At 68.0% G+C, this 57302-nt stretch carries 48 protein-coding genes, 1 tRNA gene and 1 pseudogene (2 of these 50 cut by a window edge); 28 read left to right on the top strand and 22 right to left on the bottom strand.

The features are described 5' to 3' along the window. Positions 1-86 carry the final stretch of an ABC transporter permease gene (locus ABIC51_RS19530; RefSeq protein WP_124671664.1) on the top strand. The gene continues 742 nt to the left of window position 1, outside the view, so 86 of the gene's 828 nt are visible here — the last part of the coding sequence; the start codon falls outside the window, past its left edge; it ends in the stop codon at positions 84-86. Positions 87-90: 4 nt separating this feature from the next. After that, the gene (locus ABIC51_RS19525; RefSeq protein ID WP_027789661.1) at positions 91-894 is read left to right on the top strand and encodes an ABC transporter permease; all 804 of its coding nucleotides are present in this window, start codon (positions 91-93) and stop codon (positions 892-894) included. 153 nt (positions 895-1047) lie between these two features. Here the strand turns inward: ABIC51_RS19525 and ABIC51_RS19520 are convergent, their stop codons facing one another. Then, positions 1048-2349: an aspartate aminotransferase family protein gene (locus ABIC51_RS19520; protein WP_175897661.1), complete on the bottom strand. Its 1302-nt coding sequence runs from the start codon at positions 2347-2349 to the stop codon at positions 1048-1050. Between the two features lie 78 nt (positions 2350-2427). Here ABIC51_RS19520 and ABIC51_RS19515 point away from each other — a divergent pair, with 78 nt between their 5' ends. After that, positions 2428-3312: a LysR family transcriptional regulator gene (locus ABIC51_RS19515; protein ID WP_175854268.1), complete on the top strand. Its 885-nt coding sequence runs from the start codon at positions 2428-2430 to the stop codon at positions 3310-3312. 25 nt (positions 3313-3337) lie between these two features. Here the strand turns inward: ABIC51_RS19515 and ABIC51_RS19510 are convergent, their stop codons facing one another. Genes ABIC51_RS19510 through ABIC51_RS19495 form a run of 4 tightly spaced genes read right to left on the bottom strand, consistent with a single transcriptional unit; the run spans position 3338 to position 7510 of the window. After that, positions 3338-4789 carry an isochorismate synthase gene (locus ABIC51_RS19510; RefSeq protein WP_175854270.1) on the bottom strand — a complete coding sequence of 484 codons (1452 nt, stop codon included), beginning with the start codon at positions 4787-4789 and terminating at the stop codon, positions 3338-3340. Further along, complete coding sequence (locus tag ABIC51_RS19505) at positions 4786-5091, bottom strand: isochorismate lyase (RefSeq protein WP_021163799.1); 306 nt, start codon at positions 5089-5091, stop codon at positions 4786-4788. The genes ABIC51_RS19510 and ABIC51_RS19505 overlap by 4 nt, the downstream gene beginning before the upstream one ends. After that, the gene (locus ABIC51_RS19500; protein WP_027789657.1) at positions 5088-5861 is read right to left on the bottom strand and encodes a thioesterase II family protein; all 774 of its coding nucleotides are present in this window, start codon (positions 5859-5861) and stop codon (positions 5088-5090) included. Before ABIC51_RS19500 ends, ABIC51_RS19505 begins: the two co-directional genes overlap by 4 nt. Then, positions 5858-7510, bottom strand: coding sequence for a (2,3-dihydroxybenzoyl)adenylate synthase (locus ABIC51_RS19495; protein ID WP_175854272.1), 1653 nt, complete (start codon positions 7508-7510; stop codon positions 5858-5860). The genes ABIC51_RS19500 and ABIC51_RS19495 overlap by 4 nt, the downstream gene beginning before the upstream one ends. Positions 7511-7727: 217 nt before the next feature. Here ABIC51_RS19495 and ABIC51_RS19490 point away from each other — a divergent pair, with 217 nt between their 5' ends. The 11 genes and pseudogenes from ABIC51_RS19490 to ABIC51_RS19440 form a co-directional block, all read left to right on the top strand. Continuing rightward, complete coding sequence (locus ABIC51_RS19490; protein ID WP_021163802.1) at positions 7728-8669, top strand: helix-turn-helix transcriptional regulator; 942 nt, start codon at positions 7728-7730, stop codon at positions 8667-8669. A 123-nt stretch (positions 8670-8792) separates the two neighbouring features. Beyond that, on the top strand, positions 8793-13202 hold the full coding sequence (locus ABIC51_RS19485) for a non-ribosomal peptide synthetase (RefSeq protein ID WP_354006594.1): 4410 nt from the start codon (positions 8793-8795) through the stop codon (positions 13200-13202). Beyond that, the gene (locus tag ABIC51_RS19480) at positions 13199-18673 is read left to right on the top strand and encodes a non-ribosomal peptide synthetase (RefSeq protein ID WP_354006593.1); all 5475 of its coding nucleotides are present in this window, start codon (positions 13199-13201) and stop codon (positions 18671-18673) included. Before ABIC51_RS19485 ends, ABIC51_RS19480 begins: the two co-directional genes overlap by 4 nt. Further along, positions 18670-19722, top strand: a complete 1053-nt coding sequence (locus ABIC51_RS19475; protein ID WP_175854277.1) for a Gfo/Idh/MocA family oxidoreductase — start codon at positions 18670-18672, stop codon at positions 19720-19722. The genes ABIC51_RS19480 and ABIC51_RS19475 overlap by 4 nt, the downstream gene beginning before the upstream one ends. Continuing rightward, complete coding sequence (locus tag ABIC51_RS19470; protein WP_354006592.1) at positions 19719-21440, top strand: ABC transporter ATP-binding protein; 1722 nt, start codon at positions 19719-19721, stop codon at positions 21438-21440. Before ABIC51_RS19475 ends, ABIC51_RS19470 begins: the two co-directional genes overlap by 4 nt. Further along, complete coding sequence (locus tag ABIC51_RS19465; RefSeq protein ID WP_481193122.1) at positions 21437-23203, top strand: ABC transporter ATP-binding protein; 1767 nt, start codon at positions 21437-21439, stop codon at positions 23201-23203. Before ABIC51_RS19470 ends, ABIC51_RS19465 begins: the two co-directional genes overlap by 4 nt. Positions 23204-23349: 146 nt before the next feature. Continuing rightward, positions 23350-25539, top strand: coding sequence for a TonB-dependent siderophore receptor (locus ABIC51_RS19460; protein ID WP_481193123.1), 2190 nt, complete (start codon positions 23350-23352; stop codon positions 25537-25539). Continuing rightward, complete coding sequence (locus ABIC51_RS19455; protein ID WP_059698337.1) at positions 25539-25802, top strand: hypothetical protein; 264 nt, start codon at positions 25539-25541, stop codon at positions 25800-25802. The genes ABIC51_RS19460 and ABIC51_RS19455 overlap by 1 nt, the downstream gene beginning before the upstream one ends. A 1-nt stretch (position 25803) precedes the next feature. Continuing rightward, the gene (locus ABIC51_RS19450) at positions 25804-27315 is read left to right on the top strand and encodes a PepSY-associated TM helix domain-containing protein (RefSeq protein WP_354006590.1); all 1512 of its coding nucleotides are present in this window, start codon (positions 25804-25806) and stop codon (positions 27313-27315) included. 22 nt (positions 27316-27337) lie between these two features. Then, on the top strand, positions 27338-28582 hold the full coding sequence (locus ABIC51_RS19445) for an MFS transporter (protein ID WP_175897658.1): 1245 nt from the start codon (positions 27338-27340) through the stop codon (positions 28580-28582). Between the two features lies 1 nt (position 28583). Beyond that, positions 28584-28661: pseudogene (locus ABIC51_RS19440) on the top strand (biopolymer transporter ExbD); the annotation flags it as partial. A gap of 57 nt (positions 28662-28718) precedes the next feature. Here ABIC51_RS19440 and ABIC51_RS19435 read toward each other — a convergent pair. Continuing rightward, positions 28719-29486, bottom strand: a complete 768-nt coding sequence (locus tag ABIC51_RS19435) for a hypothetical protein (RefSeq protein WP_175897657.1) — start codon at positions 29484-29486, stop codon at positions 28719-28721. 233 nt (positions 29487-29719) lie between these two features. On the opposite strand from ABIC51_RS19435, the gene ABIC51_RS19430 reads away from it, so the two are divergent. Next, positions 29720-30502: an Lnb N-terminal periplasmic domain-containing protein gene (locus tag ABIC51_RS19430; protein ID WP_175897656.1), complete on the top strand. Its 783-nt coding sequence runs from the start codon at positions 29720-29722 to the stop codon at positions 30500-30502. A gap of 67 nt (positions 30503-30569) precedes the next feature. Beyond that, a complete protein-coding gene (locus ABIC51_RS19425) occupies positions 30570-31943 on the top strand; it encodes an HdeD family acid-resistance protein (protein ID WP_175897655.1) in 1374 nt (457 codons plus the stop codon). A gap of 117 nt (positions 31944-32060) precedes the next feature. Here ABIC51_RS19425 and ABIC51_RS19420 read toward each other — a convergent pair whose 3' ends face one another. Further along, the gene (locus ABIC51_RS19420) at positions 32061-33401 is read right to left on the bottom strand and encodes a helix-turn-helix transcriptional regulator (RefSeq protein WP_226128043.1); all 1341 of its coding nucleotides are present in this window, start codon (positions 33399-33401) and stop codon (positions 32061-32063) included. A 491-nt stretch (positions 33402-33892) separates the two neighbouring features. On the opposite strand from ABIC51_RS19420, the gene ABIC51_RS19415 reads away from it, so the two are divergent. From ABIC51_RS19415 to ABIC51_RS19400, 4 genes are all read left to right on the top strand, one after another. After that, positions 33893-35014: a glycosyltransferase family 4 protein gene (locus ABIC51_RS19415; RefSeq protein WP_175854290.1), complete on the top strand. Its 1122-nt coding sequence runs from the start codon at positions 33893-33895 to the stop codon at positions 35012-35014. Beyond that, positions 35011-35772, top strand: a complete 762-nt coding sequence (locus ABIC51_RS19410; protein ID WP_027789642.1) for a polysaccharide deacetylase family protein — start codon at positions 35011-35013, stop codon at positions 35770-35772. Before ABIC51_RS19415 ends, ABIC51_RS19410 begins: the two co-directional genes overlap by 4 nt. Beyond that, entirely contained in the window at positions 35772-37592 is a 1821-nt protein-coding gene (locus ABIC51_RS19405; RefSeq protein ID WP_226128041.1) for an ArnT family glycosyltransferase, read from the top strand. The genes ABIC51_RS19410 and ABIC51_RS19405 overlap by 1 nt, the downstream gene beginning before the upstream one ends. Before the next feature lie 167 nt (positions 37593-37759). Beyond that, on the top strand, positions 37760-39631 hold the full coding sequence (locus ABIC51_RS19400) for a clostripain-related cysteine peptidase (protein ID WP_060173653.1): 1872 nt from the start codon (positions 37760-37762) through the stop codon (positions 39629-39631). A gap of 391 nt (positions 39632-40022) precedes the next feature. On the opposite strand, the gene ABIC51_RS19395 is transcribed toward ABIC51_RS19400, so the two are convergent. Further along, positions 40023-41264 (bottom strand): MFS transporter, encoded by a 1242-nt coding sequence (locus ABIC51_RS19395; RefSeq protein WP_124533114.1) that lies wholly within the window; start codon positions 41262-41264, stop codon positions 40023-40025. A 138-nt stretch (positions 41265-41402) separates the two neighbouring features. On the opposite strand from ABIC51_RS19395, the gene ABIC51_RS19390 reads away from it, so the two are divergent. The 3 genes from ABIC51_RS19390 to ABIC51_RS19380 all read left to right on the top strand — a co-directional run bounded on the left by ABIC51_RS19390 (position 41403) and on the right by ABIC51_RS19380 (position 43291). Further along, on the top strand, positions 41403-42293 hold the full coding sequence (locus ABIC51_RS19390; protein WP_027789638.1) for a LysR family transcriptional regulator: 891 nt from the start codon (positions 41403-41405) through the stop codon (positions 42291-42293). A gap of 67 nt (positions 42294-42360) precedes the next feature. Continuing rightward, entirely contained in the window at positions 42361-42549 is a 189-nt protein-coding gene (locus ABIC51_RS19385) for a hypothetical protein (protein WP_138143365.1), read from the top strand. Positions 42550-42805: 256 nt separating this feature from the next. Continuing rightward, positions 42806-43291, top strand: coding sequence for a hypothetical protein (locus tag ABIC51_RS19380; protein ID WP_060357677.1), 486 nt, complete (start codon positions 42806-42808; stop codon positions 43289-43291). Positions 43292-43687: 396 nt separating this feature from the next. On the opposite strand, the gene ABIC51_RS19375 is transcribed toward ABIC51_RS19380, so the two are convergent. Then, positions 43688-43772, bottom strand: a tRNA-Leu gene (locus tag ABIC51_RS19375). A 151-nt stretch (positions 43773-43923) separates the two neighbouring features. On the opposite strand from ABIC51_RS19375, the gene ABIC51_RS19370 reads away from it, so the two are divergent. After that, positions 43924-45249, top strand: a complete 1326-nt coding sequence (locus tag ABIC51_RS19370) for a leucine-rich repeat-containing protein kinase family protein (protein ID WP_146254715.1) — start codon at positions 43924-43926, stop codon at positions 45247-45249. A 40-nt stretch (positions 45250-45289) separates the two neighbouring features. Here ABIC51_RS19370 and ABIC51_RS19365 read toward each other — a convergent pair whose 3' ends face one another. The 8 genes from ABIC51_RS19365 to ABIC51_RS19330 all read right to left on the bottom strand — a co-directional run bounded on the left by ABIC51_RS19365 (position 45290) and on the right by ABIC51_RS19330 (position 50731). Further along, the gene (locus tag ABIC51_RS19365) at positions 45290-45919 is read right to left on the bottom strand and encodes a LysE family translocator (protein ID WP_226160716.1); all 630 of its coding nucleotides are present in this window, start codon (positions 45917-45919) and stop codon (positions 45290-45292) included. Positions 45920-46017: 98 nt separating this feature from the next. Continuing rightward, positions 46018-46191, bottom strand: coding sequence for a hypothetical protein (locus ABIC51_RS19360; RefSeq protein WP_021163271.1), 174 nt, complete (start codon positions 46189-46191; stop codon positions 46018-46020). Between the two features lie 31 nt (positions 46192-46222). Beyond that, positions 46223-46669, bottom strand: coding sequence for a copper chaperone PCu(A)C (locus ABIC51_RS19355; protein ID WP_226160715.1), 447 nt, complete (start codon positions 46667-46669; stop codon positions 46223-46225). An 81-nt stretch (positions 46670-46750) separates the two neighbouring features. Continuing rightward, on the bottom strand, positions 46751-47116 hold the full coding sequence (gene copC / locus ABIC51_RS19350; protein WP_175862161.1) for a copper homeostasis periplasmic binding protein CopC: 366 nt from the start codon (positions 47114-47116) through the stop codon (positions 46751-46753). Positions 47117-47418: 302 nt separating this feature from the next. Next, complete coding sequence (locus tag ABIC51_RS19345) at positions 47419-47796, bottom strand: DUF2946 domain-containing protein (protein ID WP_060312688.1); 378 nt, start codon at positions 47794-47796, stop codon at positions 47419-47421. A 92-nt stretch (positions 47797-47888) separates the two neighbouring features. Further along, complete coding sequence (locus ABIC51_RS19340; protein ID WP_059698308.1) at positions 47889-48383, bottom strand: SRPBCC family protein; 495 nt, start codon at positions 48381-48383, stop codon at positions 47889-47891. Positions 48384-48441: 58 nt separating this feature from the next. Continuing rightward, positions 48442-48744 (bottom strand): 2Fe-2S iron-sulfur cluster-binding protein, encoded by a 303-nt coding sequence (locus ABIC51_RS19335; RefSeq protein ID WP_027789629.1) that lies wholly within the window; start codon positions 48742-48744, stop codon positions 48442-48444. Between the two features lie 82 nt (positions 48745-48826). Next, positions 48827-50731, bottom strand: a complete 1905-nt coding sequence (locus tag ABIC51_RS19330) for a sigma-54-dependent Fis family transcriptional regulator (RefSeq protein ID WP_354006589.1) — start codon at positions 50729-50731, stop codon at positions 48827-48829. Positions 50732-51187: 456 nt separating this feature from the next. Between ABIC51_RS19330 and ABIC51_RS19325 the strand changes: the two genes are divergently transcribed. The 3 genes from ABIC51_RS19325 (at position 51188) to ABIC51_RS19315 (ending at position 52389) form a co-directional block, all read left to right on the top strand. Next, positions 51188-51379: a DUF2964 family protein gene (locus tag ABIC51_RS19325; protein WP_011354307.1), complete on the top strand. Its 192-nt coding sequence runs from the start codon at positions 51188-51190 to the stop codon at positions 51377-51379. Between the two features lie 239 nt (positions 51380-51618). Then, positions 51619-51906, top strand: a complete 288-nt coding sequence (locus ABIC51_RS19320) for a DUF1488 family protein (protein WP_011354308.1) — start codon at positions 51619-51621, stop codon at positions 51904-51906. A gap of 147 nt (positions 51907-52053) precedes the next feature. Continuing rightward, a complete protein-coding gene (locus ABIC51_RS19315) occupies positions 52054-52389 on the top strand; it encodes a tetratricopeptide repeat protein (RefSeq protein ID WP_354006588.1) in 336 nt (111 codons plus the stop codon). A gap of 90 nt (positions 52390-52479) precedes the next feature. On the opposite strand, the gene ABIC51_RS19310 is transcribed toward ABIC51_RS19315, so the two are convergent. Further along, positions 52480-53781: an NCS2 family permease gene (locus tag ABIC51_RS19310; RefSeq protein ID WP_021163282.1), complete on the bottom strand. Its 1302-nt coding sequence runs from the start codon at positions 53779-53781 to the stop codon at positions 52480-52482. A gap of 819 nt (positions 53782-54600) precedes the next feature. Here ABIC51_RS19310 and ABIC51_RS19305 point away from each other — a divergent pair. After that, positions 54601-54879 (top strand): hypothetical protein, encoded by a 279-nt coding sequence (locus tag ABIC51_RS19305; RefSeq protein ID WP_006480752.1) that lies wholly within the window; start codon positions 54601-54603, stop codon positions 54877-54879. 148 nt (positions 54880-55027) lie between these two features. Here the strand turns inward: ABIC51_RS19305 and ABIC51_RS19300 are convergent, their stop codons facing one another. From ABIC51_RS19300 to ABIC51_RS19285, 4 genes are all read right to left on the bottom strand, one after another. Continuing rightward, a complete protein-coding gene (locus ABIC51_RS19300; protein ID WP_027789627.1) occupies positions 55028-55402 on the bottom strand; it encodes a DUF2917 domain-containing protein in 375 nt (124 codons plus the stop codon). Between the two features lie 314 nt (positions 55403-55716). Continuing rightward, complete coding sequence (locus ABIC51_RS19295; protein WP_027789626.1) at positions 55717-56094, bottom strand: DUF2917 domain-containing protein; 378 nt, start codon at positions 56092-56094, stop codon at positions 55717-55719. Positions 56095-56345: 251 nt separating this feature from the next. After that, complete coding sequence (locus ABIC51_RS19290; RefSeq protein WP_027789625.1) at positions 56346-56633, bottom strand: hypothetical protein; 288 nt, start codon at positions 56631-56633, stop codon at positions 56346-56348. 79 nt (positions 56634-56712) lie between these two features. Then, on the bottom strand, positions 56713-57302 hold the 3' portion of the coding sequence (locus tag ABIC51_RS19285; protein WP_027789624.1) for a metal-dependent hydrolase. It continues 316 nt past the right edge of the window; 590 of the gene's 906 nt are visible here — the last part of the coding sequence; the start codon falls outside the window, past its right edge; it ends in the stop codon at positions 56713-56715.

Here is a 57302-nt window from a genome sequence, read left to right as displayed (position 1 = left end):
AGGCGTTCTGGATCGCCGCCTTCGTCGCGCTGGGGCGTATCGCGATGGGCCGCGTGATGGCGCGGCTTCACCTGCAGGGAGGCTGAGCCGATGAATACCGCTCGCCTGCTGTTCCGCTATTTCGTGACATCGATTCGTGCGCAACTTCAGTATCCGGCATCGAGCCTGATGCTCTGCGCGGGCACGTTCCTGACGACCATCATCGAACTGGCCGGCATCTGGGCGCTGTTCGACCGGTTCGGCGACGTGCAGGGCTGGCGCTTCGGCGACATCTGCATGTTCTTCGGGATGGTCAGCGTCAGCTTCGCGATTGCCGATTTCATCAGCCGCGGGTTCGATGTATTCGGCAGCGACTTCATCCGGACGGGCGACTTCGACCGCCTGCTGCTGCGCCCACGCACGGCCACGTTGCAACTGATCGGCCATGACTTCCGGTTGCGCGTGATCGGGAGGTTGCTGCAGGGCATCGTCGTGCTGGTCGTCGCGACGCGCGCGCTCGACTTCGACTGGAATGCCGTGGCGATCGCGTTGGCCGTGTGGACGATCGCCGGCGGCGTCGCGTTGTTCTTCGGGCTGATGGTGTTGCAGGCGACGCTCGCGTTCTGGACCGTCGAAAGCCTGGAAGTCGTCAATGTCGTCACGTACGGCGGCGTTCAGGCCGCGCAGTTTCCGATCAGCCTCTACGCGGGCTGGCTCCGCCATTTCCTGACCTTCGTCGTGCCGATCGCGTGCATCGCATATTTCCCGGTGCTGGCGATCCTCGGCAAGCCCGACCCGCTCGGCGCACCGCGCTGGTTCCTGCCGCTCGCGCCGGCTGTTGCGTTCGTATTCCTGGGCGCGTGCTTCGTCGCGTGGCGGTTCGGGGTGCGCAAGTACACGTCGACGGGTACCTGAGCGACGCGTCACGGCTTGTTCGTCACGCGTGACCGGCGTGGACGCCGCGGCGTGTTGATCGATCCGGAATCCGGATCATGTTTCCGTCGCGCCAGGCCGTCGAACCGGCGCGACGGAACGTGCATCAGCGAAGCAGGGCACCGTCCCCCACCGTCACAACGCCCGTTCGATCGCCTGCCCCAGCAGCGCCAGGCCGAGATCGATCTCTTCCTCGCTGACAGTCAGCGGCGGCGCGATCCGGAACACGCCGCCCATGCCGGGCAACTGCACGATGTTCATGCTGAGCCCGAGGTTCATGCATTCGCGCGTGATCTTCGCGCCGAGCCCGTCCGCCGGTTCCTTCGTCCGGCGATCCTTGACGATCTCGACACCGAGCAGCAGCCCGCGTCCGCGCACGTCGCCGATGCAGTCGAAACGCTCCATCAGGTCGAGCAGACCGCGCCTGAGCCGGTCGCCCATCACGTTCGCTCGAGCGACGAGCCCGTCGCGCTGCACCACGTCCAGCACGCGCAGGCCGACGGCCGCCGGCAGCGGGTCCGACACGTGCGTCGTGTAGAACAGGTAGCCGAGTTCGTGCGCGCGTTCCTCGATCGCCGCGGACGTCACCATGGCCGCGAGCGGCAGCCCGGCGCCGAGCGTCTTCGACAGCGTCAGGATGTCGGGCGTCACGCCGTCGCGCTGGCACGCGAACATCGTGCCGGTGCGCCCGACGCCCGTCTGCGCCTCGTCGAGGATCAGCAGCATCCCGCGTTCCTCGCACTTGCGCTGGAGCGCCGCCATATAGCCTTCCGGCAGCTCGATGATCCCGCCCGAACTGAGGATCGGCTCCGCGATGAACGCGGCGAGGTTGCCGCTCGACTGGCGGTCGATCAGGTCGAACGCGTAGTCGAGTTCGGCGAGATAGTCGTACGTGCCGTTGCGCTCGAAGCGCGGCCGGTAGGTGAACGGTGCGGGAATCGCGAACGAGCCGACCGACGCCGGGCCGACGCCCTTGCGGCCGGCGCTGTACGTGGCCGATGCGGCGGCGCCCGTCATCCCGTGCCACGACTGCGCGAAGCCGACGATCTCGTACTTGCCGGTGACGAGCTTCGCCATCCGGATCGCCGCTTCGTTCGATTCCGCGCCGGTGCTGAGCAGCAGCGCGCGATCGAGCCCGTCGGGCGTGATGTCGGCGAGGCGCGTCGCGAGGTCGACGACCGGCCGCGACAGCATCCCGCTGAACAGATGGTCGAGCTTGCCCGCGTATTCGCCGATCACGGAGACGATCTCCGGATGGCTGTGGCCGAGCACCGCGCTCATCTGGCCCGACGTGAAATCGAGGATCGCGCGGCCGTCGGCGTCGTAGACGAAGCTGCCTTTCGCGCGCTCGATGATCATCGGCTCGAACGTGCCGCCGTAGCGGACCAGGTGCTGTCTGGCGTTGTGCCAGAAGGTCGGGTCGTCGTTCAGGGACATCGGGCATCTCCGGGCAAAAGGGCAGGGATCGCTTGCAGTCTAGGCGTGTGTCTGGTTTGATGGAAACGAATAGTTCTTATGCAAGGTAGAAAAGGAGCTAATACCTTGGGGCTTTCGCTTGAAATCGACCTGCTGCGCTCGTTCGTCGTGATCGCGGAGGTGCGTGCGCTCAGCCGCGCGGCCGCGCGTGTCGGCCGCACCCAGTCCGCGCTCAGCCAGCAGATGAAGCGGCTCGAGGAGGCCGTCGACCAGCCGCTGTTCCAGCGCACCGGGCGCGGCGTGGTGCTGACCCATCCGGGCGAGCGGCTGCTCGTGCATGCGCAGCGCATCCTGCGGCTGCACGACGAGGCGATGGCCGACCTGTGCGGCACGGGGTTGTCGGGGACGATCCGCTTCGGGTGCCCGGACGATTACGCGGAGGTGTGGCTGCCGTCGCTGCTGCGGCAGTTTTCGAGCCAGCATCCGCAGGCGATCGTCGAGGTCGTGTGCGGGCCGACGCCGCGGCTCGTCGAACAGCTGGAGAAACGTGCGGTCGACCTGGCGATGATTTCATTGCCGGACGACGGCTCGAACGACGACATCATTCGCCGCGAGCAACTGGTCTGGATCGGCTATCCGGGGCTGGAACCCGGGCATTTCGATCCGCTGCCGCTTGCTTTGTCCGATCGCGACACGCTCGACCACATCGCGGCCTGCGAGGCGCTGGAGCGCGCCGGCCGTCACTACCGCGTCGCCTACGCGAGCAGCAGTCTCGCGGGGCTGATCGCGCTGGTGCGTTCGGGGCAGGCGTTCGCGGTGATGACGCAGACGGCGGTACCGGCCGACCTGGCGATCGTCACCGGCGATCCGCGCCTGCCGCCGTTGCCTGCCGTGGGCATTACGCTGAGGTTCGATCGCAAGCGGCCGTCGCATCTGACGGCGGCGTTCGCCGAGCATATCCGGCTCACGCTGCCGCTGTTGTGATGCGCGCGGCCGCCGCGCCGCGGCGTCACTCGACCGTCGACGAAGCCGACACCCGTGCCGGGTCATGCGCATCCGGTGCCGCCTCCACCCCCGCCTCCACATCACGCACGCGGATCGCCGCCTGCATGCCCGACAACTTGAGTTCGGTTTCCTGATATTCGTTGACCGGCTCGGAATCGGCGACGATGCCGCAGCCCGCGAACAGCCGGCAGGCCCCGCCGTCGACCAGCGCGGAGCGCAGCGCGACGATGAAGTCGCCGTTGCCGTGCGCGTCGATCCAGCCGACGGGCGCCGCATACCAGCCGCGATCGAATCCTTCATGCGCGCGGATGTGGTCGAGCGCCGCGTCGCGTGGATGGCCGGCCACCGCCGGCGTCGGGTGCAGCGCCGCGATGACCTGCAAGAGCGTCGCGTCCGCCTTCAGCGTCGCGCGGATCGGCGTGCTCAGGTGCTGCAGCCTCGGCAGCCGGTGCAGCGACGGTTCCCCGGGCACGTCGAGCGCGCGCGACAGCGGCGTGAGCGCGGCGCGGATCGCGTCGACGACGAGCGCGTGTTCGAGCCGCTCCTTGGCGGAAGCCATCAGGGCCGCGCCGAGTGCGCGATCGTCGTCGGGCGTGGTGCCGCGCCGGATCGTCCCGGCCAGCGCATGCGTGCGCACGTCGCCGGCCGCGACACGCGCGAGCCGTTCCGGCGTGGCGCCGACGAAGCAGGCGCCTTCACGGCGGACCGCGAACAGGTGCGCGTGCGCGTCGCGCTTGCGCAGCCGGCGCAGCAGCGGCGCGATGGCAATGGGCCGCGCGTATTGTTCGAGCACGTCGCGCGCGAGCACGACCTTGCCGAACGCGCCGCCGTGGATCGCGTCCACCGCGCGCCGGACTTCGTGCTGCCATTCGCTCGCCTGCAGCGCCTGCGTGTGCAGCAGATGCGGTGCAGCGTCGTCGCGGGCGGCCGCGAGCGTGCCGAGCGACTCGATGCGCGCGAGACACGCATGCGCGAGCGCGGCCGGATCGTCGTGCGCGGCGACGACGTGCTGGCAGACGGCCCAGTGCGCGTCGCCTTCGCGCACGATCAGCAGCGTCGCCACCGTCATGCTGGCGTCGGGAAATGGCGCCCAGTGCGCGCTGCGCGCGCCGCGCGGATCGAACCGGAAGCCGCCGACGGCGCGCGGCGGCTGCGGGCCGGCCGTCACGGCATCGCGAACGAGCGTGCGCCAGCGCGCATCGATCTGCGCGAAGCGCGTGTCGCCGGTGGCGGTCAGTTCGAGCGCGCTGTCCCAGCCGAACAGCGTGACGGATGCATCGCCGGCTTCGTGGAAGAACCACGGCGTGGCCCCGTCGTCCCACGCGGCGATCAGGTCGAAGAAGTCGAGCGGCCGCACCGGCACCGACACCGACGCGAGCGTCGGCGTGCCGGTGTCGGCGGCGCGGCGGGCCGCACGGGCGAACGTGTCGTGCAGCAGCGGGAGGCCGGCGTTCATGCGAGCCCCCGTTGCCGGCGCCAATGCTGCGTCTGCTGCGCGATGTACCACGCGATCAGGCCGGCGAACAGCGTCTCGACGTAGTCGCCGTCGAGGCCCGCCTGTTCGGCCCAGCGGCGCCGGTCGGGCAGCATCGCGGCCACGCGTTCCGGCGCGGCGATGCTCGCTTCGTCGGGCTTGAAGCGCGATGCGGCCTTCACGTATTGCATGCGCCGGCCGAGCGCGTCGATGATGTCGGCGTCCAGGCGATCGATGGCTTCGCGAATGTCGGGCAGCCCCGTGCAGGCGTCCGGTGTTTTCATGTGTACTCCTTTCCGTAACGAAGGGATTGGTCGATCCGTTCGACCAGATGCGCGATCAGCGCCGGGTACTGGTGCCGCAGGTAGAAGTGGTCGCCGCTGAACGTCTCGATGCGGATCGGGCGCGACGCGACGTCCTGCCACGCGCGCGCTTCGTCGTCGTCGAGCTCGGAATCGGCCAGCGGCAGCATCACGCCGAGCGGCGTGTCGAGCCGCGGCGGCCGGTCGCGGCGATACGTCTCGATCGCACGGTAGTCGTGGCGGATCATCGGCAGGTAGATCGCGCGCATCTCCGGATCGGCGAGCAGCGCGGCGTGCTCGCCGGACAGCCGCGCGACATCGGCCACGAGCGCGTCGTCGGATTGCAGGTGCAGATCGGACAGGCGCTGACGATGCGGCGGCGGCAACGCGGATACGGCCAGGTAAAGCGGGGCCGCGCCGCGTGCCTCGAGCCGCGCCGCCACCTCGTACGCGAGCGCCGCGCCGAGGCTGTGCCCGAACAGCACGAGCGGCGCGTGCGCATAGCGTTGCAGCGCGTCGGCGGCGGGGCCGGCGAGGGCGTCGATCGTCGTCAGGCACGGTTCGCCGAAGCGTTCCTCGCGGCCCGGATACTGCAGCGCGAGCAGGTCGACGTCCCATGGCAGCGCGCGGCTCCAGTTGCGAAAGAAATTCGCGGTGCCGCCTGCATGCGGGAAACACACGAGCTGCGCGCGCGGGCACGGCGACAGGCGCAGCTCGCGGATCCAGTTCGAACCGGTCGGTCGCGCGCTCATGCGGCCGCCGCCTGCAACTGGCGGCGCAGCAGGTCGCGCAGCGATTTCTTGCTGGTCTTGCCGATGCCGGTTTCCGGGAAGCGCGGCATGAACTCGATGCGATCGGGAATCTTGAAGGCGGCGAGCCCGCAGTCGCGCAGGTAGCGTTTCAGCACCAGCCTGGACGGCGCGGGTGCGCGTGCGACGACGAACGCGCACGTGCGCTCGCCGAGCAGCGGGTCGGGCATCGCGACCACCGCCGCGTCATGCACCTGTGGGTGCGCGAGCAGCAGGTTCTCCACTTCCTCGGCGGAGACCTTCTCGCCGCCGCGATTGATCTGGTCCTTGTCGCGGCCTTCGACGACGAGGTCGCCGTCGGCGGTGCGCCGCACGCGGTCGCCGCTGCGATAGAAGCCGTCGGCCGTGAACGCGGCTGCATTGTGCTCGGCGAGCCGGTAGTAGCCGCGTATCGTGTACGGGCCGCGCACCTGCAACTCGCCGATCTCGCCGGGTGCGACCGGTTCTCCGGCGTCGTCGACGATGCGCACTTCGTCGCCGTCCGACACGGGTCGGCCCTGCGTATGCGCGATCCGTTCGGGCGAATCGTCGAGCCGCGTGCAGCAGATGAGGCCTTCGGCCATCCCGAACACCTGTTGCAGCCGGCAGCCGAGCACGGGCGTCACGCGCGCGGCCGCGTGGTCCATCAACCGCGCGCCGCCGACCTGCAGCACGCGCAGGCTCGACAGGTCGGCCCGGCGTTGCGGCTGTTCGTCGAGCCACAGCAGCGCGAGCGGCGGCACGAGCGCGGTATGCGTGACGCGTTCCTGCGCGATCAGCGCGAAGCTCTGTTCGGGCTCGGGCCGCCCGGTTGCGACCACGCGGCCGCCCGCGAGCAGCGCACCGATCGTGCCGGGGCAGCACAGCGTGAAGTTGTGCGCCATCGGCAGCGCGGCGAGGTAGACGGTGCCGGCGTCGAATCCGCTCGCGACGCTGCACGCGCGCACGTTGTACAGGTATTCGCGATGGCGGCGCGGGATCAGCTTCGGCGTGCCGGTCGTGCCGCCCGACAGCTGGAAGCACGCGATGTCGTCGGCGCGTGCCGCGCATTCGCGCAGCGGCGGCGCGTCGTACAGCGCGTCGAATGGTGTGAACGCGTGATCGTCGCCGTCCATCACGACGTGCTCGAGCGTCGGGCAGTCGGCCTGCAACGCGGCCGCGAGCGGCCGGCAGTCGAACTCGCCGAGGTGTGCCGCGCACAGATACGCGCGCGCGCCGGCGAAGCGGCAGAACGCGCCGATCTCGTAGTGCCGGTGGGCAGGCAGCGCGAGCACCGGCCGCACCCCGAGCTGGAACAGCGCGAAGCAGGTTTCGATGAAGCGTGCGCCGTTCGGCAGATGGACGACGACCGCGTCGCCGCGCACCAGGCCCAGGCGCGCGAGGCCGCCCGCAAGCTGGCGGATGCGCGCCAGCAGGTCGCGATAGCCGAGCCGGCAGGTGCCGTCAACAACCGCGAGCGCGTCGGGGGCGCGCTGCGCTTGCGCGTCGAGCGCCTCGAAGAACGTCGTGTCCTGCCAGTAGCCGGCGTCGCGATAGCGGTGCGCGAAGTCGTCGGGCCAGTCGGGCGCGTCGGCCGGGATGGCCGGCGCCACGGAGGGAAGGGAGGAGTGCATGCGCTGACCTTGGGTTCCGGCAAGTTGTCAAAAAATGTAAATGAGAGGTATTATCATTTGTAACAAGTGCCGCGATAACGTCGTTTCTTTCGATATCGCGGCAATTTCATTCGATCGGGCGCCTGTCGCGCGGCGCCCGCCCGGCCCGGCCGGAGAATCGGCCGGTTGCCGCCGGCGCGCGCCGGGCCGCGCGTGCCGCCTAACCAACGGACCTCCGATGAGCTCGACCTCCTTCGCTTCGTCACGACGTCACCCGCCGGTGCTCGTGCCCGGCAATCATCCGGGCGTGGTGCACATCGACGCGGGCATGAAACTCATGAGCGGCACGCTGTGCTCGGACAGCCGCGACTGGTACGAGGAGCCGCTCGAAAAAGGGCTGAAGCTCGTCCTCGTGCAGAGCGGGCAGTTGCGCTGCCGCGTGCCGGGCCAGCCCGAGCAGTGCATCAAGGGGCCGGGCCTGTGCGTGATCGCCAACGACGGCGAATTCACGACGCACCAGATCTACGACCGCGACGTGCCGCTGCGCTACACGATCGTGCAGCTCGGCCTCGATGCGCTCGACCGCAACCTGAGCCTGTTGCCGGAGAAGATGCTCGCGCCGACGGGCGGCGATCCGCGCATCGTCAGTTGCCCGGCATCGAAGGCGCTGCAGGCGCTCGCGGTACAGATCGCGACGTGCCCGTTCGAGGGCGCGGTGCGCGAGTACTACCTGAAGGCCAAGGCGTTCGAGCTGACCGCGCTGAGCGCGCAGCTGCTGGCGACGCAGCGGCAGTTCGCGCCGGCCGACGTGCGCGTCACGTCGTCGGACGTCGAGCGCGTGTACGCGGCGAGCGACATCCTCACGCGCGAGCTCCAGCAGCCGCCGACGCTCGATGCGCTCGCGGGCCGGGTGGGGATGAATTCACGCAAGCTGACGGCCGGCTTCCGCAAGGTGTTCGGCACGAGCGTGTATGCGTACCTGCAGGAATACCGGCTGCGGACCGCGCACGCGATGCTGTGCGCGGAGGACGCGAACGTGTCGACCGTGGCGTACCGCGTCGGCTACAGCCCCGCGCATTTCTCGATCGCGTTCCGCAAGCGCTACGGCATTTCGCCGAGCGACATTCGCGCATCGTCGAACGCGATCGACGATGCCGAACTGGAGAGCGCGGCAATCTAAAACAACTGACCGGCCGCCTAAAGCAATCGACCGGGCTCATGGGCGTGAATGAGATAGATTCTCATTCACGGGTGGCCGCCGCCGCGCGGATCCGCCATCGAACGACCCATACAAGGCGTGCCCATGAGCCAGACCGCTGTCGATTCAACCATCGATCATTCCGATCCTTCCTGTTTTTCTCCCATTGCCTTTCGCTCGCAGCTCGTCGCGATGATCGCGGCGCTGCTCGACGAGCCCGTCGACGAAATCGCGTCGCTCGACGATGACGAGGACCTGCTGAGCTGCGGCCTCGATTCGATCCGGCTGATGTATCTGCAGACGCGCGTGAACCGGCTCGGCTACGCGCTGACGTTCGACGCGCTCGCGCGTACGCCGACGCTCGGCGCGTGGGCCGAGCTGCTCGCGAATGCGCCGCGCGGCGCATCCGCGGCGCCCGACGTCGAAGCCGCCGAGGCGGTCGATGTCGACGTGCATGCGCCGTTCGACCTGTCCGCGGTGCAGCAGGCGTACTGGCTCGGCCGCGGCGACGGTGAAGTGCTCGGCAACGTGAGCTGCCACGCATTCCTCGAGTTTCGCAGCCGCGCGATCGATCCCGTTCGTCTCGACGCGGCATGCCGACTCGTGCGCGAACGCCATCCGATGCTGCGTGCGCGCTTTGCCGGTGGCCGCCAGCAGATCGTCGCGGCACCCGAGGCGCCGGTGTTCGCGCATGCGGACTGGCGCGACCGGACGCCCGCCGAAGCGGAAACCGAATGGGTGTCGCTGCGCGCGTTCCGGTCGCACGAATGTCTCGACGTCGAGCACGCGCAGGTCTTCATGATGGGCCTCGCGCAGATGCCTGGCGGCGAGGATCGCGTGTGGCTGAGCGTGGACCTGCTCGCGGCCGACGTGGACAGCGTGCGGCTGCTGATGCAGGAGATCGGTGCCGCGTATGCCGAGCCGTCGGCGTTGCCCGACGCGCCGTCGACGTGGTTCCCGACCTGGCTCGCGCGTCGCGCGGCCGATACGCGCGATGCGCGGGCCGCGGCGCGCGGCGCATGGCAGGCGCGGCTCGCGACACTGCCGGAAGGGCCGGCGCTGCCGCTCGCCCGTGCGCCGGAAACGATCCGCGCGCCGCGTTTCAGCCGCGTCACGCATACGCTGAGCACGGCCGAGCTGACGCGCCTGCAGGCGCGGGCCGCGCAGCATGGCGTCACGCTGTCGTCGGTGTTCGGCGCGGCGTTCGCCGCGGTGCTCGCGCGCTGGAGCGGCCGGCAGGCGTTCCTGCTCAACGTGCCGCTGTTCGACCGGCACGGCGATGCGCCCGATCTCGGCCGCGTGATCGCCGATTTCACGACGCTGTTGCTCGTCGAATGCGACGTGCGCGCCGACGCGAGCGCGGCCGACACGATACGCGCGTTCCAGCAGCGGCTGCACGGCGCGATCGCGCAGGCTGCGTATCCGGCGCTCGACGTGCTGCGCGATGCGCGCAGGCAGGGTGCGCCGCGCGCGGCGCCGGTCGTGTTCTCGTGCAATCTCGGCGACGCGCCGTTCGTGCCCGACGCATTCGCGCGCGTGTTCGGCGATCTGCACGACATGATTTCGCAGACGCCGCAGGTGTGGCTCGATCACCAGCTCTATCGCGTGCCGGACGGCGCGTTGCTCGCATGGGACAGCGTCGACGGCCTGTTTCCCGACGGGATGGCCGATGCGATGTTCGGCGCGTATGTCGCGCTCGTGCAGGCGCTGTGCGATCGCGACTGGCGGCTGCCGATCGCGGTCGAGCTGCCGTCCGCGCAGCGACGCGTGCGCGATGCGCTCAACGCGGTGCCCGCTCCCGCGCGGCCGCGCACGCTGCATGCCGACTTCTTTGCATCGGCCGCGCGCGAGCCGGCGGCCGTCGCATTGCGGTGCGCCGAGCGCGTGGTGACGCGCGGCGAACTGGCCGCGCAGGCGCTGGCGATCGCGGGTGGCCTGCGTGCCGCCGGCATCGGTCACGGCGATGCCGTCGAGATCAGTCTGCCGCGCGGGCCGGAACAGGTGGCCGCGGTGTTCGGCGTACTGGCCGCCGGCGCGTGTTACGTGCCGCTCGACATTGCGCAGCCGGCCGCGCGCAAGGCACTGATCGAACGCGCGGCCGGCGTGAAGGCCGCGATCGGCGATACGGCGCACGCGGATGCGCCGCTGCCGCGCTTCGATGTTGCATCGCTGATGAAACATGCGCCGCTGGCCGCGCCGCTCGCGGTGGCGCCGCAGGCCACCGCGTACGTGATCTACACGTCCGGTTCGACGGGCGTGCCGAAGGGTGTCGAGATGACGCACGCGGCGGCGCTCAACACGATCGACGCAATCGATGCACTACTCGGCGTGCGTGCGCAAGACCGGCTGCTCGCGGTATCGGCGCTCGATTTCGACCTGTCGGTGTACGACCTGTTCGGCGTGCTCGGTGCCGGCGCCGAGCTCGTGCTGCCGACCCAGGACGACGCGCGCGACGCGGCGCGCTGGATCGACCTGATCGCGCAGCATCGCGTGACGCTGTGGAATTCGGCGCCCGCGCTGCTCGAAATGGCGCTGGCGGTGTCCGCTGCGGCCGACGCATGCCGCAGCGTGCGCGCGGCGCTGCTGTCCGGCGACTGGATCGCGCTCGACCTGCCGGCGCGCCTGCGCGAACGATGCGGCGACGCATGTGCGTTCCATGCGCTCGGCGGCGCGACCGAGGCCGGCATCTGGTCGAACGTGCAGACCGTGCGCAACGTGCCGCCGCACTGGCGTTCGATTCCGTATGGCCGGCCGTTGCCGGGGCAGGCCTATCGCGTCGTCGATACCGACGGCCGCGATGTGCCGGATTACGTGCCGGGCGAACTGCTGATCGGCGGCGACAGTCTCGCGCGCGGCTACCGCAACGATCCCGAGCTGACCGCGCAGCGCTTCGTGCAGCACGCGTCGGGCCGCTGGTATCGCACGGGCGACCGTGGCCGCTACTGGCCCGACGGCATGCTCGAATTCCTGGGGCGCGAGGATCGCCAGGTGAAGGTGCGCGGGCACCGGATCGAACTGGGCGAGATCGAGGCCGCGCTGGCCGCGCATCCGCAGATCGACGGTGCGTGCGCGAGCGTCGTGAATGGCGAAGTTGCGCGCATCGTCGCCGCGTTCGTGCCGGCCGATTGCGGTGCCGCTTGCGTTGCCGATGCAGCGCCGTCGTCGCTCGCGGAGGCCGACCTGGCCGATACGGTTGAGGCGGAAGCGGCCGTTGCGCGTGCCGTCGCCGATCGGCTGCTCGATGGCGGCGCAGGCCTGCCGCCGTCGTTGCGTGCGCACCGGCACGCGAAAGGCGATGCGTCGATCCCCATCGACGGTGCGCTCGATCGGCTCGACTGGTATGCAACCGATCTCGACGATCTGACGGCGTCGCTGCGCGCGCTCGCAGCCGATACGGATACCGCCGCGCAGCGCGTGCCGCTGGACCCGTGCGTGGCACCGCTTGCGTTCGCGACGCGTTTGCCGGACGGCGCCCGCGCGCTGCGCGAGTTTGCCGGCGCGCTGGAGGCACAGGCCGCTGCACGCACGGGTGTGCTGCGGGTCGCGGTGGTCGACGCCCGCGCCGGGCAATGGTTCGAAGCGGGCCTCGGCGTGCTCGACGATCCACGTTTCGACGTGACGCTGTTCGACGTGTCGCCGGGGCTGCTGCACACCGCACAGGCACGCTTCACCCTTACGAGGCCCGCGCTTCAGGCGATGCAGGACGGCTTGTTGCCCGCGCGGCATCTCGGCGAATTCGATTGCGTGATCAGTTTCGCGGCCGCGCATCTGCGCGACGATCCGCGCGATACGTTCCGGATCGCGGCAGCGTTGCTGGCGCAAGACGGCCGCCTGCTGTTCGCCGACGTGCTGCGTGACTCGCCGCTGCGTGAACTCGTCGCGAGTGTGGCGGGGGATGCGTCGTTGCCTCGGCCGTTCACGCCCGATGCGATCGCCGCCGCCGCGCATGCGTGCAGTTTTACGCTCGACTCCCGAAGCTGGCGTTCGAACGCATTCGCGTGCATCGACGCGCGCCGTACCGGCGAACCGGCCGCGCAAGCGGCGCTGGCCGACTGGCTGCGCGACCGCTTGCCCGACGCGATGCGCCCCGATGCGCTGTGGTGCATCGCGCGCTGGCCGCTCAACGCGAACGGCAAGATCGACCGGCGGGCGGTGGGCGAGGCGCTCGCGCGCGCGCTCGGCGACGCACCTGCCGCCCACGATGCATTCGTGCCGGCCGACGAACGGCAGGCGACGCTGCTCGCATGCTGGGAGCACGCGCTCGGCCGCCCGGCGAACGCGCGCGACGCGACGTTCTTCGCGCTCGGCGGCGACAGCCTGCTCGCGACGCGCCTGCTCGCGCAACTGCGCGAGCGGCTCGGCGTGCGGGTCGGGATGGCGGCGTTCTACCGGCAGCCGACGCTCGCGGGTCTCGCCGCGCAGCTCGACGAGGCCGCACTGGCCGCGCCGGCCCTGCAAGCCTCGCAGGCAGCCGGCGACACGCCGGTTGCGACGATCGAGGAGGGCGTGCTGTGAGCTTCGATGACGTGCTCGATCTTTGCCGCGAACGCCGGATCGAACTGTGGTGCGACGACGGCGGCCAGTTGCGCTATCGCGCGCCGGCCGGCGCGCTCGATGCGGACCTCGCCGCGCGCATCAAGGCCGAACGCGACGCGTTCGTCCGCTTCCTGCAGGGCGGCGCATGGCGCTGCGATCCGGTGCGCCGTCACGAGCGGTTCGCGCTGACGCCGGTGCAGGCCGCGTACGTGCTCGGCCGCCACGAATCGTTCGAGTTCGGCGGCAATGCGTGCCATCTGTACGTCGAATACGGCGAGCCCGCGAATCTCGACTGCGTGCGCTTCGAGGCGGCGTGGAACGCGTGCGTCGCGCGGCATCCGATGCTGCGCGCGATCGTCGAGGACAACGCATGGCAACGCGTGCTGCCCGACGTGCCGTGGCAGCCGCTCACAGTGCACGACCTGCGCGATGCCGACGCGAACGCGTTCGACGCGCACGTGAAGCGCGTGCGCGAGCGTCTCGACCATGCGGTGCACGCGCTCGACCGCTGGCCGGTGCTGCAGCCGGAAGTGAGCCTCGGGCCGGACGGTGCGGTGCTGCACCTGTCGGTCGATTTCACGCTGATCGACTACGCGAGCCTGCAATTGCTGCTCGCCGAATGGCGGCGCCGCTACGACGACCCGCAGTGGCAGCCCGAGGCGCTCGACGCGACGTTCCGCGACTACGTCGTCAATGAAGCCCATGCCGGCACGCGCGCGGAACATGCGCGCGACAAGGCGTGGTGGCTTGCGCGCATCGACGATCTGCCGCCGCGCCCCGATCTGCCGGTGGTGCCCGCGATGCCGTCCGGCGCACGGCCGCGCTTCACGCACCGGCATGCGCGGCTCGATCGTGCGCAATGGGCCGCGCTGAGCGGCCACGCGAGCCGCTTCGGCTTGAGCGCGGCGAGTGTCGCGCTGGCCGCGTTCGCCGAAGTCGTCGGCCGCTGGAGCCAGTCGCCCGCGTTCTGCCTGAACCTGACGGTGCTGAACCGGCCGCCCGTGCATCCGCGCATCGACGCGGTGCTCGGCGATTTCACCGCGCTGAGCCTGCTCGCGGTCGACGCGACGCACGGGCGCGATTTTGTCGAGCGCGCCCGCACGATCGGCGCGCGGATGTTCGACGACCTCGACCATCGTGCGTTTACCGGTGTCGACGTGATGCGCGAACTCGCGCGACGGCGCGGCAAGGATGCGGCGCTGATGCCGGTGGTGTTCACGAGCGGCATCGGCAGTGTCGGCCGGCTGCTCGGCGAGCACGCGGCCCGCGCCGAGCCGCCGCGCTACATGATCAGCCAGACGCCGCAGGTGTGGCTCGACTGCCAGGTGACCGATCAGTTCGGCGGCCTGGAAATCGGCTGGGACGTGCGCGACGACCTGTTTCCGGACGGGATGCCCGCGGCGATGTTCGACGCGTACGTCGCCCTGCTGGGCCGGCTCGCCGCCGACGCGGCGTGGTGGTCGCGCGCGGGCGACATCGTGCTGCCGTCCGCTGCGCCCGCCGCCGGGATCCATCCGGATGCGGATACGCACATCGCGGCCGGCTTCGCCGCGCAGGCGTTGCGTACGCCCGACGCGCCGGTGGTGATCGATGCGCAGGGGGCGCGCACGTATCGCGACGTCGCGCAGCACGCGGCGGCGCTGCGGTCGGCGCTCGAACAGGCCGGCGTCGCCGCGGGCGATACCGTCGCGGTGCTGATGCCGAAATGCGCGCACCAGCTCGTGGCCGTGCTCGCGATCGTCCAGGCGGGCGCCGCGTACGTGCCGGTCGACAGCCGCCAGCCGGCGCTGCGGCAACAGGCGATCCTGCGCAATGCGCGGGTGCGTGCGGTTGTCAGCGTGCAGGCGCTCGAGTTCGAACACGACGGGTGCGTGCGCATCGATGTCGATGCAGTGCCGATCGATCCGCAATGGCCGCCGCGCGCCGCGCGCGACATCGCCGGCGACGCACTCGCGTACGTGATCTATACGTCGGGCTCCACCGGCGAGCCCAAGGGCGTGATGCTGAGCCACGCGGCCGTCTGCAACACGCTGGCCGACATCAGCGCGCGCCATGAAGTCGGCGACGGCGACGTGGTGCTCGGCCTGGCCGAGTTGAGCTTCGACCTGTCCGTCTACGACTTCTTCGGCGCGACCGCGCGCGGCGCGTGCATCGTGCTGCCCGATCCGGCGCGCGGCAACGATCCGTCGCATTGGGCCGCGCTGATGGCGCGCCATCGCGTGACGCTGTGGAATTCGGTTCCCGCGCAAGGGCAGATGCTGATCGATTACGTCGAAGGCGAACCGGCGCTCGATGTGCCGGGCCCGCGCCGCGTGCTGTGGTCGGGCGACTGGATTCCGGTGACGCTGCCCACCCGCTGGTGGCGGCGCTGGCCCGACAGCGCGCTGTTCAGCCTCGGCGGCGCGACCGAGGCGTCGATCTGGTCGATCGAGCATCCGATCCGTCCGGCGGACACGCAGCTGGCCAGTATTCCTTACGGCCGCGCGCTGACCGGGCAGACGATGGAGGTGCTCGACGCGCTCGGCCGGCCGTGCCCGACGGGCGTGCGCGGCGAGATCCATATCGGCGGTGTCGGGCTGGCGACGGGTTACGCGAACGATCCGGTGCGAACGGCCGAACGCTTCATCCGTCATGGCGACGGGCGGCGACTCTACCGCACCGGCGATCTCGGCCGCGTGCGCGCCGACGGTTCGCTCGAATTCCTCGGGCGGCAGGACGATCAGGTGAAGATCCGCGGCTACCGGATCGAGCTGGCCGAGATCGATGCGGCGCTGACCGCGCATCCGCTCGTCGGCGCGGCCGCGACGATCGTGCTCGGCGACGGCACGGAGCGCCGGCTCGCGAGCTTCGTGTCGCTGCACGGCGCGGAGCCGCCGCAGCAGGACGACGCGCTGCACGAGATCGCGGCGCACGTGCGCACGGCGTTCGACGCCGCGCGCTGGCCCGCGCATGCGGACGTGGCGCGGTCGGTTGCCCGGCTCGAAGCGGCCTGCGTTGCATCGCTGGCAGCGTGGATCGTGCCGGTAGGGGCGCTGACCGAGGAGGCGGCGACGGACTTCGCGACGTTGTGCGAACGGTTGCGCGTGCCGGCGGCGCGACAGCATCTGCTGCGTCACTGGCTGGCGATGCTCGACCGGCACGGCGTGCTGCACGCGGATGCCGAAGGCGGCTGGCGCAGGCGGCCCGATGCCGGCCATGCCGATGCGCATGCCTGCTGGGACGCGTTTGCGCAGGATGCGTCGCCCGATCTGTGGCCGGCCGTCCTCGTCGACTACTTCCGCGACAGCGCGGGATGCATCGACGTACAGGTGGACGGCACCGTGTCGCCCGCCGGCCTGATGTTCCCGGAAGGCGCATCGCATATCGCCGACGCGATGTACAGCGACGGCGAACATGCGCGGGCCCTGCACGACGGAATGGCACAGGCGGTGCGTGCGATCGTCGCGCGCGAGCCGCAGCGCCCGTGGCGCATCCTCGAGATCGGCGCGGGCACGGCCGCGGCGACACGGGCGATCGTCGACGCGCTCGCGCCGCTGGTCGAAGCGGGCGCGCGGATCGACTACCTGTTCAGCGACGTGTCGAGCTATTTCCTCGCGGCGGCGCGCGAGCGCTTCGCCGCGTATCCGTGGATGCGGTTCGAGCGGTTCGACATGAACGCGGCGCTCGACGCGCAGGGTATTGCGCCGCATTCGATCGACATCACGATCAGCTCCGGCGCGCTGAACAATGCACGCGACACGGTCGCGCTGGTTGCCGGATTGCGCGCGCTGTCGGCGGCCGATGCGTGGTGGGTGATCCAGGAACTGACGACCGAGCATCCGGAGATCAGCATCAGCCAGGGGTTGATGATGGAAACGCCGCACGACGCGCGCGTCGAATCGGCGCGTCTGTTCGTGCCGCGCGCGCAGTGGCTCGAATGGCTGCAAGAGGCGGGCGGCGATCGCGCGCTCGGTTGCGTGGCACCCGGCACGCCGCTCGACGCACTCGGCTACGACATCCTGCTCGCGCACGTGAAGCGCGGTGCGGCGCGCATCGCGCCGGACGCGCTGCTGGCATGCGTCGCGGAGCGCGTGCCGGGCTACATGGTGCCGTCGCAATTGCGCGTGCTCGACCGCCTGCCCGTGACCGCGAACGGCAAGATCGATCGCCGCACGCTGGCCGGCATCGCCGGCATCCGCGAACCGGAGCCGGCGGCCGCCCGGCCGGCTCACGCGCAGGCCGCCGCCGATCCGCTGCTGGCGCGGCTGATCGGCTTGTGGGAAGCCGTGCTCGATACGCGCAACGTCACGCCCGATCAGGACTTCTTCGCCGCGGGCGGCGATTCGCTGCTGATCGCGCAACTCGTGTCGCGGCTGCGCGGCGAGGAACCGCTCGCGCACGCGCATCCGTTCGACCGGTTGCTGCGCTGGGTGCTCGCGCAACCGACGCCCGCCGCGTTCGCGCAATGCCTGCGCGACGCGGATGCGCGGCCGTCGGGCAGCGCATCGCCGGTTGCGCCGGCCGCTCCGCGCAGCGCGCACGTTTCGGCGGTCGTCCATGCGCCGGCGCCGCGCGTGCGTGCCGGCGTGCGGCCGATCACGCTCGCGCCCGGCGACGGCGTGCCGCGCGTGATCGTGCATGAAGGGCTCGGCACCGTGCATGCGTATCGTCCGGTCATGCCGGCGCTCGCGCGGCTCGGCCCGGTGCTCGGCTTCGCGGTGCGCGACGCGCAGGACTATCTCGACCTGCCGGCGCGCCACCTGAACGCGACGCTCGGCCGGCGTTATGCGGATGCGCTGTGGCGCACCGGCGTGCGCGAGGTCGACGTGCTCGGCTACTGCTCGGGCGGGCTGGTCGCGCTCGAAATGGCGAAGTCGCTGGTGCAGCTCGGCGTCGAGGTGCGCACGCTCGACATCGTGTCGAGCTACCGGATTCCGTACCTGATCGAAGACGAGCGGCTCGTGCTGTTCAACTTCGCGGCGACGCTCGGGCTGCCGCTCGACGCGCTCGGGTTTCCGGAGACGTATGTGCTGGCCGACGCACTCGCCGACGCATTGAAGGCCGACCCCGCGCGTCTCGCGCCCGGCAGCCTGCAGGCCCAGCTGGAGATTTTCGGCGACCGCTGCGAGCCGCTCGACACGTTGCGCCGCCGCGTGCTGCGCGCGGCCGCCGGATTGTCGATGCAGGACGAGGTCGCGCATCCGCTGCTCGACGAGCGCGAACGGCTGTACCGGCTCTTCATGCATTCGGTGCAGGCGAGCCACTGGGCGGGCGACGCGCCGTACGCGGGTGCGCTGCGGCTGTTCGTGCCGGAGCGTTGCAACCCGCTGATTCCGCAGCAGCGCGCGGCGCTCACCGAATACTGGACGGCGCAGGCGCTCGGCGGCATCACGTCCGTCGACATCCCCGGCGGTCATTTCGACTGCCTGAACGCCGCGTTCGTCGACACCCGCCTGAAGGAGGCGCAATGAAGGCTCATCCGCTGCCGGTCGTCGTGGCCGGCTCCCGCTTCGGCCAGTTCTATGCGGCGGGCCTCGCCGCGTCCGGCACGTATCGCGTCGCAGGCATCCTGGGGCAAGGCAGCGCGCGTACCGCCGCGCTGGCCGCGCGCGTCGGCGCGCCCGTGTTCGACCGTCCGGAAGCGTTGCCCGACGACGTGCGCGCTGCGTGCGTCGCGGTCGGCGGCGCGGCGCGCGGCGCCGACGGGGCCGCGCTCGCGTGCCGGCTGCTCGAGCGCGGGATCGACGTCGTGATCGAGCATCCGCTGCTGCCCGACGAATGGGACCGCGTGCTGCGCACCGCGTCGCGTCATGGCCGGCGCTGCCTGCTCAACAGTTTCTATCCGAACCTGCCGGTCGTCTCCCGCTTCATCGCCGTCGCGCGACGGTTGCGTGAAACGAGTGCGCCCGTGCATGCGGATGTCGTGTGCTCGGTGCAGGCCAGTTACGCGGCGCTCGACGTGCTCGCCGCCGCGCTGCAGGGTGTAGGCCCGTGGTCGGTCGAGCCGGTCGGGCCGGCACTGTCGTCGATGCGCGAATGCGCGATGGTGCTCGCCGAAACGCCGGTCTCGCTGCGCGTGCACAACGAGATGGCGGCGGCCGACGACGGCCGGATGAGCATGCTGTTCAGCATCACGCTGACGACGGACGCCGGCACGTGGACGCTCGCGTCGCCGCATGGCCCGCTGTGGTGGGCGCCCGCGCTGCGCGAACCGGCGACGGACGACGACGGGCTGTTCCCGATCTTCGGCGACGCGGCGGGCGACGACATGCCGAGCATCCAGATCTGCGACGAAGCGCGCGATACGTGGGGCGCGATTCATGCCCGCAGCTGGCCGCAGGCGGCCGTGCGCGCGGTCGACCGGCTCGTGTCGGGCGAAGGGCTGCACGCGTGCAACCAGCGCAGCATCGACGTGACGCGCGTCTGGCAGCAACTGACGATGCAGCTCGGTTTTCCGGAGCAGCCGCCGGGCGACGCGTGCGCGGCCACGCTCGGCATGCTGCTGGAGCGTGCCGCATGAAGGGGCCGTTGCTTTCGATGTTGCGGCCGTTCGCGGCGCCGCTTGCGGCGGCGGTCGTGCTGCAGGCGCTGGCGGGTGTCGCGTCGCTCGTGCCGTGGCTCGCGCTCGGCCGTATCGCCGACGCATGGCGCGCGACGGCACAGCTCGACGCGACGGCGCGCGGCTGGCTCGTCGCGGCCGTGGTGGCCGGCGTGTGCTGGCTGGGCGGCCAGACGGTCGCGCTGCACCTGACCCACCGTGTCGACGCCGATCTCGCCGACCGCTTGCGCAGGCGGCTCGCCGATCATCTGCAACGCTTGCCGCTCGGCTGGTTCGCGCGAGCAGGCAGCGACCGCGTCGCGCGTCACGTCGACCAGGACGTGCGCGCGCTGCACCAGCTCGTCGCGCACGCGCCGGCCGACGTCACGCAACTCGTCGTCGTGCCGTGCGCGGCGCTGGCGTGCCTGCTTTACCTGAATCCCGGGCTGCTCGCCTTTGCGCTGGTCCCGCTCGTCGCGGGCGCCGCGCTGTTCCGCTGGATGCGCTCGGCGCGGTTCGTACCGGCCGTCGCGGCGCGCAACGCGGCACTCGAACAGCTGATGGGCGATTACGCGCAGCTCGCGCAGAACCCGGCGCTCGTGCGGCAGTATCCGGGCGCCGGCATCGAGGCGGCCGCGCTCGCGTCGACCGGGCGCTTCGACCAGGCGTTTTCGGCGTGGGTCGGCCGCGTCGGCGGGCCCGGTGCCTGCACGCAGGTGCTGCTCGGCACGCCGTTCCTGCTCGCGTGGGTCGTGTTCGGCGCGACGTGGCTCACGGCCGGCCGCCTGCCGGTCGGCGAACTGTGTGCGTTCGCGCTGCTGATCTGGGCGGTTGCCGCGCCGGTGCGGGCGCTCGGCCACGGTGCCGACGCGTTGCGTGAGGCGCGCGCGGCCGCTGCGCGCCTCGATGCGTTGCTCGCGCAGCCGGGCCTGCCCGAGCCGGCCGATGGCGCGGCGCAGGTGCCGCGCGATGCGTCGATCGAGCTGCGCGGCGTGAGCGTCGACATCGACGGCACGCCGATCCTGCGCGACATCGACGCGGCGGTCGCGGCGGGCACGACCACCGCGATCGTCGGGCCGTCGGGTGCGGGCAAGAGCACGCTGCTGATGCTGCTCGCGCGCTTCATGGATCCCGACCGCGGCACGGTGCGGCTCGGCGGCGCCGACCTGCGGCTGCTCGCGCCGGATACGCGGCGCGAGCAGGTGGCGATGGTGTTCCAGCAGGCCGCCGCGCTCGACGTGTCGATCGCCGCGAACATCGCGCTGTACCGGCCCGATGCCGATCACGACGCGATTCGTGCGGCCGCGCGCACAGCCTGTCTCGACGAACGCATCGATGCGTTGCCGGGCAGCTACGGTTGCGTGTGCGGGCGCGACGTGCGGCTGTCCGGCGGCGAGCTGCAGCGGCTGGCGATTGCGCGTGCGCTGCTGTCGACGGCGCCGCTGTTGCTGCTCGACGAACCGGCGTCGGCACTCGATCCGCAAACCGCGCGTGCATTGCGCAATGCGCTGCGCGGCGACGCGCGCACGCGCGTGATCGTCAGCCACGATCTCGACGCGATCCGGCAGGCGGACCAGATTCTCGTGATGGATCGCGGCCGCATCGTCGAGCGCGGCACGCATGCGGCGCTGCTGGCCGCGTGCGGGCTGTATGCGCGGCTGTGGCGCGAACGCGGTGCCACGGACGGGGAGGCCGCATGATGATGAAATCGCTCAAACGTTTGCAGTGCCTGCCATCCGGCACACGCCGCGCGCTGTGGCGCGGGGTCGGCTGGGCGATGGCGGCCGCGTTGCTCGACGGCGCTTGCGGATTGCTGCTCGTGCCGTTGATCCGCGCGTGGTTCGCCGGCGCGCAGGGGGCCGTGTTGCACTGGACGATCGTGCTCGGTGCGCTGACGTTGTGCCATGCATTCGTGCTGTACGTCGCGCAGCGCGGCGGCTATCGCGCGGGCGGCGCGCTCGCGGCCGGTCTCGTCGAACGCCTCGTGCGGCACCTGCCGCGTATCGCGTCGTGGCAGGCCGTGCGCGACAGTCATCCGGCCGGGCTGCTGCGCGGGCCGGTCATGCAGGCGATGGGGATTCCGGCGCACCTGCTCGGGCCGCTGATCGGCGCGGTCGTGACGCCGCTTGCGGTCGTCGCCGGGCTCGCGTGGATCGACTGGCGCATCGCGCTGTGCCTCGCGGCAGCCGCCGTGTTGCTGTTCGCACTGCTCGAGCGCGGCGGCACGCGCACCCTTGCGTTCGAGCAGGCGCGCGCGTCCGGCGATCGCGACATGGCCGTGCAGCTTCAGACCTTCGCCGCGCATCAGGGGCTGCTGCGCTTCGCGGGCCGGGAAGGCGACGCGCGCGCGGCGCTGATGCACGCGTTCGACGCGCAGCATCGCCGCACGCGCGCGCTGATGCGCCGCTCGCTGCCGATCGAACTCGGCTTCGCGGGCGCGGTGCAGGGCGTGTTCGTCGCGATGCTGGCCGGCGGCGCATGGGCCGTCTCGGCGGGCCGGCTCGATGCCGCGACGGCCGTGGCGGTGCTCGTGCTGCTCGTGCGTTTCATCGAACCGCTCGCGCAGCTCACGCAGCTCGACCAGGCGCTGCGCGGCGCCTGGCGCGCGCTCGACACCGTGCTCGCGGTGCTGCATGCGCCGCGTTTCGACAGCCCCGACCGCGGCACGCCGGTACACGACGCGAGTGTCGACGCGGTGCGCGTCGGCTACCGTTCGCCCGCCGGCGCGACGCTGCTGGACGGCGTCGACCTGCATTGCCCGGCGGGCGGCTTCGTCGCGATCGTCGGCCCCACGGGCGCCGGCAAGAGCACGCTGCTCGGCCTGCTCGCGCGGCTTGACGATCCGGGCGCCGGGCGCGTGCTGCTCGGCCGCGCCGATGTGCGGCACCTGAGCGAGGCGACGCTCGCGGCGACGCGCAACCTCGTGTTCCAGGACAACGGGCTGTTTCGCGGCAGCCTCGCGTGGAACGTGCGGATGGGCCGCCCGGATGCGACCGATGCCGAACTGCGCGACGCGCTCGACGCGGTCGGCCTGCTGCACGACGCCGAGCGCTTGCCGGACGGGCTCGAATCCGACGTGGGGCCGGGCGGCCAGTTGCTGTCGGGCGGGCAGCGCCAGCGGGCGTGCCTGGCGCGCGCGCTGCTGTCGCGTGCGCCGGTGCTGATGTTCGACGAGCCGACCGCGAGCCTCGACGAATCGAGTGCGCGGCGCGTGCGCGACAGCCTCGTCGCGCTGCGCGGGCAGCGCACGCGCATCGTCGTCACGCACCAGCCGGCGCTCGCGGCGGCCGCCGACACGATCGTCGTGCTCGATGCGGGCCGCGTACGGGCGACCGGCACGCACGCGCAGCTTGTCCAGGCCGACGCGTGGTACGCGACTTTCGCCCGCGCCGGGCAGCTGCCCGATGGCCTCGCACCGGCCGAAACGATCGCGGAAGCCCGGCCGGCCGAATCCGAACACTGACGTGAACAATGCGGGCCGGCGTGCCCGGAATCGATAGGAAAAGCCCCTCGATCGAAAAATGGCCTGCCGGTTCTATTTGATAATGAGAATGATTATCAAATACGGGGGCGTGAATGCGGTACGAGGTGCTGGAACCTGGGAGATCGATGACGAAGGGCGCGCGCGTCGCCCGTTTGGGGCGAGGGCGCTGGCGCCCGTCGCTGTATCTCGGCCTGCTGATCGCCGCGCATCCGGCGGCGGCGTTCGCCGATGCGACGCCGGCGGCCGGCGCGGAAGTCCGGAAGGAGGAAACGACCGCCGTGAAGCCTGCCGCGGGCGAGCTGAAGGCGATTTCCGTGACCGCGTCGCGCGGCGTGGCCGACGATCCGGCCGTGGCGACGGTCGGCAAGATGCCGCTGGCGTTGCGGGAGATTCCGCAGTCGGTCAGCGTGACGACGCGCGAACGGATCGACCAGCAGAACCTGTACTCGCTCGACGAGGTGATGCAGCAATCGGCGGGCGTGACCGTGCAGCCGTACGTGCTGCTCACCACCGCGTATTTCGTGCGCGGCTTCAAGGTCGATTCGTTCGAATTCGACGGCGTGCCGGTGGTGATCGGCGACATGGCGAGTGCGCCGCAGGACATCTCCGTGTACGAACGCGTGGAGATCCTGCGCGGCGCGAACGGCCTGCTGCACGGCTCGGGCAACCCGGCCGCGACGGTCAACCTCGTGCGCAAGCGGCCGCAGTACCAGTTTTCCGCGAACGCGAGCGTGAGCGTCGGCAGCTGGGACCGCTACCGCGCGGAAGCCGACATCGGCGGCCCGCTCAATGCGGCCGGCACCGTGCGCAGCCGGCTCGTCGCCGCATACGAGGATCGTCATTTCTTCTACGACCACGCGAAACAGGACACGCGCTCGATCTACGGCATCACGGAAGTCGACGTGACGCGCGACACGCTGCTCACGTTCGGCGCGCAGTACCAGACGACGCGCTCGGTGCCCGACATGTCCGGCGTGCCGATGGCGCGCGACGGGTCGAGCCTCGGCCTGTCGCGCTCGACGTTCCTCGACACCGCGTGGGGCCACTTCGACTGGGACACGACGCGCGCGTTCGCGTCGGTCGAGCAGAAACTCGGCGCCGGCTGGAAGGCGAAGGTCAGCGGCGAATACCAGAGCGTGCGTTCCGACCTGAAATACGCGGGCTCGTACGGCGCGATCGATCCGTCGACCGGTGCGGGCGGCGCGCTGATGGGCGGCGCGTATCGGTTCAGCAGCTACAGCCGCAGCATCGATGCGAACGTGCAGGGCCCGGTGCATGCGTTCGGGCTGACGCACGACCTGCTGTTCGGCGTGACCTACGCGAACAGCAGCAGCGGGCAGATGTCGGCGCAGCTGCTCGGCAACGTGGCCGGCATGCCGGTGAACGTCTACCGCTGGAACCCGAGCAGCGTGCCCGAGCCGGGCGTCGGCCCGTACCAGCAGTCGCAGCAGAACGACGTGTCGCAGAAGGGCGTGTACGGGCTCGGCCGCATCAAGCTCGCGGAACCCGTCACGCTCGTGCTCGGCGGCCGGATGAGCTGGTGGAACCAGGACAGCCTCGGCGCGCACTACAACACCGGCCACCAGTTCACGCCGTACGGCGGGCTGATCTGGGATTTCGCGCGCGACTGGTCGTGGTACGCGAGCTATGCGGAAGTGTTTCAGCCGCAAACCAAGTCGATGTGGGGCGGCGGCATCCTGACGCCGGTGAAGGGACGCACCTACGAGACGGGCGTGAAGGGCGAACTGGCGGGCGGCAAGCTGAACGTGTCGCTCGCGGCGTTCCGCATCGATCTCGACAACAATCCGCAGGTCGATCTCGCGCATCCGTGTGCCGGGCCGAACTGCTACTACGTGAACGGCGGCAGCGTGCGCAGCCAGGGCTTCGAGTTCGAGGCGAACGGCCGCATCACGCCGTGGTGGAGCGTGTGGGCGAGCTACACGTACGACACGATGCGCTATGCGGACAACCTCGCGAACGCGGGCACGTTCGCGCCGCTGCTGAACCCGCGCCACCTGTTCCGGCTGTGGACCAACTACGACCTGCCGTGGCAGGAACGGCGCTGGAGCGTCGGCGGCGGCGTGCAGGTGCAGAGCAATTACTCGGCGCAGGCGAACGGCGTCACGATGAGCCAGGGCGGCTACGCGCTCGCCAGCGTGCGGCTCGGCTATCGCTACGACAAGCACTGGAGCGCGGCCGTCAACGTGAACAACCTGTTCGACCGCAAGTACTACCTGAGCCTGAGTCAGCCGGGCTGGAACAACCGCTACGGGGAGCCGCGCAACGTGATGCTGACCGTGCGCGGGCAGTTCTGATGGCGGGCGGCTGGGGGACGCGGGCGGCGCTCGCGATCGCAGGCGTGCTGCCGGGCGCGGTCGCGCTGGCGCTCACGCTGGCCCGTCATTACCCGGCCGACGGCCTGAACCGGCTCTACGCGGCGGTGCTGCTGTCGCTGGCCGCGGGTGTCGCCGCGCTGCTGTGGGTGCTCGTCGCGCCCGGGCGGCGGCAGGCCGCGTGGCGCGCCTGCCTGTGGCTCGCGGTGCTCGTGCCGTGCGCGATGTTCTGGGGAGGGCGCTGACATGGACGCTTCATCGCGTTCGCGCTGGCGCGCGCTGCATCGCGGCGCCGGTGCGCTGTTCGGCGTGGTGCTGTTCGTCGTGCTGTTCAGCGGCACGTGGAGTCTCGCGACCGATTCGATGCAGGGCTGGTGGCGCGCGCCGCCGGTCGCCGTCGCGCGGCCGGCGCTGCCGCTCGATGCGCTCGTCGCGCGCGCGGCGGCGCTCGGCGTGCCGTTGCGCGATGCGCGCATCGTGCTGCCGCAACCGGACGATCCGGCGATCCGTTTCTGCGACGCACGCCAGGCCTGCACGCTGGCGCTCGACCCGGCGACGGGCGAGCGGCTGGCCGACGGCGGACGCGCGGCGTTGCTCGTCACGCTGCACAAGACACTGTTCGCGGGCTTTCCCGGGCGGATTTTCGTCAGCCTGTGGGGGATCGTGCTGCTCGTGCTCATCGTCGCGGGCCTGGTCGTGCATCACCGGCGCTGGCCTGCTGCCGCGCGCATCCGGCGCGGCAGCGGGCTGCGCGCCGCGCTGTTCGACCTGCACGCGTGGATCGGCCTGTGGGGCTCGCCGTGGCTCGTGCTGTTCGCGTTCACCGGCGCGTTGTCGGGGCTGGGCGCGCTCGGCACGGTGTCGCTTGCGGGCGTCGCGTATCCGGGGCAACCGCAGCGCGCGTTCGCCGAACTGCTCGGCGGGCCGCCGCCGACTGCCGCCGGCGGCGCGTGGCAACGCGCGGCCGATCTCGAGGCGCTGCTGCGGCGCGATGCGGCGCGCACGCCGGATTTCCGGCGCGAAGCCGTCGTGTTGCATCGGTGGGGCGACGTGAACGCGCGTGTCGAGATTGCCGGGACGACCGCCGGCCTGCCGAGCACGGCGCTGTTCGAGCGTCACCTGTATCGCGCGGTGGACGGGCAATGGCTCGCGGACGCCACGTCGCGCGGCCGAGGCTTCTGGTTGCGCGCGTTCATCGCGGTGCAGCCGCTGCATTTCGCGCAATACGGCTGGGTCGGTGCGATGGGCGGCGTGCTGCGCGTGCTGCATTTCCTGATGGGACTCGCGGCGTGCGCGCTCTGCGCGACGGGGCTGCATCTGTGGATCGAGCGGCGGCGGGCGCAGCACGACCGCTCGGCGAACGTGCTGGCCGCGGTTGCCGTCGGCGCCTGCGGCGGGCTGGTGCTCGCCGGCGGCGTCCTGCTGCTCGCGGGGCGTGCGCTGCCCGTCGGCGTGCACGTCGACCATGTGCTCGCGATGCTGTTCTGGGCCGTGTGGGGCGGCGCGTTCACGCTCGCGGCCTGCGTTGCCGATCGCGCGGCCTGGCTGCGCACGCTGATGCGTGCGGCCGGCGCCGCTTACGGGCTGGCAGGGGCGACGCATTGCGCGATCGCGCTGCTCGGCGCGGGCGAACCCGTGTACTGGCCGATCGACGCGGCCCTCGTCGCGTTCGGCGCATTGCTGCTGCGTGCCGCGCGCCGTCCGCGCCGCGATGCGATACGGCCCGCGCGTGTGCCGGCCGGCGCCGAACCTTTTTAATTTCATGCAACTGGAGACTTCGATGCGCGATCTGCTCGAACATCGCCGCCTGGTCATCACGATCACGCTGCTTTACCTGTCACAGGGAATCCCGATCGGCATCGCGATGGATGCGATGCCGACCCTGCTGCGCCACGACGGCGCACCGCTTCATGCACTGGCGTTCCTGCCGCTCGTCGGTTTGCCGTGGGTCGTGAAGTTCCTGTGGGCGCCCGTCGTCGACAACCGCTGGTCACCGCGCATCGGCCGGCGGCGCAGCTGGATGCTGCCGATGCAGACGCTCGTGGTGCTCTGCCTCGGCAGCCTCGCGCAGATCGGGATGACCGTCGCGACGGCCGGATGGGCGGTCGGCCTGCTGGCCGTCGCGTCGCTTGCGAGCGCGACCCAGGACATCGCGAACGACGGGATGGCCGCCGAACACTTCAGCGGCGACACGCTCGCGAAGATCAACGCGATCCAGATCGCGGGCGTGATGATCGGCTTCTTCGGCGGCGGCGCCGGCACGTTGACGCTGATCGGCCTGTTCGGCCAGCGGGCCGCGTTTCTCGCGCTGGCGGCCGTGCCGCTCGCGAGCCTGGTTTGCGTGCTGTGGGTGTTGCCGCGCGATGCGGATCGTGCGCGCGCGAAGCCCGAGCATGATGCGAGCCTCGTCCGTTTCGCGAAGCGGCCGCGCTCGTGGTCGCTGCTGTCGCTCGCGCTGCTGTCGGCGATGACGGCCGTATCGGGCTTCGGCCTGTCGAAGCTGTTCCTCAACGACGCGGGCTGGACGCTCGACGCGATCGGCAAGCTCGGCATGGCCGGCGGCATCGTGACGGTCGTGCTCGGTTGCGGCGGCGGTGCGTGGCTCGTGAGGCGGCTCGGGTTGTGGCGTGCGTTCACGGCCGGCGTGAGCTGTGCGGGCGCGGCCGCGCTGCTGTGGTTCGCGCAGGCGGGCGGGTGGCTGCCGGTGTCGCCGTCGTGGGCATGGCTGTGCACGGTACTCGGTTCGCTGGCGACCGGGATCACGTCGGTGTCGATCATGACGGCCGGCATGCGCTTCGCGGGCGGCAGCGACCAGGCCGGCACCGACGTCACGGCCGTGCAGAGCACGCGCGACCTCGGCGAGCTGATCGCGTCGTCGACGCTTCTGTCGCTCACCGCGAAGGTCGGTTATACGGGCGGGTTTCTCACGGGCACCGCGCTGGCGGTGCTCGCGGCGCTGATCGCGATGCGGCTGAAGCGGCGCGAGTCGGCGTATGCGGTGAAGGGGGATGATGCGCTGGCGTGACGCCGCGGTACTGGCGTCGGCGCAACGCGTAGGCGCGACGAAGATCGGGCTGACGGGTAACGAGCAGTATGTGCAGTAGCGGAGTGACGGCGGCGGGTGCCGGAATGTGTTTCCGGTGCAGGCCGGGAATGCTCCGTCACCGAGAGCCGGCAGGCTGCACGGGGCGCGTCGAGAGGCCAACGTGTGGGCCGCCGATTCCATCGGCATCCGTGAGAACGTGATTCGTTCGCTGGGGATGATCGTCTGGTCCGGGTATTCGCCTGGGTTTCTCCACCCTTTGCACCGCACTGCGTTTTGAACTGGAATCGATATAAATCGCGGAAAAGGTGCCGCGACGCATACTCAGGATTGCTCGCAGTCGCGGTAGCGTGTGATGAACGGCAGGATCAAGGTCGGACGGATACGCATCGGTGCGATATGCGCCGCATGCAAAGGCATCAAATATGTCCCACGCAAAAAGCGATAGATCAAGGTTTGCCAGTCGAACCAGTCGCTTCAGAAATGCGAAGCTGACGGCAAGGTCGAATCTGCCGTTGAGGAAGAGCCACGCGATGTCGTGAGCCAACTCATCAACGATATCGCGGGAGGCTCGAAATCCGGAGGCCTCGTCGGTCTCGATGCAATGTTCCGCCGAGCGTCGCGCCGTTTGACATCCACGAATGGCCTTGTGCATGAATGATCCGATTCTGTCGGGGCAGTGGAATTGTCGTCGGAGTGACGGGGGAACGGCTTGTCGTACTGCAGGAGACGCCGGGAGTCTCCCCGGCGAAACTTCGTCATGCTCGTGGCGCACGGCCTGATTGTTCAGCCGCGATCGATCGGAATTTTTCAAAAAATCGAGAATATTTAACGAAATTCCTTCGTCGGGTGACGGCATAAAATGGGCCGCCTGGGTATCGATCATTGAGGGCTGAATCGAACGCCACATCGTGATGTGCGGATGATTCGTTTAAGGCGAGGCGCGGTTTCGGCTATCGGGAAGGATGGGGGGCGACCGCATATCGATCGTATTGACATGACTGGTTCGACGACGACTTTCCGCCCATTCGTGCCGTTTTCAGTGGGCCTGCGCACACACGTGGCGTTTTCCGGGAGCGGCGGCGGGTTACCGCGGCCGGTTGCCGTGACGGAACGGGAATGAGTCCGCTGTCGTCGCTGCTGCGCGTTGCGCGCGCGCCGGCCGTGTGGGCGCCGGAGTACACGCGTGCCGCCCGGATCGAATGGGGTGGGGCGCAGGTCACCGTGCGCGATGTGCGGAACTTCAGATATCGCACACGCGACGACTGCATGCCGGCGTACTACGACGCAACGTTCGCGCTCGAATCGGTGACGACGGTCGACCTTGTCGTGTCGCGCTGGACCAACGAAGCGATTGCCCACGCGTTCCTGAGTTTCGGCCTGAGCGGCGGCCGTTATATCGCGATCTCGATCGAGACGCGCCGGCGGCACGGGCAGCGCTACTCGCCGTACAAGGGTTTCTTGCCGCTGTACGACCTCGTATACGTCGTTGCCGACGAGCGCGATTTGATCGGCGTTCGCACCGATGTGCGCCGGGAACGCGTGTACTTGTTCCGTGCGCGCGTCGCGTCCGAGACCGCACGTGCATTGTTTGAGGATTACCTGCGGCGCGTACATGCGCTCGAACGCCATCCGGAGTTCTACAACACGTTGCTCAACAATTGCACGACGAATATTTTGCACCACGTCAGATCGGTTGCCCCTGACGTCGGATACAGCTGGAAGGTGTTGCTGAGTGGTTATGCGGACCGATACGGACATGAGCTCGGCCTGCTCGACGATTCCATACCGTTCGATGCGCTGAAGTCGGCAAGCCTGATTCAGCGCGCTCCCGGCGCGATGATCGATGGCGATTTCTCGGCGGCGATCCGCGCATCGCTACCGCTCGCACGGAACAAATGAACCCATGCCTGGCCACCGGCCTGCGACGACTCGCGCACCGTGGCCGGCGACGACGAGGGAGCGGAACATGGTGAGACTGGTCATGCTGTTGCTGGGCGTGGACTATCTGCGCAAGCGCGCGAAAGGAATTGTCTGGATCGGCATCGTATGGGTCATCGCGGGGCTCGTCGTGTTCGTCGATGCGCTCGACGGCGCAATGCACTTTCCGGTCACGCTCTTTGCGTGGTTGTGCCTGCTCGAAGGGGGGGCGACGCTGGCCGTCGCATGGACCGGCGTCGGCGGGCAACGCGCATTGCGCTACGTGAAGGGAGTCGCGGTCGTGGCCGCGTCGATGCTGATCTTTGCCGGGCACCATCACGGCAACCTGATCCTGTCGATGATTTTCGGCGCGTTGTTCCTGGTCGACGGGGCACTGCAGTGCGTATCCGCGTGGATCGTCCGGTATCGTCGCTGGAGGATCGCACTCGGTTGGGGGGCAGTCGAGATCCTGATCGCCGTGTTTTTCTTTCAACCGTACCCGACCCACTACGTGGGCACGTTGCCGTACTGCCTTGGCCTGTTCCTGATCTTCGGCGGCACGAACATGCTGGCGCTGGCGGCCCGCGTGCGGCGTCTCGAACGCAATCCGGCATTCAGCGTGTCACGCTGGTCTGCATTGTTTCCCGACGTCGCATCGGAGGCACGCACGAGCCCGTTCGATCGAACCGAATGGGACGGCCCGCCGGCCGATCACGAGCGTGCGCTGACCGTGCATGTGTGGACGCCGACGGGTTCGTCGAAGGCGCCGGCACAGCATCATCCGGTGGTCGACCGCTACATCGCCGCGGTCGACGTCAACGGCAACATTTCGACCGGGCATGCGGCGCTCGAGTCGCCCGAGGGAATCTACATCAGCCTGTATCCCGCCGCCGAAATCGACCGTTCGCCATCGGAGTTCGGCCGTATCCTGCGCGCAACGCGCGAAAACGACGTGCCCGGCACGTTTCAACCGGACTATGCAACGGAGTCGCGCGCGTGGTGTCCTTCCACGATACGCGTGCGGATCCGCAATTACGATCCGGCGAAGTTGCGCGCGTTCTGGGAGCGTTACCGGATCGATACGACGTACAACCTCACTCACCGTAACTGCTCGAGCACCGTTGCCTATGCGCTCGAGGCGGCGATCGACGGTGCGGTGGGCCGACTGCACGGCGGCAGTGCGGGGTGGGGCAGTTTTCTGCGAGTGCTCGTCACGCCCGAACTGTGGGTTGCCGCGCAGATTCGCAAGCGTGCGGTGACGATGGCGTGGACGCCGGGCCTCGCGCTCGACTATGCGCGTGCACTGAGCATGCTGGCCGATCCGCGTCCGTTCGCGTGGTGGAAGGCCGCAGGGGTTGCCGCAAGCCGGCTGTCGCAACAGCGACGTGCATGGCGTGCGCAGGACGCGGGCACCGCGCAATGATGCGGCATACGGATTGCGCTCCGGCCACGCCTGGGAAAAAACATAAGGATTCCGCCGAAATGCGCGCGACTCGCGATGTTCGAATGGCGTGGTGCCGTGACGGCGGTGCGATGCGATTTATCGGCTGTCATCGTCGCCTGCCGGTACGTGACCCGACAGTCGAAGTTGACGCGGCGTGACGCCGTAGTACCGCTTGATCTGCGTCGTCAGATAGCTCTGGCTGCCGAACCCGCAATCGAGCGCGATCGACAGGATGCTCGTCGACGTATGGCACAGCAGCCAGCGTGCGCGTTCCAGGCGGCGTTCGATCACGTACTGCATCGGTGTACGTGAGAATCGCTCCTTGAACGCCGCGATTGTCGCGTGCTCGCTCAGGCCGGTGTATCGGGCGATGTCGGCAAGGCTGATCGATTTGCCGAGCGAGGCATCGATCCAGCGATTGATGGACGTTTCATAGAGGATGTCCGGACGCTCGCGGATGTTTCGACTGACGTCCTGAGCGCTCGGATTTCGACGGTACGTTGCGCTCGGCGGCTCTCCGAATCGCCGGTGGTACAGGCGAACGAAGCGCAACGACGGCGCAAAGCCGTATGCACGCAGCACGCCGACAAAACCGGTGCCGATATCGACGGCCAGCGCGCGGTGAACGGCGCGAAGACGTGCGTCGAGGATGATGTCCCTCGAATGTTTGCCGGTCAGGCGCCGGATGCCGTTTTCCAGCGTGTTCGTTGCACATCCCAGCGCATAGGCAACCGTACTGAGCGTTGCCCAGCGTGTCGGGTCGGCTTCGATCGTCGCAACCGCGGTACGCGCGAGGTGTTCCGGCGCGTGGCGATCGCTCAGGACGACGTCGCTGTAGTTGTTCTTGTGGCCGGTCACGACGAGCTTGAGCATGTGCTCGTACAGCGAGCGTATCGCGATATCAGGGGATGGCGACATCAGCATCATTCGACGCAGGCAATCCGCGGACGCGTTCCATTGCGTGGCGAGATCTTTGGCCAGCGGCGACAGGTCGAACTGGATGAGTTCGTCGAGCGGGTGGCCGAGCCAGTGTCCGACAAACTCGTTGACCTCGGTGACATCGAGGATCACGGCAATGTGGTGCAGCCCCTCGGGTCGTGACAGGCACGTTGCGTCGCTCGCGGACGAAACAGGCATCACATCGCCGATGGCGCATTGCGCGACCGAATTCCCGCTCGAGTAAGTCGATCCGCCGTTGATGCACGACGAGAAGAGATAGTTGGGGCGGGGGCCGCCCGACTGAAAATGAAACGGTATTTCGAAATTGCCATCGTAAACCGCGAGCCCGTTCCATTGCTGGCCACTGACAGTGACGTCCCGATTGCTGGCGTGACATGCACGAAAGCGGTTCTCCGTATAGGTCGCCACGAGAAAATCGGAAACCTCATCCGGGTCATTACTGTGAAAGCGATGCGTTTGGATTGGCGATTCACTCATCATGATGGCCAGTTCGAATGTTTTTTCTTGATTGAGTATTAATGGGGGTCAATCAATGTCGGGAGCAATGCGGTTTCCGGCCGACATCGTAGGGAAAAGCCGGTCGCTCGATAAGCTGCCGCGCTGTATACGGGGTATACGACCGGTTACGCCGACTATGCATACGGAACCTGCGTGTGGTGAAACAAGGTGACCGGGCAGAAATGAAAAAAATGAAGGCCTGAACACCTTACACCCGGATGCTTATTTTTTAGAGAAATTCCGTCGATATTCCGGAATAAATAATCTTACAGAGTCAATACAATCGTGTGACCGATGCGGTTTATATCGGACACGTTTCCCTCGGGAAATCCTGAATTATTCGATTGCGAATCGTGCGGCGTTACGCGGCGCAACTGGGTGAAACCGGTTCTTGCATCCGCGTGACAGAGGGGCATGCCTGTCGATAAATGCGGGCGCACGTGCGTGACACCGTCTGAAGAATACAAGCGATGAAAATTCTCTATACCAACTTTCATGGCGGAAATGGTGGTGGGCATGACACCTATATCTATCACCTTGCGGCCGGTCTGGGCCGTCGGTATCGCGTCGCGGTCGCATCGCCGGCCGGCAGTCGCCTGTCGCGCATGGTCGATACGCTACCGGGCGTGCGCATCGTCGACATGCAGTTCAAGCCGTGTTGGCGCACATTTCTCCCCGAGTTGGTGCGGCTGCGGCGCCTGATCCAGCAATCCGCGTTCGACATCATCCACGTCAACGGCTCGGCCGATCACCGGCAGGTCATGCTCGCACTCGTGGGCTGTCGCACGCGACCATCGGTCGTTTTTACGAAACACAACACCTATGCGGCCGGCAGCATCGGTAATTTTTTGCGGGCGCGGTTCGCGACGGACACGACGATCGCCGTCAGTGACTACGTCCGGCTGATGCTCGAGCGGCAGTCACCGTACGGCGACATCACGGTAATCAAGCATGGCGTGCAGTTGCCGCCGCATACGGGCGGGCAGGCCGAGATCCGGCGTCGGCGAATCGGGTATTTCGGCGAAGCCGGTGCGGACGCCATTGTGCTCGGCAGCGTCGCCGGCACCGGGCCGCACAAGGGGTGGAGCGATTTGGTCAGCGCGCTTGCGCAATTGCCGGATGCATTGCGCGCGAAGTTTCGCGTGCTGCTTGCAGGCGACTGGCCGTCGAATGAGCAGCGCGAATTCGTCGCGCATTGCGGCGTGGCCGCGAACGTCGCGTTCGTCGGTCCGACGGATCGGACGCATGACATCCTCGCGACCTGCGACGCATCGTTCGTGCTGTCATATCACGAAAGCCTGTCGTTTGCGTGCCGCGAAGCGATGTCGATGGGCCGTGCCGTGATCGTGACCGATGTCGGCGGCTTGCCGGAAAACGTCGACGACCGGATCGACGGCTGGATCGTTCCGCCGCGATCGCCCGAAGCGATCGCCGCCGTCCTGCGCGAGATTGCCGAACATCCCGAACGTGTTCCCGAGATGGGGCGCGCCGCGCGCGCAAGGAGCGAACGCGAGTTCAGTTTCGCGCGGTTCATCGACGAAACGAGTTCGGTTTACCGCGCGTCGATCCGCGGGACGGCGGTGTCTGCATGACCGGTGTTCCGACGCAACCGCCGGTCACGCCGCAGGAGCGGCCGTCGGCAGAACGCGCCGCGTGCGTCCCGATTCTGATGTATCACCAGATTCGCCCGTTGCCGCCGCATTCGGACGTATTGCGCGGCCTGAGCGTCGATCCGCGCGCGTTTCGGCGCCAGATGCGTGTGCTGAAGGCGCTGGGCTATCGCGGCATGTCGGTCACCGACTTGCAGCGGCGGCTGCCGCAGGCGCGGCGCGAGAAGCTGTTTGCCATCACGTTCGACGACGGTTTTCGCAACGTGGCCGAGCATGCGCTGCCCGTGCTCGATGCGCTCGGCTTTACCGCGACCTGCTACTTCGTGTCGGGCAGGCTGGGTGGCAGCAATGATTGGGATCGCAGGCTCGCGACGGCCGAGGGCGCGTTGATGGATCTCGGCGCGCTGCGCGAATGGCACGCGCACGGGCACGAGGTCGGCGCGCATACCGTCGATCATGTTGTGCTGTCCGACGTGCCTTCACCGGCTGCGTGGCGGCAGATCGCGCATTCGAAGGCGCAACTCGAGGATGCGGCCGGATGCCCGATCGTGTCGTTTTGCTATCCGTATGGTGCGCTCGACGCGAACGTGCGGCGACTTGTCATCGAAGCCGGCTTCCAGAACGCGACGACGACCGTGCGCGGACGTGCCGATGCGCGTACCGATCCGTTTCTGCTGCCGCGTATTGCCGTGCCGGGCGGGCGTGGCGTCGCGCGCTTTCTCGGGAGGTTCTTCCGGTGATGCGCGACAGATCCGCCGCAAACGCCGGACGGCTTTGCCGTGCGGGCCTGCTGCATGCAGGGTGCGGCACACCGTCCGGATTCGACGCGGATTGGGTCGCGCGGCCGATAGTGCGCGTGCTGCTGTTCGTCGCGCTGGGAATCGCGTATCTGGCGCCGGGCATCATTGGCCATGACCCGTGGAAACAGGACGAGGCCTACACGTTCGGGATCATTCGGCACATGCTCGATTCGGGCGACTGGATTGTGCCGGCCAACACCGGTACGCCGTTTCTCGAGAAGCCGCCGCTGTACGACTGGGTCGCGGTCGCGTTCGCGCGCCTGCTCGGCGCGATCTTGCCGTTGCATGACGCGGCGCGGCTTGCGAGCGCATTTTTCGCGGCGCTGGCGTTCGGCTTCACCGCGCGTGCGGCGCGCGTGGCAACCGGCTCGACACGCTGGTTCGAGCTGGGCGTGCTCGGTCCCGTCGCGCTGTGCGCCGGGACGCTCGTGGTGCTCAAACACTCGCACGACATGATGACGGACGTTGCGCTGATGGCCGGCGCGGCGATCGGTTTCTGCGGTCTGCTCGAACTTGTCGCGGGGCTCTTGCAAGGCGGCCATGCCGATTACTGGGCGGCCGCGCGGCTGGGCGCCGGCATCGGGATCGCGTTCATGTCGAAGGGCCTGTTCGTGCCGCTCGTGTTCGGCGCGACCCTCGGTGTCGCGCTCGTGCTTTATCCGGCGTGTCGCACGCGTGCCTGCGCGCGTGCGCTCGCGATGGCCGCGCTCGTCTGCGCACCGTTCGCGTTGATCTGGCCGACGGCGCTCTATCTGCGTTCGGAAACGCTGTTCGCCGTCTGGTTCTGGGACAACAACGTCGGCCGCTTCTTCGGCTTCTCGGTGCCGATGCTCGGCGCCGAGAACGACAAGCTGCTGTTCATCTGGCGTGCATTGCTGACGGTCGGGTTTCCGGTTGGTCCGCTCGCGGTCGTGGCGATCGCCGGTGGTGTGTTGCGCGGCTGGCGCAATCCGTCGATCGCGCTGCCGGTCGCATTCGCCGCGATCGGGCTGATCGTGCTCCACTTTGCCGCGACGTCGCGGCAACTCTACATCCTGCCGTTTATCGGGCCGCTGTCGCTCATCGCCGCGCGCAGCGTCGAGCGTATGCCGGCTCGCGTGCATGTCGCGTGGGATTACGCGAGTCGCGGCCTGTTCGGTGCATGTGCGGTGCTGGTGTGGTGCGTCTGGCTTGCGATGACGCACGACACGCTGCCGCGCGACATCTTCGGGTGGTTGGGGGGCTGGCTGCCGCTTGACTGGACGATTCCTCTGCAACCCGCGGCGATCTGCACGGCGTTCGCGCTGAGCGTCGGCTGGCTCGCCGCGTTGCTGTTGCTGCGCGGAGCGGGCCCGTGGCGTGGTGCGTTGTCGTGGGCCAGCGGCGTGGTGCTCGCCTGGGGCCTTGTCTACACGCTGTTGCTGCCCTGGCTCGACGTAGCGAAAAGTTATCGGTCGGTGTTCGACGACCTGAAGATCCAGCTTGCACGCGAGTGGCGTGCGGGCGATTGCATCGCGAGCCCGGGGCTCGGCGAATCCGAGGCGCCGATGCTCGATTACTTCGCCGGACTCCGCTACGTACCGATGGACGAGCCGCGTGCGCGCGCGTGCCGCTGGCTCGTCGTACAAGGCATGCGCGGTGCGGTGCCGGATCCAGGGGCGTCATGGGCGCCGTTCTGGCATGGCGCGCGCCCCGGCGATACGCGCGAGGCACTCGTCGTTTATCGCGCGGTGAACGGTGAGTGGCCGAGTGCCGGGTCGAATTTGCCGGAGCGCAGATGACGACGCGCAGCGGACGCCGCGGTTGTTGGCTCGCGATACTGGTGATCGGCGCGTTGATGTTGCTCGTCGCGGAACTGATCGGAATCGTTGCTTCGCTCGTCGGTCAGGTGTGAAGGGGCGAGGCGTGATGCGAAGGACAACGGATGAGTACATTTCAGGAGAAAGCAATGGGAAAGCGCTGGTGCATGACGTGGAGGCGGATCGGACGGCTGCTCGCGGGTTTCGCGCTGGCCGGATTGATGAGCGCTTGCGGATCGGGAGACGATTCGATAACGGCGACGGCCGAGCGTACGGTGCTCGTTTATCTTGTCGGTTCGGATTTGACATCGGACCTTCAATCCGATCTTGACACGATGACCAAGGCCACGGCCGGTACGAACGTGAATATCCTGGTTACGACCGGCGGCGGAGACCAGGTGCAGAAGGACGTCGACTGGACTCGGACTCAACGTTGGCAGCTCTCGCAGGGGCGGCGAACCAGGCTGGCCGACCTCGGAGGGCAGGACATGGCGGCATCGGCCACGCTGAGCGATTTTCTCGAATGGGGTATCCGGCAGTATCCGGCGAAGCGGGTCGCGGTCATTCTGGGCGATCACGGGGGCGGCCCGAATGGCGGCTTTGGTTATCGGACGACGACGAAGGCCGAGCGCGATGCGGGGGACCTCCCGCGTTTGTCGTTGCGGGACATGACCCAGGCGTTTCAGCGCGCGACCGCGGCCACGGGAAAGCGCTTCGATCTGGTCGGATTCGACGCATGCCTGATGGCCAGTGTCGAGGTTGCCGCCGCGTTTCGCCCGTATGCGGACTATCTGGTCGCATCCGAGGATCTTGAATTCGGCGGGTGGGATTACGCCAGCGTATTGGGCGGTCTCGTCGCACAGCCTGGTATGAATGCCCGAGACCTGGGAACGCTGATCGTCAACAGCTATGCCGGCTTGCGCGCGGGAGACAATCCGGATTTCACGGTTTCGCTCGTCGACCTGGGGGCGCTGGACAGTGTCATCGGCGTGGCTGACGCACTGGGCCGCGATCTCTATGCCAACGGAAACAGCGTAGAGGACATCGCACGTGCACGCGTCAACGCGCGTTCGTTCGATACCGACTGGACGAGAGTCACCGATATGGTCGATCTGGTGCAGTTTTCAAGGGCGCTCGAGCTTGCGGCGCTGCCGAGGCCGACGGTCGCGAGCAGTGAGGTCGAAAAAGCGCTGAATCAGGCCGTCGTCGTCAAGCGGGCGGGAAGCAACCGGTCGCTGGCGAAAGGATTGACGATTTTCATGCCGGCAGGCGCTGCGTACGACACCGCCGTCATGAAGACATACGACAGCCTGGATTTCAGTACGTCCTACCGGCGTTTTGTCGGCGAATACGGCGCGGCATTGCGGGCGGCGCTCGATGTACTCGTCCAGATCTCGCCGCCAGTCGCGACCGGCGATGATGTTCAGGCTTTCGCGTATTCCCCGAAGCTCTGGCAGGAAGAAGTGCCGATGGCTGCGCTTGAAGACAGCGTCGGGCAAATCGTGGCAGTTCGTCCTATCGGACCGGCGTCACCTGCCACGGCCGGGGATGCGAATTTGGGCGGCGATTTCCGCAAGCTCTCGACCAAATTGTCGGAGCCATGGTACGCGCTCAATGGTTGCATCGTGTCGGTGATTCCGGGCGTAACTGGCGATACCGAAACATCGTTCGTGATCCCGGTATCCTACCGCGAGGAGACGTCCACCACAGAAGTCACCGGCTTCTTGCTGGCGTCGGGAGAGCCGGGTGGTGACATGACTCTGAAGGGGTTCGTGCCGTTACTTGGCACGGCAGTCGGTCATGTGACGCCGATCGGCTCAACGTGGACATTGACGCCGCAGCTTTGGAGGGCTGACCTGTCGGCATGGACCATTCCCGACCCGGAGACTGTCGTATGCAAGGCGGCCGTGGCGCAGGACGGAAGCTGGAAAATCGGAAGGACCGGGAAGCCCGACTCGTATCGATTCCGGTTCGCCGTAGCAGACCTGGCGAACCGCTTGCGTCTGTCTCCCGAGATGTGACGAAGAACCCTGTTCCCCTCGGAGAGGAGCAGGGTCCTTGAACCGTCCGGGGCGCGCTCCGGCTCATGTTCGATCTTTCCGATTCGCTCGAAGTACTCGACCCGACCGGCAGTGCGTGCACCGTGCAGCCAGACGACCTGCCGGGCTTGCCGCAGTCGCCGGCAAGCCGTTCGGCGCGGTGCCGGAAGCGGTAGCGCCGGCCGATCGGGGCGTTGCGGACGTCGTTTGGGCATTGCTCGCGTGTGAGCAACAACGCGGTGAAGCGGCAGAATGGGCCGGCATCCTGATCGATGCGCGACTATCCCGATGCGTGGCGTACTTGAAGCAGGCCACGGGGGACCGGATCGCGCGCGACCCGCGCCGCACCCGTGATGTGCCCATTACGTACCCACTACGCCCGTGCCAGCCGGCGCGCAGCCAGCAGCCCGAGCACGAGCAGCACCGCGACGTAAGCGGCGACGCCCGTCCACGCGCCGTGTTGCCAGAACGTGCCGCCGATCGACCCGAGCACGCTCGACCCGAGATAGTACGCAAGCAGGTACAGCGACGCGGCGTGCCCCTTCGCGGCCCCCGCGAGATAGCCCACCCAGCCGCTCGCGACCGAGTGGGCAATGAAGAAGCCGATCGTGACGAGCACGATGCCGACGACGATCGCGGCGAGCGAATGCGACAGCGTCAGCACGAGGCCCGCCGCGAACACGAGCACGCCGCTGACGAGCACAGGTGCGCGTCCGAGACGGTCGGCGAGCGCGCCGGCGCTCGATGACGACACCATCCCGAACAGGTAGGCGCCGAAGATCAGCCCGCACGCGGTCGCACTCAGGTTGAACGGGGCCGCGGTGAGCCGGAAGCCCGCATAGTTGTAGATCGTCACGAACGCTCCCATCACCAGGAAGCCGATCGCGAACACGAACGGGAGCCGCGCGTGACGCAGTTGCTCGCCCCACAGCCGGACGTGATGGCGCAGCGTCAGGTCGGTGCGCTTCACGAAGCGCCGCGACGGCGGCAGCAGCATCACGAACGCGGCCGCCGCGACCAGGTCGACGACACCGATCGTCAGCATCGCCGTGCGCCACGAGAAGTGCTCTTCCAGCATGCTCATGCCGATCCGTCCGACCATGCCGCCGAACGCGGTTCCGCCGACATAGAGCCCCATCGAGAAACCGAGCCCTTCCGACGCGATTTCCTCGGCGAGATACGCCATCGCGACAGCCGGGACGCCGCCCAGCGCGAAACCTTCCAGCGCGCGCCAGACCAGCAGCAGGTTCCAGTCGGGCGACAGCGCGGCGAGCACGTTGAACAGCGCGGCGAGCGTCATCGACGCGAACATCAGCCCGCGCCGCCCGACGCGTTCGGATAGCGCGCCGGCGCACAGAATGGAGATCGCCAGCATCCCGGTCGACAGCGACAGCGAGAGCGAACTCGAGGCCGCGCCGAGGCCGAACTCGCGTGCGAACGCGGGAAGCAGCGGCTGGACGCAGTACAGCAGCGAGAACGTGGAAAAACCGGCAAGGAAGAGGGCCAGCGCGATGCGCTTGTAGGCGGCCGAGCGCGGGGAAACGCCGGCGGGCAACGCATCGGGCGTGGCCTGTTGCGCGCCGGGCAGGGCACGGGAAAGCGAAGGGGAGGACATGACTGCGCTCGATGTGCGAAGGAACGCCTGAATTCTTGCGCACGGTCATGTATATGTCCAATATATGAAAGTAACCGAAGCGATATGTTTAACCACTGGCTGGTGAACCCACCCGGCACACCGTGAGAGCACGTACGAATGGAACTCCGGCATCTCCGTTATTTTCTGGCCGTGGCGGCCGCGTCGAATTTCACCAAGGCTGCCGAGGCGCTCGGCATCGGGCAGCCGCCGTTGAGCCAGCAGATCAAGGCGCTCGAAAGCGAGCTCGATGTGGAACTGTTCAGGCGGACCGCGCGCGGCGCCGAGCTGACGCTGGCGGGCGAGGTCTTCGCGCAGGAAGCGCGCCGCGTGCTCGACGCCGCCGAGCGTGCGGTGCGCGCGGCAAGGCGGGCCGCGCGCGGGGAAACCGGGCATCTGCGCGTGGGTTTCACCGGGACGGCGGCGTTCAATTCGAAAGTGTCGGACCTGATCCGGCGCTTTCGGGAAGCGTTTCCGGATGCCGAGCTGACGTTGCAGGAGGCCGCGTCGCGGATGCTGCTGGAGGCGCTGGAGGCCGGGCACCTCGACGTCGCGATCGTGCGGCCGGCACGCCGGGCCGCCGCGACGTTGCGGATGCTCGACTGGGACGACGAACCGATGTTCGTCGCGCTGCCCGTTGCGCACCGGCTGGCGCAGCGGCGGCGGATCGATCTGGTGGAGCTGGCTGACGAGTCGTTCGTGCAGGTGCCGAGGGAGGCCGGCGGCGCGCTGTTCGACCATATCGTCGCCGCATGCAATGCAGCCGGGTTCGAGCCGCGCATGGCGCAGCCTGCGCCGCAAATGGCGTCCGCGGTGACGCTGGTTGCGGCCGGGCTCGGCGTGTCGGTCGTGCCGAAGGCGATTACGCAGGTGCAGGTTGCCGGAGTCGTCTATCGGCCGTTGGCGGGGGATGCGTTGCGGGCACGGCTCGCCATTGCGTCACGATGCGATGAATCGTCGGCGGTGGTCCGGAATTTTCTGATGCTGGCGGGGGAGGATGGGGCGGCGTGAGGGCCGCGGAAACAAAACCGCGAAGCCATGTGCCGTCGCGTTTTTCGAACATGCTTGAAGAGCGATGATGTTGTATTCGACGGGATGTTGGCCTTCGCATTTGAATGACTTCAATATCGACGAAGAAGTACTTTTGTTAATTGTCGTGCGCTGCCGTCTGCAATCTGTCGGTGTTGATCGCGAGATGAAAATGAAGGATGGATTCTGGAATTTTCAATCGATGATCGTCGTGACCGGTTGGGGAGCTTGTCGGTGAGGAATTCACTATTCATTCGCTGCACCACGCAGAAGAGGGTTGCCTGCTTGCACATCGCCAGCCCCTATGATGCCCCCGAGGGTGCCGTGATCGTCTACGATACGACCGATGAATCGACTCGTGGTCAGGCCGAGGTCGTACTGCCCGGACCGTTGTTCGCGAGTGATTACATCAGCCCGAATAGCAGGGTGATGCGCAAGGACGAGAAACCCACGTTGATCGGAAAGGGTAGAAAGGTAACGGGAGTCTGGATCAAATGAAATGGAATGCCTGGTTTTTGATTTCTGGCGCAGTGCTTTCTTGCTGGGGGGCGACAGTTCTGGCCGATCAAGGCAACGCCGATCCGTTCGTCGCGTTTCAGCAGCGGTTCGGCGGCAATCAGGAGTTCGTTTGCACGGCAAAGGGAGGGAAGAAACTTTCCGTCAATGTGGGCGTGCCTCAGGCGGATGCCGATCAGATGAAGGTGGTGCCCCGCCAGGAGTGGGGCAATACCCTGTCGGTCTACCTCTCCGCTGGCGGGGGGAAGCCGATTGATTCGTCATGGGGAACGCCGGCCTTCGATCAATCGATGAAGTTCATGTCGATACGGTTGCGGAACGGCAAGACGCTTGTTTTCGAGCGATTTCGAAATATCCCCGATCCCGATGCGGACGAAAAGCATCTCGATCGCAAACCGTACTTCAATCTGACGATCGATAGCGGAGCAAAGCTGCCTTGCAGTCAGGTCTTCAACTTGTCCTGACGCGTGGCCGGTGGAATCGGATTGCAGGGTCGGCGGCCGCGTCATCGGTACGCGGAACGACATGAATGCCGCATTGAAGTCGACCGGACATCGGTCATTTGCTTCTCTCGGATCGCGGAGAGTGCTGTCCGGAGTGTGGCCGGGCCGTCAGTAAAGAGTGACGCACAGCGTTCCCGACAGCGTCCGATCGAATGGACTTCAAGCTGGAAAGGGGAACGTGCGGTTATCGATGTGGGCCATGCTCCGACAGGTCTTGTCGGCCGGCAATTGGCACATGCCGCGCCAGGCGGACGATGAGGAAGGAACCACGACGAAAACCTCGTTGCGAGGCGGCTGGATCGTCGGAACCGACGCAAGGCGGGGACTGCTGAACTCGAAGCGCGGTAAAACCGCTTCTGGTGCCGACGGCGAGACTCGAACTCGCACAGCTTTCGCCACTACCCCCTCAAGATAGCGTGTCTACCAATTTCACCACGTCGGCACTGCATTGCACTGCAAGGGGCGCAATTGTAGCGTCACATTTCGCGTTTGTGAAGAGGGTGTGACACGATGGGCGGATGCGCGAAAGCGATCCCGGTAGAATTCGGGCGATCGACCCGATGGCCGCCGCAACCGCAACCCGTTTTCTCCGCGTGACACATACCCTCGAACAACTGCAGGCCGGGCAACTGGCCGGCGCACGGCAACTCAAGCTCGCATGCGGGTTGACGGCCTTTCCGCGCGAGATTTTCGATCTCGCCGACACGCTCGAAGTGCTCGACCTGACCGGCAATGCGCTCACCGCGCTGCCGGACGACCTGCCGCGCCTGCATCGCCTGCGCATCCTGTTCGCGTCCGGCAACCGCTTCACCGCGTTCCCCGGCGTGCTCGGCGCGTGCGAACAACTCGACATGATCGGCTTCAAGGCGAACCGGATTCAAACCGTGCCGCGCGGATCGCTGCCGCGCGCATTGCGCTGGCTGATCCTCACCGACAACGCAATCGACGAGTTGCCCGCCGATATCGGCGATTGTTCGCGCTTGCAGAAGCTGATGCTCGCCGGCAACCGGCTGCGCACGCTGCCGGCCGGGCTGGCCGCCTGCCGCGCGCTCGAACTGGTGCGCCTGTCGGCGAATCACCTGGACGAACTGCCGGACTGGCTGCTGCGGATGCCGCGGCTCGCGTGGCTTGCTGCCGCCGGCAATCCGTTCGGTGCGGCACCGGAAGCCGCGGCGTCGGCGGAGCCGGATGTCGCGGACGTCGATTGGGCATCGCTCGCATGCGGGCAGAAGCTCGGTGAAGGCGCATCGGGCGTGATTTACCGCGCGCAATGGACGGCGGATAACCGTGCGCCGCGCGCGGTCGCCGTCAAGCTGTTCAAGGGCGCGGTGACGAGCGACGGCCTGCCCGATTGCGAAATGGCCGCGTGCCTGCATGCCGGCCGCCACCCGAACATGATCCCGGTGATCGGCAAGGTGCGCGGGCACCCGGACGGCACGCACGGCCTCGTGATGGAACTCGTCGATCCCGCGCTGACGAGTCTCGCGGGGCCGCCGAGCTTCGCGACCTGCACGCGCGACGTGTATGCCGACAGCACGGGATTCGAGCCTGCCGCGACGCTGCGGATCGCGCACGGCATCGCGTCGGTCGCGGGCCATCTGCACGAACGCGGCATCATGCACGGCGACCTGTATGCGCACAACATCCTGCACGACGGTGCCGGTGGCGCGTTGCTCGGCGATTTCGGCGCGGCGTCGCTCTACGACGTGAGCGACCGCATGCGCGGTGTGCGGTTCGAACGGCTCGAGGTGCGCGCGTTCGGTTACCTGCTCGGCGAGTTGCTCGATCGATGCGGGCAGCAGGCGTGGGCCGGCCGGCGCGTGCTCGACGCACTGGCGGCAGCCTGTTTGAACGAGGATGTCGACGCGCGGCCGTCGTTCGTGGAGATCACCGCCGCGCTGGCTGCGCAAACACGCTGACGGGACGGCGCGGCAAGTTCGGTCTCGGCAATACGAGCGCTTACGCCTGCCGCGCAGTCAGCAGCTTGATCCCGAGCCCGACGAACAGCAGCCCGCTGGCGCGCTTGAGCGCACGCACCGCGCGGCTCAAGCCGAAGCCGCGATGGAACCGGCGCACGCCGGCCGAATAGACGCTGTGAACGACCACGACGGTGCATGCGATCGTCGCGTACATCACGACGAACTGCAGCGCGAGCGGGCGGTCGTGCACGATGAACTGCGGCATGAACGCCGACAGGAAGATCATCGTCTTCGGGTTGCTGCCCGACACGAACAGCGCTTCGCGGAACAGCTTCCCGCGGTCGGGCGCGGCGAGCTCCGCCGCGCCGGTCGACGCACCGGCCTTGCGCTCGCCGCGCAGTTGCCTGACACCCAGGACCATCAGGTACGCGGCGCCGGCCACCTTCATCGCGACGAACAGCGGCGGCATCGCGGCGAGCACCGCGCCGACGCCGAGTGCGACGAGCACCACGACCACGCCCTGCGCGACGAGATTGCCCGCGATCGTCGCGGCCGTGCCATGCGTGCCGTAGCGCACCGTGTTGCGGATGACGAGCAGCACGTTGGGGCCCGGCGACAGCGTCGTGGCGAGATAGGCTGCGGCAAACAGCATCCAGGTCTGAAAGGACATGCGGCGCTCCGAGAGGCGGTTCCGGCGGGCGGGATGACGCGATGATGCCACGCCAATAAATGGCCCGGGCTTGCCCGGAACCGTGCCGTCGCGGCGCGTCAGCGTGCGTCGCGCATGCAGTACGCGGGGATCGACGGCGGCGTATCGATCGCGGCGGGCCGCGTCATCCACGCGATCCATCCGGCCCATATCCCGCAGACGATCAGCACGGCGACGTTCAGCGGCGTCCGGTAGCGGACGATCAGGTCGGCCAGCGGCAGGCGGTGTTTCATGTGCGTCTCCTTCGATCGGGGGCGGGCGGCGTTACTGGCCGGCGTAGGTCGGCGCCTTGGCGTCGCAGGTCACGGATACCGTCGAGCCGTCCGCGAAACGCAGCCGGAACGGCACCTTCGCGCCGGGCGCGACGGCCTGGCGCGGCTGCTCCAGCATCACGTGATAGCTCTTCGGCTTGAAGGTCACCGTGCCGTGCGCGGGCACTTCGACGGCGTCGACGTGAACCATCTTCGCGGTGCTGCCGTTCGTTTGCGTTTCATGCAGCATCGCCATTCCGTATGCGGGCGTGTCGAGGCCCGTCAGCGTGACGGGCGCGTCGCCGTCGTTCTTCAGCGTGAAGTAGCCGGACGACGGCACGGTCGCCGGCATCGCACGGATCCAGCAGTTTTCTGCCTGTACGGCCGGCGTGGCGAACGTGGCGGGAGCCTGCAGCGCGAGCAGTGCGAACAGCAGGCCGGTCGGAATCGGGCGTTTCATGGTTGGTTCTCCTGATGGGTGGATGCGGCGGCTATCGGCGGCGACGCGCTCGGCACGAAACGCCGATGCGCATCGCGAACGTCATTTCAGCGTGAACGCGTAGTGGCCTTGCGTGCGATGGCCATCGCTGGCCACCGCGGTCCACGTGACCGTGTACGTGCCGGCGGTCAGGCTGGCCAGCGCGACGTGCATGCGTTTCCGGTTGCCGGCGTCGACGGACGATTTCCCGTCGGCGACCGACTGCCCGTGGCTGTCGGTCACGGCGATCGAGCTGAAAGCGGGCTCGAGCGCCTCGCTGAAATCGATCGAGACCGCATGCGGCGCGGTTGAGAGCGTGGCGCCGGCGGCCGGTTCCTGCGTTTTCGGGAGTGCGTGTGCGTGGGCGGCCTGGATCGCGACGAAGCCGAGTGCGGCGAGCGTGGCGCGAATGAAAGTGGCGGTTTTCATGGTTGAGTGTGCGAGTGGCGAATCGGATGAAGCAACACGGATTCGACGGACGGATGCACGCGCACCATCGCAGCAGCACCGATGGCGGCCGACGCCGGCGCGAACCGGCGCGGCCGGGCGTTTGCCCGCAGGCGAATGCCGGCGCGACGGTACGCACCGGCAGCAAGCGGCCGCACGCGCGGTACGACGCCGCGCGCAACACGGTGAGTCATGATCGTCCTTCGAAACGTGACACGTCGCGCACGCCGGCGGCGTGCGCGAGCCGCGCGATGCGCTACGGCATCACGGGCGTTGACGACGAATCAGGACGTGAACGGAGGGGCGCGCGGTTGCGCGGCCGTGAGCGGCAGCGCGCGGCGCAGGCTTTCGAAGCGGGTCGCTTCGCGATGCTGAATGACGTGCACGTTGGCCGCGAACGTCAGTTCGGGCGCGGGCAGGGCGGGCGTATGGGCGAGCAGGCTGCAATAGCCGCATGCCTGGAGGTGGGCCTGCAGGCTCTTTCGCGACGCATCGGCGGAGTGCTCGCCGGTGGCCGGCGCAGCCGTGCAGTAGCCGGCCAGCAGCGTATCGACGCGCTGCTGCGTCGTCAGGGCCTGCGAGATCGTCGGCGCGAGCGCCGTCATCAGGATGGCGAGCATCCCGATCAGACTGCCGATCTTCCGGAGACGACGACTCAGCATGCGATGCGCGGCGGCGTAGGGGCGACGATGGAGCGGATTATGCCACGCACGTCGAGTCGCATGTCGACACGGCCGTGCGGCGTTGCAGCGCGCTACGCGTGCCTGGCCAGGTATTTCGCGATCAGGGTCATCTGCGCGGCCCAGCCCTGATCGTTCATCTCGCGCGCCTTCGCGCGGCGCGTTTCGATCAACTGATCGAAGCCCGTTTCGGTGACCGTGAGCAGCGTGCCGCCGGCCTGCGCCGCGAGCGCGAACGTGACGAGCGTCATCGGCTCGGATGTGTAATCGACATTCGGGTCGATCGCGAACGGATGCCAGCGAAAGGAGAACAGTTGCTTCGGCTCGACGCGATCGACGACGATTTCGAACACAGTGCCCGCATAGGGCTCTTGCGCCTTGGCGACGTCGTCGTCGACGCGGGTCGGCGTGATGCGGCCGAACAGCGGCTGCCCGGCCGCGAACGGCCCGTCAAACGAGACGCCGAACCACTGGCCGAATTCGCCGGAATTGCTGACGGCTTCCCACACGCGGTCGGGCGATGCGTTGAGCAGGGCCTGTTTTTCGATGCGATCGGTTTGCTGGGTCATGACGTTCTCCACACAGGATCAACCTTTGCCGGACGGCACGCGCGACCGCGGGCCGCGTCTAGTCGAGCATGACCGCGTCGGGCACGTCGAGCACGAGGTCCGACGTCGCGACGGCCACGCACGGCAGCGTATAGCCGTCGGCCTTTTCCTCGCGGCTCAGCCCCGGCCATTCGATCGTGTAGCGTACGCTGCCGCTGACGATCCGGCAAAGGCAGCTTCGGCATGTGCCGTTGCGGCACGAACGCGGCAGCGACACGCGCGCGAACGCGGCGGCTTCGAGCAGCGTGAGCGAATCGGGCGCATCGAAGGTCGCGCCGAGCGGCTCGATGCGCACGAGGGGAGGGTGTTCCGGATGGGTCATGGCGAAGGCGGGCGGCGATTCGGCGGCAACGCGCCAAGCATACCCGAACGGGCTGACGGCCGGCGTCGGCCGGCCGCCGGCGTCAATGCCGGCGCAGGTGCCGGTACACGGTATTGCGGGCGAGGCCGAGCTCGCGCGCGGCCGCCGACACGTTGCCGCCATGCCGTGCCAGCACGGCATCGATCACCGCGGCCTGATGGTGTTGCAGCGTCGTGCCTTCGTGCGGGCCGGCCGATGCGGCCGGTGCCGAGGATGACGGCGCCGCCGGCGCGTCGTCGCAGTCGAGCCAGAAATCGTCGGGCAAATGGGTGAGCGTGATTTCGTCTTCGTCCTCGGCCAGCATGCCGGCCGTGCGCAGCACGTTGGTCATCTGGCGCAGGTTGCCGGGCCAGCGGTGGCGCGTGAACGCGTCGAGCACGTCGGCCGCGATGCGGCGCGGCATCGGTTCGCTGCGTGCAAGCCGCGCGAGAATCCGCTCGACGAGCGCGGGCAGGTCCGTGCGTACGGCGAGCGCCGGCAGCGTGACCGCGAGCCCGTTGATCCGGTAGAACAGGTCTTCGCGGAACGTGCCTTCCGCGATCATCGCGCGCAGGTCGCGATGGGTCGCGCAGACCACGCGCACGTCGACGGGCACCGCGCGCGCGCCGCCGAGCGGCATCACCGCGCGTTCCTGCAGCACGCGCATCAGCCGGACCTGCTGCGCGAGCGGCATGTCGCCGATTTCGTCGAGAAACAGCGTGCCGCCATCGGCCTGCACGATCTTGCCGGGGCTGCCGCGCTTGCGCGCGCCGGTGAACGCGCCGTCCTCATAGCCGAACAGCTCGGCCTCGATCAGCGAATCGGGCAGCGCCGCGCAGTTGACCGCGACGAACGGGCCGTCCGCGCGAGGCGATGCCTGGTGCAGTGCGCGGGCGAGCCATTCCTTGCCGGTGCCGGTCTGGCCGAGGATCAACAGCGGCAGGTCGCGCCCGCGGATCTTCGCGACGCGTTCGAGCACGGCGGCCATGCGTGCGTCGCCCGTGTCGAGCGTTGCGAACGTGATCGCATCGGGGTCCGCTGTGCGCACGCGTGCGGCGGGTGCGGGCGGCGTGACGGCGACGGCGGTCTTGTGCGCTTCCGCGAATTCGCAGCGCGCCATTACGCGTACGCCGGTCGACAGCGTGAGGCGGAACATCGCACCGGGTGCGCGTGCCGCCTGCTGCGCGAGCTGGCTGAAGCGCATGCCGAACAGCGCGTCGCTGGCCTGATGTTGCAGTGCGTCGAACGACGCGCCGAGCTGGAATTGTGCGCTGCGGTTCGCGGCGATCAGCCCGCCGTCGAGGCCGAAGGCGACGAGCCCGGCGAACAGCGAATCGACGCATTCCTCGTGCGCATGAAAGCGCAGCCGCAGGGCTTCCGCGCACTGGTTCGCGAACAGGTGGTTCTCGATCAGTTGCGCGGACATCCGCACGAGCGCGAGTGTGTGCGGGCTCGATCCGCGCGGATCGCCGCTGACGTCGAGCGTGCCGAGCGTGCGGCCGAACGGGTCGAAGATCGGCGCGCATGAGCAGGTGAGGATGTGGTTGGCGCGCAGGAAGTGTTCGTCGCCGTGCACGGCGACGGCCTGGCCCGATGCGAGCGCGGTGCCGATCGCGTTGGTGCCGCGTGCGCCTTCCGCCCACGAAACGCCCGTGCACAGCGCGACGCGGTTGGCTTTTTCGATGAAGTCCGCGTCGCCGATGCTGTGCAGGATGACGCCGTCCGCGTCGGTCAGCAGCACGAGGCTTTGCGTGTCGGCGATTTGCGCGTGGAGGTTCTCCATGACCGGGCGGGCGTGCGAGAACAGCGCGTGATTCGTGTCGAGCAGTTCGCGCAGCGCGATGCGCGACAGCGGCGAGAAATCGGGACGTTCGTGCGCGCGCAGGCCGACCGCGGTCGAACGCGCATGCGCCTGCGCGAGCAGGTCGGTGCGACCCGCGGTGGCGGGCAGCACGAAAGGTTGCGGCATGACTTGTCTCCTGTCGACCCGAGTTAGCGCTTTAGCGCTTACTCGGGTCCCATGCTTCGCGGGCGACCCGAGTTGGCTTTTTAGCGCTTACTCGGACCCCATGCTTCGCGGTCGACCCAAGTTAGCACTCGAGCCCCCTGCTTCACGGTCGACCCGGGTTACCACTCCAGCGCCACCTGAGCCCCACGCTCCTCGAATCCGGCCGATCCGGCACACACGTGCTCGCCGGATTCCTCTACCGGTTCCCGCCTGCGCGTGCGGCGCACCATCGACGCGCGAACACCGGCCATCCGGGCACACATCATCATACAAGCGCCGCGTGCGATGTGCGACCGCGTATAAAATCCACTTGCTTTTAAATGCCCGCCTGCAATGATTGAAACGGAGCACGCACGCGCCGTGTTCCGCATTGCAACATGCATGCGACGTGACATGCATCCGTTCGGGAGACGCATCATGGTTCGGACGGAACTGAGAGTCGTGCTGGCGGCCATCGCCACATTCATCATGCTGGGCGGCATTGCCGTGGCGATCCACGGGCTGCTGTTCGATCTGACCGATGCGGTGCGATACGGGGCGGCCGCGATTGCGGTCGGCGCCACGACGGCCGCAATCGCGCTCAACGTCTGGCCCAACGACCCTCACTGACGCCGGTTTCCGAAACGGTGCCGGATGCCGCGCTGATCAGATGAAATGCGCGTCGGAACGACGCACGCCGTAAATTTTGTCTCCCGCGCGAAACCGTCTAAAGTGGAAAGCAACCGGCATGCATTACCCGCGCCATTACCCGCGGGCCGTGCCCCGCCGGCGAGCCCGCGTACATTTCGTCCGGCCGGTGGCGGACGACGGACGCGGTCATTCGTTTTCTACCGGTCGAGGCGGGTCCCATGCAAATCCATTTCACGAACGAGAAGCCCGAGTATTCGGGGCGCGACCTGATGCTTGCGTTCACGGCGTTGGTGAATGGCGAGCGCGTTCAATGTCAGATCACCGCCGAGGCGCTGGAAGACCACTTCGGTGCGGCTTCGCCGCGCTTCGAGGACATGGTCGGTGCCTTCGACCAGCACCGCGACCGTATCGAGGCAGCTGCACGGCGCCTGCTGTCGGAGACGCGCGCGCAATGCGTGACGCTGCGCAGCGGCTACGTCCGCTTCTACGAGGCCAACTGGCGCTGACGACACGACGCCCGTCCTGCTGCGCGCGTCGCTGAACGCCGCGCACGCGAAGACGTTGCCTTTCATGCGATGCCGTTCGGCGGGCCCGGGCGGCATTTTCGTATGCGGGCCGCACCGGATTGCTGCCGCGCCCGGCCGGCTGCTAGTGTGCCGGCACGACCCGGCGTATCGATTCGTCAGGATCGCAGAGAAAATCATTCGAATCAGGCGCTGAAACTCGATCCGGCGAACCGGCTGGCGCTCGAGGCAACGGGCATCGCGGCGATCCGCAGCAACCGGCCCGATGCGGCGGTCGGGATCTTCGAGGGCATGAACCGCGCGTATCCCGACGACGCACACGTGATCGCCAACCTGGCGGTCGCCTATCGCCGCACCGGGCGGGTCGATGACGCGATGCAGTTGTACCGCCGCGTCAAGACGCTGGATCCGCCGCTGGCGCAGCGGCTGTACGACGAGGAACTCAAGGGCGTCGCGACGCCGTGATGCGCGCGGGCGGGCCCGCGCGACCCGCCCAACGAAAACGCCACCCGAAGGTGGCGTTCGTTCGTCGTGCATCGCGCCGAAGCGCGACCGTCACTCGCTGCCGAGATAGAAGAAGCGGAACAGGAACACGGCCGCGATGATCCACACGATCGGCTTGACCGAGCGGGCCTGGCCCGTCAGCAGCTTGAGGCCGCCGTAAGCGATGAAGCCGAACGCGACGCCGTTCGCGATCGAGTACGTGAACGGCATCAGCAGCGCGGTGAGCGCGGCCGGCACGGCTTCCGTTGCATCGTCCCACGGCACCTCGACCATCTCGCGCAGCATCAGGCACGACACGTACAGCAGTGCCGGTGCCGTCGCATACGCCGGCACGACGCCGGCGAGCGGTGCGATGAACAGGCACGCGAGGAACAGCACCGCGACGGTGATGGCCGTCACGCCCGTGCGGCCGCCGGCCTGCACGCCCGATGCGCTTTCGATATACGCGGTGGTCGACGACGTGCCGAGCACCGAGCCCGCGACGATCGCCGTGCTGTCGGCGAGCAGCGCCTTGTTCAGGCGGTTCATCTTGCCTTCGACGAGCAGGCCCGCGCGGTTCGCGACGCCCATCAGCGTGCCGGTCGCATCGAACAGCTCGACGAGGAAGAACACGAGGATCACGTTGATGATGCCGGTCGACAGCGCGGCGCCGATGTCGAGCTTGAACAGCGTCGCATCGATCGACGGCGGCGCGGAGAACACGCCGTGGAACTGGTTGCCGCCGAAGAAGAACGACAGGATCGTCACGCCGATGATGCCGATCAGGATCGCGCCGCGCACGCGCAGGTGGTCGAGCGTGACGATCGTGAAGAAGCCGATGATCGCGAGGATCGTCGTGGGCTTGTGCAGGTCGCCGAGCGTGACGAGCGTGGCCGGGTTGCCGACGATCACGCCCGACGTCTTCAGCGAGATGATGCCGAGGAACAGGCCGATACCCGCGGTGATCGAGATCCGCAGCGATTTCGGAATGCCGTTGACGATCGCCTCGCGCACGCGGAACAGCGTGACGAGCAGGAACAGGCAGCCGGAGATGAACACCGCGCCCAGCGCGGCCTGCCACGTGAAGCCCATCCCCTTGACGACCGTGTACGCGAAATACGCATTCAGGCCCATGCCGGGCGCGCATGCGATCGGGTAGTTCGCGTACAGCCCCATGATGATCGATGCCAGCGCCGCGACGAGGCAGGTCGCGACGAACACGGATTCCTTCGGCATGCCGGCGTCGCCGAGGATCGCGGGGTTGACGAAGATGATGTAGGCCATCGTCAGGAACGTGGTGACGCCCGCGAGTATTTCGGTGCGGAAGTCGGTGCCGGCTTCAGCGAAGCCGAAATACCGCTTGATGGATTCCATGAAGGCGTTTCTCCGGTCGGGTTGTCGTGTTGCTTGTTGTGCCGAATTGTTGTACAGGCAGCGGACGGCGGGCTTAATGTAACCAGCCACTATTGCCCGGCTATCGGCGGATTGTAATAGCGCGGATAGCTCGGACGATATAGTTGGGGGCACGATCGCAAGATCGGTCGGCTGCCTGCGCGCGAACGGTCTGGCAGCCCGGCCGCGCGGCGAAGGCGCGCATTTTACCGGTTCGGGTGGAACGAACCGGAAGAAATGGCGGAAACGGGAGCAAGGCAAGGAGGCGAGGCAAGCGAACGGAGCCGGCCGATGCGTGCGCAACAACGTGCGAAGCGAGTGCAAACCGGACGTGCAAGCGGACGCACAAAGCGGCGCGCGGTGTGGCGCGCGTGGCGGGTGCGGGATGACATCCGGCTGAAACGGAGCGCCCGCATGCTGCACGAACGTGGGGCAGGCAGCACGTGCGCGGCCGGTGCAGAGGCCCGGCAGCGGCGTGCAGCGGCCATTCTTCAGTCCAGGCGGTTGCAGATATCGGGCTATCGTGCGCCGAAGCCGTCCCGCCCGCAACTGTCATGTCGTGATGCGGGGGCGACTGTGGTTTCTGTGTAAAAGATTGCAAGACCCCATCGCATAAACCGGCAAGTCTTTCTAGGATAGATACACCGCGCATGCACACGCCGGCCGGTAATTGCCGACGCGGGGGAGTCGCAGTCCGTGCAGGCCGGGCGGTGAAGTGCGGTCAAGGCCGTTGCGCGTTCGGGCAGGCACGGCCGATTGCGATTGCCCGATGCGGGTTCGTCCGTAATCACGGAGGTCAGCATGTTGAACTGGATCAGCCGTTGGGCGATGCGACACGCCCCCACGCCGGAAAAAACCGCTGCGTCGATGCTCGTGACGGCGCGCATGGAACTGTTCGCTGCCGAACAGCGCGTCATCGACGCGAAATTACAAGCGGATTACTGGCGCACACGTGTGTCATTCCTCGAGGAGGTGCAGAAGCAGGGCATCGATCCGTGGGTGACCTCGCAGGCAGCGCAACGCCCCGACCTCGATTCCACTCCCCGCAGCACGGGCCCGCGTCTCGCCGCCAGCACCTGATGCATCAGCTGCATCGCGGCGCGCGATCGCTCGCGGCACGCACCGGCGTGTCGCGTCATTCGATGCGCACCCGCGGCGCCTCATGCCGCGGGTGCGTCTGTTTTCGGTCGCGGCCGTTCCGCGTCTCGCGTGCCTGACGGCACGTCGCTCATCCACTCCTTCCCGCTATCCCGAAGAGCAAACGTTGCACTTGCGCGAGTGTGCGCCTGAAGCGCTCGCCGCGACGCACGTACGCGGTCGTGAGCGTCGCTTCGGCCGGCCGGTCGGCAACGGTGCCGAGCCAGATGCGTTCGCCGCGTGCGATGCGCAGCACGTCGCCGGGCTGCACCCAGCAATCGTCGACGCTCGGCGGGCGCGTGACCCACAGCGCCGCGCCATGCGTGCGGAGCTCCGCGTCCCGCGGCGCGCGCCAGGTCATCGTCGTGCGCGGCGCGACCGCGAAACGGATCACGACGGTCGGTAACGCGATCGTGCCGGCGTGGCGCCGATCGGGACGGTCAAACAGCGGGCTTGCCTGGTCCATCGTCTTCTCCAGTGATTGAGCCGGATGGATGGCGCGCACCAGAACAAAAAGGCCTCATCCGTTTCCGGCGAGGCCTTGTGTGACATGCGGTACTGCCCGATTGCTAACGCACAAGCGCCTCCCGTGAACCATTCTTTCGAATGTTCATCGATCGATGAATCGAGGTGGAGACGAGCGTGTACGTAGGCATGCGAACGAGTTTGTCTTCGTGGAACGGCGTTGTCAACGACAATTTTCGAGATAGTGCAGGGGATGCGTCGGCGGCTGCGCGCGAGTGGCAGCGTACCCCGATCGCATGCGTCGCGACGCGTTCGTCATGAGCGACTTCGACATCGTTCGCGCAACAGGCTGCGCATTCGTACAAGCGCACGCGCGAGCCATGCACAGTGTCCCGTCGCGTACGCGGTCGTGATCGATGCCTCGGCCGGACGGGTGTCGTCGGTGCTCATCCAGATACGATCGCCGCGCCGCACGCGCAGCACGTCGCCGGTTCGTATCCAGTAATCGTCGACGCTGCCCAGCCGCGTGACCCACAGCGTCGCGTCGTGCACGCGAATCTCGGCATCGTTTTGCGCGCGCCACGCCAGCGTCTTGCGCGGCGCGACCGTGAACTGGATCACGACCCGCGGCAACGCGATCGCATCGGTGCGGCACCGATCGGGGCAGACAACCAGCCGGCTTGCTTGGTCCATCGTCATCTCCATCCGTTGAGCCGGGCGGGATGACGCGCACCAAAACAAAAAGGCCCCATCCGTTTCCGGCGAGGCCTTGTGACATGCGCAACTGAATCTCGATGCTAACGCACAAGCGCCTCCAGTGATCGCCACGGATGGGCGTTCACTCGGTTTTCATGCGCGATGGCGGCGGGCTTGAGCATAAGCATGCGAACGAGTGTGTCGTGGCAGCGCATCAATGTCAACGGAAATTTCGAGATGCGTGACGGTTACGCGTCGCGTTGCGCGAGGCCGTTCACGAGCAGCTCGGACAGCAGGCCCGTCATCCCTTCCGGGTGCGTGGCCGCGCGCGCCTTCAGCTGTTCGACGAGTTCGGCGTTGAGCTTGCATGCGAACGGCACGAGGCCCTGTTCCTGGTCGAGCTTGCGCTGCGCGCGGCGGTCGAGCTTGACGGCTTCTTCGGCACCCTTGCCGAAACGCGCGGAGCTCGACTGCTTCATCGCGTGCGTCAGCTTGAGCGCCTTGTTCTTTTCGAGATCGGTTTTCTTCATGGCCATCGCGGCACCTCCGGGAAATTGAAGCCGCGATTGTACGCATTTCGGCGGGCGCCGCCCGTGGAGCCGGCAAGAAACCCGGTCAGGCGCCCTTCGTCGTGCCCCAGTTGCCGCCGTGCGCAGCCGCCTGTGCGGCCGGCGAGCGGGCGAGGTAGGCGAGCGCCTGTTCGGTCGAGCCTTCGTGATGCGGCGTATAGCCGGGCTTGAAATAGCGCAGCGCCGCGCCGATTACCTTCCAGAACGACGGCAGGTGCCCGCGCCGCGAGCCTTGCCACCACGCGAGCACGAAACCCGGGTAGCGGCCGGCGTCCGGGTCGCGCCGGTACATGAATTTCGCGCCCGTCGTGATGTAGTAGAGCAGCAGCAGGATCACGAACGCCATGTGCACGCAGCGCTCCGGATAGGTGCCACCCATGTGCCGGTAGATGTCGAATGCGACCGTGCGGTGCTCGACCTCTTCCGCGCCGTGCCAGCGCAGCAGGTCGACCATCGTCGGGTCGGCTTTCCCCTCGTCGAGCCCGTGCGCGTTGAGCACCCAGTTGCCGAGATAGCCGAAGAAATGCTCGAGCGACGCGATCACCGCGAGCTGCTGCCGCAGCCAGAAACGCGTGTGGCCGATCTTCAGCCCGAGCGGCTGTTCGCCGAGCACGCGCGTGAACAGCCGGTTGAGCT

The organism is Burkholderia sp. 572, from assembly GCF_040545135.1.
Classification (GTDB): domain Bacteria; phylum Pseudomonadota; class Gammaproteobacteria; order Burkholderiales; family Burkholderiaceae; genus Burkholderia; species Burkholderia cepacia.
The sequence above is the reverse complement of the archived record's forward strand: the minus strand, read 5'-3'. Positions and strand labels throughout refer to the sequence as shown.

Bases quoted from the DNA above. Each gene is read 5' to 3' on its own strand.
- ABIC51_RS19365 (WP_226160716.1), bottom strand. From the start codon at position 45,919: ATGTCCTTTCAGACCTGGATGCTGTTTGCCGCAGCCTATCTCGCCACG.
- ABIC51_RS19310 (WP_021163282.1), bottom strand. From the start codon at position 53,781: ATGGAATCCATCAAGCGGTATTTCGGCTTCGCTGAAGCCGGCACCGAC.
- ABIC51_RS19465 (WP_481193122.1), top strand. From the start codon at position 21,437: ATGATGATGAAATCGCTCAAACGTTTGCAGTGCCTGCCATCCGGCACA.
- ABIC51_RS19445 (WP_175897658.1), top strand. From the start codon at position 27,338: ATGCGCGATCTGCTCGAACATCGCCGCCTGGTCATCACGATCACGCTG.
- ABIC51_RS19305 (WP_006480752.1), top strand. From the start codon at position 54,601: ATGTTGAACTGGATCAGCCGTTGGGCGATGCGACACGCCCCCACGCCG.
- ABIC51_RS19395 (WP_124533114.1), bottom strand. From the start codon at position 41,264: ATGTCCTCCCCTTCGCTTTCCCGTGCCCTGCCCGGCGCGCAACAGGCC.
- ABIC51_RS19485 (WP_354006594.1), top strand. From the start codon at position 8,793: ATGAGCCAGACCGCTGTCGATTCAACCATCGATCATTCCGATCCTTCC.
- ABIC51_RS19490 (WP_021163802.1), top strand. From the start codon at position 7,728: ATGAGCTCGACCTCCTTCGCTTCGTCACGACGTCACCCGCCGGTGCTC.
- ABIC51_RS19460 (WP_481193123.1), top strand. From the start codon at position 23,350: ATGACGAAGGGCGCGCGCGTCGCCCGTTTGGGGCGAGGGCGCTGGCGC.
- ABIC51_RS19355 (WP_226160715.1), bottom strand. From the start codon at position 46,669: ATGAAACGCCCGATTCCGACCGGCCTGCTGTTCGCACTGCTCGCGCTG.
- ABIC51_RS19525 (WP_027789661.1), top strand. From the start codon at position 91: ATGAATACCGCTCGCCTGCTGTTCCGCTATTTCGTGACATCGATTCGT.
- ABIC51_RS19320 (WP_011354308.1), top strand. From the start codon at position 51,619: ATGCAAATCCATTTCACGAACGAGAAGCCCGAGTATTCGGGGCGCGAC.
- ABIC51_RS19420 (WP_226128043.1), bottom strand. From the start codon at position 33,401: ATGAGTGAATCGCCAATCCAAACGCATCGCTTTCACAGTAATGACCCG.
- ABIC51_RS19340 (WP_059698308.1), bottom strand. From the start codon at position 48,383: ATGACCCAGCAAACCGATCGCATCGAAAAACAGGCCCTGCTCAACGCA.
- ABIC51_RS19405 (WP_226128041.1), top strand. From the start codon at position 35,772: ATGCGCGACAGATCCGCCGCAAACGCCGGACGGCTTTGCCGTGCGGGC.
- ABIC51_RS19430 (WP_175897656.1), top strand. From the start codon at position 29,720: ATGAGTCCGCTGTCGTCGCTGCTGCGCGTTGCGCGCGCGCCGGCCGTG.
- ABIC51_RS19520 (WP_175897661.1), bottom strand. From the start codon at position 2,349: ATGTCCCTGAACGACGACCCGACCTTCTGGCACAACGCCAGACAGCAC.
- ABIC51_RS19295 (WP_027789626.1), bottom strand. From the start codon at position 56,094: ATGGACCAAGCAAGCCGGCTGGTTGTCTGCCCCGATCGGTGCCGCACC.
- ABIC51_RS19360 (WP_021163271.1), bottom strand. From the start codon at position 46,191: ATGAAACACCGCCTGCCGCTGGCCGACCTGATCGTCCGCTACCGGACG.
- ABIC51_RS19330 (WP_354006589.1), bottom strand. From the start codon at position 50,731: ATGCCGCAACCTTTCGTGCTGCCCGCCACCGCGGGTCGCACCGACCTG.
- ABIC51_RS19415 (WP_175854290.1), top strand. From the start codon at position 33,893: ATGAAAATTCTCTATACCAACTTTCATGGCGGAAATGGTGGTGGGCAT.
- ABIC51_RS19400 (WP_060173653.1), top strand. From the start codon at position 37,760: ATGGGAAAGCGCTGGTGCATGACGTGGAGGCGGATCGGACGGCTGCTC.
- ABIC51_RS19390 (WP_027789638.1), top strand. From the start codon at position 41,403: ATGGAACTCCGGCATCTCCGTTATTTTCTGGCCGTGGCGGCCGCGTCG.
- ABIC51_RS19450 (WP_354006590.1), top strand. From the start codon at position 25,804: ATGGACGCTTCATCGCGTTCGCGCTGGCGCGCGCTGCATCGCGGCGCC.
- ABIC51_RS19510 (WP_175854270.1), bottom strand. From the start codon at position 4,789: ATGAACGCCGGCCTCCCGCTGCTGCACGACACGTTCGCCCGTGCGGCC.
- ABIC51_RS19470 (WP_354006592.1), top strand. From the start codon at position 19,719: ATGAAGGGGCCGTTGCTTTCGATGTTGCGGCCGTTCGCGGCGCCGCTT.
- ABIC51_RS19435 (WP_175897657.1), bottom strand. From the start codon at position 29,486: ATGATCGATACCCAGGCGGCCCATTTTATGCCGTCACCCGACGAAGGA.
- ABIC51_RS19500 (WP_027789657.1), bottom strand. From the start codon at position 5,861: ATGAGCGCGCGACCGACCGGTTCGAACTGGATCCGCGAGCTGCGCCTG.
- ABIC51_RS19455 (WP_059698337.1), top strand. From the start codon at position 25,539: ATGGCGGGCGGCTGGGGGACGCGGGCGGCGCTCGCGATCGCAGGCGTG.
- copC (WP_175862161.1), bottom strand. From the start codon at position 47,116: ATGAAAACCGCCACTTTCATTCGCGCCACGCTCGCCGCACTCGGCTTC.
- ABIC51_RS19385 (WP_138143365.1), top strand. From the start codon at position 42,361: ATGTTGTATTCGACGGGATGTTGGCCTTCGCATTTGAATGACTTCAAT.
- ABIC51_RS19335 (WP_027789629.1), bottom strand. From the start codon at position 48,744: ATGACCCATCCGGAACACCCTCCCCTCGTGCGCATCGAGCCGCTCGGC.
- ABIC51_RS19380 (WP_060357677.1), top strand. From the start codon at position 42,806: ATGAAATGGAATGCCTGGTTTTTGATTTCTGGCGCAGTGCTTTCTTGC.
- ABIC51_RS19475 (WP_175854277.1), top strand. From the start codon at position 18,670: ATGAAGGCTCATCCGCTGCCGGTCGTCGTGGCCGGCTCCCGCTTCGGC.
- ABIC51_RS19345 (WP_060312688.1), bottom strand. From the start codon at position 47,796: ATGCTGAGTCGTCGTCTCCGGAAGATCGGCAGTCTGATCGGGATGCTC.
- ABIC51_RS19325 (WP_011354307.1), top strand. From the start codon at position 51,188: ATGGTTCGGACGGAACTGAGAGTCGTGCTGGCGGCCATCGCCACATTC.
- ABIC51_RS19505 (WP_021163799.1), bottom strand. From the start codon at position 5,091: ATGAAAACACCGGACGCCTGCACGGGGCTGCCCGACATTCGCGAAGCC.
- ABIC51_RS19300 (WP_027789627.1), bottom strand. From the start codon at position 55,402: ATGGACCAGGCAAGCCCGCTGTTTGACCGTCCCGATCGGCGCCACGCC.
- ABIC51_RS19515 (WP_175854268.1), top strand. From the start codon at position 2,428: ATGCAAGGTAGAAAAGGAGCTAATACCTTGGGGCTTTCGCTTGAAATC.
- ABIC51_RS19495 (WP_175854272.1), bottom strand. From the start codon at position 7,510: ATGCACTCCTCCCTTCCCTCCGTGGCGCCGGCCATCCCGGCCGACGCG.
- ABIC51_RS19410 (WP_027789642.1), top strand. From the start codon at position 35,011: ATGACCGGTGTTCCGACGCAACCGCCGGTCACGCCGCAGGAGCGGCCG.
- ABIC51_RS19290 (WP_027789625.1), bottom strand. From the start codon at position 56,633: ATGGCCATGAAGAAAACCGATCTCGAAAAGAACAAGGCGCTCAAGCTG.
- ABIC51_RS19425 (WP_175897655.1), top strand. From the start codon at position 30,570: ATGGTGAGACTGGTCATGCTGTTGCTGGGCGTGGACTATCTGCGCAAG.